This window comes from Streptomyces sp. NPDC005962 (assembly GCF_040629205.1).
In the GTDB taxonomy this organism is placed as follows: Bacteria; Actinomycetota; Actinomycetes; order Streptomycetales; family Streptomycetaceae; genus Streptomyces.
The window spans coordinates 1-57671 of record NZ_JBEXVE010000021.1; the positions used below are offsets into that span (position 1 = coordinate 1).

The 57671-nt window shown below is 73.0% G+C and carries 46 protein-coding genes and 1 pseudogene (1 of these 47 running past the window's edge); 25 read left to right on the forward strand and 22 right to left on the reverse strand.

The window, feature by feature from the left end; genetic code table 11:
- Positions 1-152 precede the first annotated feature (152 nt).
- From ABZ370_RS29125 to ABZ370_RS29135, 3 genes are all read right to left on the reverse strand, one after another.
- A complete protein-coding gene (locus tag ABZ370_RS29125; RefSeq protein WP_358626453.1) occupies positions 153-341 on the reverse strand; it encodes an FxLD family lanthipeptide in 189 nt (62 codons plus the stop codon).
- 207 nt (positions 342-548) lie between these two features.
- On the reverse strand, positions 549-1868 hold the full coding sequence (locus ABZ370_RS29130) for a tetratricopeptide repeat protein (RefSeq protein ID WP_358626455.1): 1320 nt from the start codon (positions 1866-1868) through the stop codon (positions 549-551).
- Between the two features lie 78 nt (positions 1869-1946).
- A complete protein-coding gene (locus ABZ370_RS29135; RefSeq protein ID WP_358626457.1) occupies positions 1947-2732 on the reverse strand; it encodes an ATP-binding protein in 786 nt (261 codons plus the stop codon).
- A gap of 475 nt (positions 2733-3207) precedes the next feature.
- Here ABZ370_RS29135 and ABZ370_RS29140 point away from each other — a divergent pair, with 475 nt between their 5' ends.
- On the forward strand, positions 3208-4368 hold the full coding sequence (locus ABZ370_RS29140) for a Tat pathway signal protein (RefSeq protein ID WP_358626459.1): 1161 nt from the start codon (positions 3208-3210) through the stop codon (positions 4366-4368).
- Between the two features lie 73 nt (positions 4369-4441).
- A complete protein-coding gene (locus tag ABZ370_RS29145) occupies positions 4442-4906 on the forward strand; it encodes an SAM-dependent methyltransferase (RefSeq protein WP_358626694.1) in 465 nt (154 codons plus the stop codon).
- A 1-nt stretch (position 4907) separates the two neighbouring features.
- On the opposite strand, the gene treY is transcribed toward ABZ370_RS29145, so the two are convergent.
- The 3 genes from treY to glgX form a co-directional block, all read right to left on the reverse strand.
- Positions 4908-7352, reverse strand: a complete 2445-nt coding sequence (treY, locus tag ABZ370_RS29150; RefSeq protein WP_358626461.1) for a malto-oligosyltrehalose synthase — start codon at positions 7350-7352, stop codon at positions 4908-4910.
- Positions 7353-7454: 102 nt separating this feature from the next.
- Entirely contained in the window at positions 7455-8216 is a 762-nt protein-coding gene (locus ABZ370_RS29155; RefSeq protein ID WP_358626463.1) for a methyltransferase domain-containing protein, read from the reverse strand.
- A 62-nt stretch (positions 8217-8278) separates the two neighbouring features.
- Positions 8279-10417 carry a glycogen debranching protein GlgX gene (gene glgX, locus ABZ370_RS29160; protein WP_358626465.1) on the reverse strand — a complete coding sequence of 713 codons (2139 nt, stop codon included), beginning with the start codon at positions 10415-10417 and terminating at the stop codon, positions 8279-8281.
- A 278-nt stretch (positions 10418-10695) separates the two neighbouring features.
- On the opposite strand from glgX, the gene ABZ370_RS29165 reads away from it, so the two are divergent.
- From ABZ370_RS29165 to ABZ370_RS29190, 6 genes are all read left to right on the forward strand, one after another.
- The gene (locus ABZ370_RS29165; protein ID WP_358626467.1) at positions 10696-11466 is read left to right on the forward strand and encodes a Tat pathway signal sequence domain protein; all 771 of its coding nucleotides are present in this window, start codon (positions 10696-10698) and stop codon (positions 11464-11466) included.
- A 113-nt stretch (positions 11467-11579) separates the two neighbouring features.
- The gene (locus ABZ370_RS29170; protein ID WP_358626469.1) at positions 11580-12890 is read left to right on the forward strand and encodes a copper amine oxidase; all 1311 of its coding nucleotides are present in this window, start codon (positions 11580-11582) and stop codon (positions 12888-12890) included.
- A 94-nt stretch (positions 12891-12984) separates the two neighbouring features.
- Positions 12985-14241 (forward strand): SAV2148 family HEPN domain-containing protein, encoded by a 1257-nt coding sequence (locus tag ABZ370_RS29175; protein ID WP_358626471.1) that lies wholly within the window; start codon positions 12985-12987, stop codon positions 14239-14241.
- Positions 14242-14472: 231 nt separating this feature from the next.
- On the forward strand, positions 14473-15657 hold the full coding sequence (locus ABZ370_RS29180; RefSeq protein ID WP_358626696.1) for a 4-hydroxybenzoate 3-monooxygenase: 1185 nt from the start codon (positions 14473-14475) through the stop codon (positions 15655-15657).
- Positions 15658-15668: 11 nt separating this feature from the next.
- Positions 15669-16106, forward strand: a complete 438-nt coding sequence (locus ABZ370_RS29185; protein WP_358626473.1) for a glutaredoxin domain-containing protein — start codon at positions 15669-15671, stop codon at positions 16104-16106.
- Between the two features lie 88 nt (positions 16107-16194).
- Positions 16195-17190, forward strand: coding sequence for an aldo/keto reductase (locus ABZ370_RS29190; RefSeq protein ID WP_358626475.1), 996 nt, complete (start codon positions 16195-16197; stop codon positions 17188-17190).
- Here the strand turns inward: ABZ370_RS29190 and ABZ370_RS29195 are convergent.
- The gene (locus tag ABZ370_RS29195; protein WP_358626477.1) at positions 17144-18016 is read right to left on the reverse strand and encodes an ATP-binding cassette domain-containing protein; all 873 of its coding nucleotides are present in this window, start codon (positions 18014-18016) and stop codon (positions 17144-17146) included. The two genes, ABZ370_RS29190 and ABZ370_RS29195, sit on opposite strands and share 47 nt — an antisense overlap.
- On the reverse strand, positions 18013-18711 hold the full coding sequence (locus ABZ370_RS29200; RefSeq protein ID WP_358626479.1) for an FCD domain-containing protein: 699 nt from the start codon (positions 18709-18711) through the stop codon (positions 18013-18015). The genes ABZ370_RS29195 and ABZ370_RS29200 overlap by 4 nt, the downstream gene beginning before the upstream one ends.
- 197 nt (positions 18712-18908) lie before the next feature.
- On the opposite strand from ABZ370_RS29200, the gene ABZ370_RS29205 reads away from it, so the two are divergent.
- The 6 genes from ABZ370_RS29205 to ABZ370_RS29230 are packed head-to-tail and all read left to right on the forward strand — an operon-like array spanning position 18909 to position 27544.
- Positions 18909-19997 carry a radical SAM protein gene (locus ABZ370_RS29205; protein WP_358626481.1) on the forward strand — a complete coding sequence of 363 codons (1089 nt, stop codon included), beginning with the start codon at positions 18909-18911 and terminating at the stop codon, positions 19995-19997.
- A complete protein-coding gene (locus ABZ370_RS29210; protein WP_358626483.1) occupies positions 19994-20716 on the forward strand; it encodes an iron-containing redox enzyme family protein in 723 nt (240 codons plus the stop codon). The genes ABZ370_RS29205 and ABZ370_RS29210 overlap by 4 nt, the downstream gene beginning before the upstream one ends.
- On the forward strand, positions 20716-22212 hold the full coding sequence (locus ABZ370_RS29215; protein ID WP_358626485.1) for an MFS transporter: 1497 nt from the start codon (positions 20716-20718) through the stop codon (positions 22210-22212). Before ABZ370_RS29210 ends, ABZ370_RS29215 begins: the two co-directional genes overlap by 1 nt.
- Before the next feature lie 50 nt (positions 22213-22262).
- Positions 22263-26084: an adenylate/guanylate cyclase domain-containing protein gene (locus tag ABZ370_RS29220; RefSeq protein WP_358626698.1), complete on the forward strand. Its 3822-nt coding sequence runs from the start codon at positions 22263-22265 to the stop codon at positions 26082-26084.
- Positions 26081-26902 carry a S8 family serine peptidase gene (locus tag ABZ370_RS29225; protein ID WP_358626487.1) on the forward strand — a complete coding sequence of 274 codons (822 nt, stop codon included), beginning with the start codon at positions 26081-26083 and terminating at the stop codon, positions 26900-26902. Before ABZ370_RS29220 ends, ABZ370_RS29225 begins: the two co-directional genes overlap by 4 nt.
- Positions 26903-27544 (forward strand): GAF domain-containing protein, encoded by a 642-nt coding sequence (locus ABZ370_RS29230; protein WP_358626489.1) that lies wholly within the window; start codon positions 26903-26905, stop codon positions 27542-27544.
- 21 nt (positions 27545-27565) lie between these two features.
- Here the strand turns inward: ABZ370_RS29230 and ABZ370_RS29235 are convergent, their stop codons facing one another.
- From ABZ370_RS29235 to ABZ370_RS29270, 8 genes are all read right to left on the reverse strand, one after another.
- Positions 27566-29401, reverse strand: a complete 1836-nt coding sequence (locus tag ABZ370_RS29235) for a BTAD domain-containing putative transcriptional regulator (RefSeq protein ID WP_358626491.1) — start codon at positions 29399-29401, stop codon at positions 27566-27568.
- 132 nt (positions 29402-29533) lie between these two features.
- On the reverse strand, positions 29534-29734 hold the full coding sequence (locus ABZ370_RS29240) for an aroma-sacti cluster domain-containing protein (protein WP_358626493.1): 201 nt from the start codon (positions 29732-29734) through the stop codon (positions 29534-29536).
- A 110-nt stretch (positions 29735-29844) separates the two neighbouring features.
- A complete protein-coding gene (locus ABZ370_RS29245; RefSeq protein WP_358626495.1) occupies positions 29845-30480 on the reverse strand; it encodes an iron-containing redox enzyme family protein in 636 nt (211 codons plus the stop codon).
- A 137-nt stretch (positions 30481-30617) separates the two neighbouring features.
- On the reverse strand, positions 30618-31598 hold the full coding sequence (locus ABZ370_RS29250; protein WP_358626497.1) for a radical SAM protein: 981 nt from the start codon (positions 31596-31598) through the stop codon (positions 30618-30620).
- Positions 31595-32773 carry a radical SAM protein gene (locus tag ABZ370_RS29255; RefSeq protein WP_358626499.1) on the reverse strand — a complete coding sequence of 393 codons (1179 nt, stop codon included), beginning with the start codon at positions 32771-32773 and terminating at the stop codon, positions 31595-31597. Before ABZ370_RS29255 ends, ABZ370_RS29250 begins: the two co-directional genes overlap by 4 nt.
- 131 nt (positions 32774-32904) lie before the next feature.
- Complete coding sequence (locus ABZ370_RS29260; RefSeq protein ID WP_358626501.1) at positions 32905-35472, reverse strand: FtsX-like permease family protein; 2568 nt, start codon at positions 35470-35472, stop codon at positions 32905-32907.
- A 2-nt stretch (positions 35473-35474) separates the two neighbouring features.
- Positions 35475-36242, reverse strand: a complete 768-nt coding sequence (locus tag ABZ370_RS29265; protein ID WP_358626503.1) for an ABC transporter ATP-binding protein — start codon at positions 36240-36242, stop codon at positions 35475-35477.
- Positions 36243-36302: 60 nt separating this feature from the next.
- On the reverse strand, positions 36303-38879 hold the full coding sequence (locus ABZ370_RS29270; protein ID WP_358626505.1) for an FtsX-like permease family protein: 2577 nt from the start codon (positions 38877-38879) through the stop codon (positions 36303-36305).
- Between the two features lie 143 nt (positions 38880-39022).
- On the opposite strand from ABZ370_RS29270, the gene ABZ370_RS29275 reads away from it, so the two are divergent.
- The 4 genes and pseudogenes from ABZ370_RS29275 to ABZ370_RS29290 all read left to right on the forward strand — a co-directional run.
- Positions 39023-42226 carry a BTAD domain-containing putative transcriptional regulator gene (locus ABZ370_RS29275; RefSeq protein WP_358626507.1) on the forward strand — a complete coding sequence of 1068 codons (3204 nt, stop codon included), beginning with the start codon at positions 39023-39025 and terminating at the stop codon, positions 42224-42226.
- A 116-nt stretch (positions 42227-42342) separates the two neighbouring features.
- Positions 42343-43062, forward strand: coding sequence for a 3'-5' exonuclease (locus ABZ370_RS29280; protein WP_358626509.1), 720 nt, complete (start codon positions 42343-42345; stop codon positions 43060-43062).
- 81 nt (positions 43063-43143) lie between these two features.
- Complete coding sequence (locus tag ABZ370_RS29285) at positions 43144-43734, forward strand: TIGR03086 family metal-binding protein (protein WP_358626511.1); 591 nt, start codon at positions 43144-43146, stop codon at positions 43732-43734.
- A 70-nt stretch (positions 43735-43804) separates the two neighbouring features.
- Positions 43805-43885, forward strand: a pseudogene (locus ABZ370_RS29290) (TIGR03086 family protein); the annotation flags it as partial.
- Between the two features lie 560 nt (positions 43886-44445).
- Here the strand turns inward: ABZ370_RS29290 and ABZ370_RS29295 are convergent.
- The 6 genes from ABZ370_RS29295 to ABZ370_RS29320 all read right to left on the reverse strand — a co-directional run bounded on the left by ABZ370_RS29295 (position 44446) and on the right by ABZ370_RS29320 (position 51713).
- Positions 44446-45396 carry an aminoglycoside phosphotransferase family protein gene (locus tag ABZ370_RS29295; RefSeq protein WP_358626513.1) on the reverse strand — a complete coding sequence of 317 codons (951 nt, stop codon included), beginning with the start codon at positions 45394-45396 and terminating at the stop codon, positions 44446-44448.
- Between the two features lie 42 nt (positions 45397-45438).
- A complete protein-coding gene (locus tag ABZ370_RS29300) occupies positions 45439-46668 on the reverse strand; it encodes an FAD-dependent oxidoreductase (protein ID WP_358626515.1) in 1230 nt (409 codons plus the stop codon).
- Positions 46665-48104, reverse strand: coding sequence for an FAD-dependent oxidoreductase (locus ABZ370_RS29305; protein WP_358626517.1), 1440 nt, complete (start codon positions 48102-48104; stop codon positions 46665-46667). The genes ABZ370_RS29300 and ABZ370_RS29305 overlap by 4 nt, the downstream gene beginning before the upstream one ends.
- Positions 48101-50194 (reverse strand): molybdopterin oxidoreductase family protein, encoded by a 2094-nt coding sequence (locus tag ABZ370_RS29310; RefSeq protein ID WP_358626519.1) that lies wholly within the window; start codon positions 50192-50194, stop codon positions 48101-48103. The genes ABZ370_RS29305 and ABZ370_RS29310 overlap by 4 nt, the downstream gene beginning before the upstream one ends.
- A 99-nt stretch (positions 50195-50293) precedes the next feature.
- On the reverse strand, positions 50294-50596 hold the full coding sequence (locus tag ABZ370_RS29315) for a LuxR C-terminal-related transcriptional regulator (RefSeq protein WP_358626521.1): 303 nt from the start codon (positions 50594-50596) through the stop codon (positions 50294-50296).
- 136 nt (positions 50597-50732) lie between these two features.
- Positions 50733-51713, reverse strand: a complete 981-nt coding sequence (locus tag ABZ370_RS29320) for a DMT family transporter (RefSeq protein WP_358626523.1) — start codon at positions 51711-51713, stop codon at positions 50733-50735.
- Between the two features lie 210 nt (positions 51714-51923).
- Here ABZ370_RS29320 and ABZ370_RS29325 point away from each other — a divergent pair, with 210 nt between their 5' ends.
- The 7 genes from ABZ370_RS29325 to ABZ370_RS29355 form a co-directional block, all read left to right on the forward strand.
- A complete protein-coding gene (locus ABZ370_RS29325) occupies positions 51924-53468 on the forward strand; it encodes an amino acid adenylation domain-containing protein (RefSeq protein ID WP_358626525.1) in 1545 nt (514 codons plus the stop codon).
- Positions 53465-53728 carry a phosphopantetheine-binding protein gene (locus tag ABZ370_RS29330; RefSeq protein ID WP_358626527.1) on the forward strand — a complete coding sequence of 88 codons (264 nt, stop codon included), beginning with the start codon at positions 53465-53467 and terminating at the stop codon, positions 53726-53728. The genes ABZ370_RS29325 and ABZ370_RS29330 overlap by 4 nt, the downstream gene beginning before the upstream one ends.
- A gap of 30 nt (positions 53729-53758) precedes the next feature.
- Positions 53759-54718: a chlorinating enzyme gene (locus ABZ370_RS29335; protein WP_358626529.1), complete on the forward strand. Its 960-nt coding sequence runs from the start codon at positions 53759-53761 to the stop codon at positions 54716-54718.
- An 87-nt stretch (positions 54719-54805) separates the two neighbouring features.
- Positions 54806-55537: an alpha/beta fold hydrolase gene (locus ABZ370_RS29340; RefSeq protein WP_358626531.1), complete on the forward strand. Its 732-nt coding sequence runs from the start codon at positions 54806-54808 to the stop codon at positions 55535-55537.
- Positions 55538-55561: 24 nt separating this feature from the next.
- Positions 55562-56458, forward strand: a complete 897-nt coding sequence (locus tag ABZ370_RS29345; RefSeq protein WP_358626533.1) for a sugar ABC transporter permease — start codon at positions 55562-55564, stop codon at positions 56456-56458.
- Positions 56455-57309 (forward strand): carbohydrate ABC transporter permease, encoded by an 855-nt coding sequence (locus ABZ370_RS29350; RefSeq protein ID WP_358626535.1) that lies wholly within the window; start codon positions 56455-56457, stop codon positions 57307-57309. Before ABZ370_RS29345 ends, ABZ370_RS29350 begins: the two co-directional genes overlap by 4 nt.
- Positions 57309-57671 carry the beginning of an extracellular solute-binding protein gene (locus ABZ370_RS29355; RefSeq protein WP_358626537.1) on the forward strand. It continues 927 nt past the right edge of the window, so only the first 363 of its 1290 coding nucleotides appear in the window; it begins with the start codon at positions 57309-57311; its stop codon lies off the right edge, out of view. Before ABZ370_RS29350 ends, ABZ370_RS29355 begins: the two co-directional genes overlap by 1 nt.

The window sequence follows — 57671 nt, forward strand, 5'->3', positions numbered from 1 at the left end:
CGCTACCGCAGGTGCCTGGATCGGTGGCGCGCGGGGCGCGCGGGTAACCGCGTGAAATGGGGCCGGGCTAACCGGGGCGGGAAGGGGGGGGCCCGGGGGGGCGGGGGGAGTCCCCCCGGCCCGCCAGGGCGCGGCTGCTGCTGTGCGTCAGATCAGTCGCTGGTGCAGGATGAATCGCACGTCGACTCGCAACCGTCGCTGGTGTCGCAGTCGTCCGACGCCACCGGACGCGGGGCGTCCGTGATCGACACGTCGAGCTGCCACTCCTCGTCCGAGAACGGGAAAGTGGCGGTGGTCGGCCCGGTGGCCGGGGCGGTCTTCTTGGCAATCTGAACGGTCATCTCAGTGCCTCCGAGATGCTGGGCGGTACTGCTTGCGCGACGCGCGAGCAGGGGAGCGCGGGGCTCCCGTATCCGGCTGCCGTCGTGCAGCGTGCAGCCGGATGCGCGAACACCGCAGTCACCGTCGTTCGGGGGCGCACCCCGTCTTATAACGCTGGCCAGGACCTACGGCCCGGATAGGGTCACCGGTCGGCCAGGCGCAGTGACTCATGTCAGCTCTCGGAGGCGCTGGCGCAGTCTCTCCGCATCCTGCGGATTGATCTGGTCGTACCGCTCCAGGGATGCCGTGTAGTACTGGGTGGCATGGGCGGTGTGTGCCTGGTCCTGGGCAGTCTGGCCCAGCATTTCCAGTGTCCGGGCAATCCAGCGTGGTGAGTTGGCTTCCTCGAACTCCTTCCGCGCCTGGTGCAGCAGGCGCACTGCCTCGGGGAAGACGCCGAGGAGGGCGTGCGCTCGGCCCAGCCATGCCAGGGCGCGGGCGGCGTCGAAAGAGTCGCAGTCAGCCAGCACCGAGCGCGCGGTCATGAAGTGGTCCATCGCCTCTGGGACGTTCCGGGCCTCCAGACGGATGCGGCCGAGGATGATCTCGGTGAGTGCCGCGCCGCGCCGGTCGCCTTGGGCCAGCCGCATTTGCCGGGCTCGGATGAGGAGCAGTTCGGCCTCATCGGCGCTGCCCATCGCGTGACGAGTGACGCCAAGCTCGTACAGGGCCTGCGCCTGCATGCGCCGATCGTCCGCTCCGTCGGCCAGGGCCAGGGCTTGGCCGAAGCAGTCGATGGCATCGCGGTGCCGACCGCTGGAGCGCAAGCCGACGCCCCAGGTGTTGAGCAGGACGCGCTCAGCCTCCTGGGCACCGCATCGAGCGGCGGCCCGGATGGCCATCGGGTGTGCCTCATCCCACAGCGCGTAGTGGTGATGGCAGCGCCACCAGGGCCACATTGCGTGCACCAGCTGCCAGACCATCGTGTCGATCCCTGATGCCTCGGCTTGGCGCGCGCCCTGCATGACGTTGTGGTGCTGGGAGTCGAGCCAGGCCCTGGCCCCGATGTCGTCGTTGAACGGGATCTGCTCGGTGAGGTAGACGTAGTCGCGGTCCAGGCGGCAATGGCTGGGGGTCAGCCTTCTCTCTGCTTCGGTGGCGCAGATGAGGTACCAGTCCAGCAGACGCCGGACCGCTCCCTGCCGACCCTCGTCTTCCTGGGCCCGGGCGTGGTCGCGTACGGCGTCGTGAAGTCGGTACACAGGTCCGGACCGGCCCGGAAGGTGGCCGAATTCTTCGAGCAGGTGGGCCGCTGACAGGGCTTCGAGCAGCGTGGCGGCCTTCTCGCGCGGGAGCACGCAGGCCGCCGCAACCATGTCGGGGTCGATGTCGAAGGCGGGCAGCGAGGCGAACAGCCGGTATACGCGGGCGGCGTCCGGCTGCAGTGCCTTGTAGGCGCTGTCCGATGCTGTCGCCGCGGCTTGGTGATGGTGGTGACCGGCTGAGTGTCCGGGGACGGTCGGGTCACCTGGTCGGCTCTGGTTCATCTTTTGCCTCTGGGCGGTGTGAATGGTGGTCAGTTGTGCCGTTGAGAGGACGGACGATGGCTGTTTTCATGGAGAGGTTCATGCTCGGGATGGGGCTGCGAAGGTGCACCAAGTGGTCGTGCCGTCTGGAGACGTTCCCCAGTCACCGTCGTGCTCGGCGACGATGCATGTGACGAGATGAATTCCCCGCCCGCTCTCGGAAAGCGGTTCGGTGTCTCGCCTCTGCGGACGTTCAGAAGACTCGTCCCTCACTCGGATCACGACTGCGCCGTCCTGATAGCCCATTGAGAAACCGACGCTCTCGCCGCGGCCGTGTTCGAGGGCGTTGGTGATGAGTTCGCTGACTGCGAGTGTGACGGGTTCAAAGAGTTCGGGAAGGTGGTGATCCCGCAACCAAGCTGAGGCAAGTCCACGCATCTCCCTGACACGAAGCGCATCCTCGGGACGCAGGCCCTCGCCGAAGTCTCGCGCCTTGCAAGTGAACACCACTTCCATCCAGCGGAATTGTCGGACCCGCCAATCTCCAGGAATCGCATCGCACGCCGACGTTGCATTTTCGTCGAGCAGATGAACAAGATCACGAGCTGCCCGTGCGAGATACTGCCAACTGTCTGACTGTCGAGGGGTCTGAAGCCACACCCGGGCATTGCTGATGGCCGCGCCTTCGATGGGGAGGAGGCCGCTGTCGCGACGGTTCGCCATTTCTTCCACTGCCGGGATCAATACCGTGATGTAGTGGCGGATCTGATCACTCTCAGCTGTCCCCAAGGACAAGTTGAGCGAGGCTGATTTAAGGGCCCGATTCACCGCCTCGCGGATCGTACACACCTCCAGAACGCGGTGCGGGGAAGGCTTCTCACTCACCAGGAACCTCCCTCGCTGCCGGTCTGTCATCGGGTCACCAAGCAAACCCTGTTTCCAGCCCCGCGGGGAGGTCTCCACGGTCGGGAAGGTGGTCAAACTGGTAAAAGATCATTTTGCGCGTCTTGGTGCACAGCGGCATGATTGATGGCTACCTTCAGCTCACTTCCCACAACATCCTGCTGTCGCTTGAGGTTCCATGGTGGTAAGTGTGGTGAAGAATCACTTGAACGCGAGGAGGGCCCGAATGGCGCGCACACGGAACGAACGCCTGGCCGGTCTCCTGGGCGAAGCTGGCTGGTCTCGCGCGCAGGCCGCTGCCGCGTTCGTACGGGTGGCCCAGCAGAATGGCACCGAGGACCTCACTCACATTGGTCGTGGCCACATCACTATGTGGGTGGGTGGGTCCATCCCGTCGGGACAGGCCCCCGTAATCTTGTGCGAGGCGCTGTCCCGCCGTCTTGGTCGAGCTATCACCATGGATGAACTCGGGTTTGCAGCTCCCACCTCGTCGGTGCGCAGCGCGATGGATTGGCGCGTCGATCCGTTGATCGCGCTGACCGACTTAGGGAGGCTCGACTTGGATGTGATCCGTCGGCACGTGCTGTCGAACACCGTGTACTCGGTTGCGGGACTCACTTTGCCCCAGGAGGCATGGTGGTCGGATATGGCTGCTCACCGGCCCGATCGTGAACTTTCGCGCGCTCGCAAGGTAGGGCGCAGCGACGTCGATAGCGTTCAAGAGATAGTGGCAACCTTCTCCCGAATCGATCAGCGGCGAGGCGGAGGCCACGGTCGCCGAGCCCTCGTCGAGTATCTACGAACGGACGTTGCAGGCTTCCTCAGCGGCCACTTCTCCAACGCCCAGGTACGCCGCGACATGTTCTCGGCAGCGGCGGAACTGGCTTACCTCTCCGGCTGGATGGCCTTCGATAACCAGCAGCACGCCATCGCACAGCACTATTTCACCCTCTCGGTGAAGCTCGCAGCAACTGCCGACAACCCACCGCTCGTTGGGCACATCCTCCGTGCCATGGCCCACCAAGCCGTGGACCTCGGACATCATCAGCAAGCCCTGCACCTGGCAACAGCATCTATGAACGACAAGCGGTACAACTTGGCTACTCCGCGCGAGCGGGCACTCCTTGGAGTCATCTACGCCCGCAGTCTTGCGGCGACTGGTCAGAAGCATGCCGCTGCCCAGGCGCTGCTGAAGGCGGAAGATGATCTGACGGCGGCCACCCCCGACATCAAGGAACCGAGCCGGACCTTCTTCTTCGCGGAGGCAAGCCTTGCGCACGAGACGGCGTGCACACTTCGCGACAGCGGCGACCCCAAAGGGGCGGTGAGGGAGTTCCGTCGTAGCGTAAAGACACGGAAGGCATCCAGCTTCCGCCGCACCCATGCAGTCACCCTTGGTTACCTTGCCTCGGTTCAGGCATCTCAGGGCAGCCTCGAGGAGGCCTGTTCGACTTGGTCGCGGGCACTGGACGCCATGGAGGACGGCGTCTACTCCGGTAGGGCCAGGGACACCGTGGTGAATATGCGCAGGTTGTTGTCCCCGTACCGGCCTCGTGGAGTCCCGTTCATCAGCGAGCTCGATGCCCGAGCCGCCGCGTACCTGTCCCGAGTAGATTGATCGCACAAGGGGTGCGGGGCGCGGGCAGTCCTCCGTACACCTGGACCGGAGACGGATTGAGGGGAAGAGCATGATCGGTGCGCTCGAAATCAAGCCCATCGGGACTGTCGTCGGCGGGCGCGCTGAGCCGACGGACGACCACTGGAGCGGCACGGCTGTTATCCGGCTCGATCCGAGCTTCCCGGCGGAGGTGGTCCGAGGTCTCGACGAGTTCTCGCACCTGCTGGTCGTGTGGCACTTCCACAAGGCTTCGCCTGATGATGTCGCCCTGCATGCTCGCAGCCCGCGGAACAACCCCAGGTGGCCCGCCACGGGAACGTTCGTGCATCGCAATCACCGTCGACCGAATCAACTTGCCCAATCCTTCCCCCGTCTTCTGAAGGTCGACGGCCTGGATCTTCACGTGACGGACCTGGACGCCATCGACGGCAGCCCTGTTCTCGACCTCGCGCCCTATTTCAAGGAGATGGGCCCACGAGGCGAGGTGTCCGGGCCCAGCTGGCCGGGCGAGATGCTTGCGGACTACTGGGGCGGCTGAGTTAACGAACCAGGAGGGCCACCGGGAGTTGGTCCAGGAGGTCGGCCAGCGGGGTGGGGGTCTCGGCTGTTCGGTTGGTCAGCAGGTTTCGCCAGGGGCCGGGAGGGAGGGGGAGGTGGGTGCGGGGGTCCCAGCCGCCTGACTCCGTGAGGCGGTGGGAGAGGCGGGTGATGATGGTGATGGCGCCGGTGTTGGTGGCGTCGGTGGCGTCGGTGGCGGCTGTGCGGAGGAACGCTACGCAGTGGGCGGATGCCGGGCCCGCGGCGATCAGGGGGGTGTAGTGGCTGCCGGGGCCGAACCAGTGTGGGTGGTCGTGGCGCAGCCGCAGCGCCGCGCGGGTGAGCAGCAGCTTCTCGGCGGACAACGGGTCGTCGGCCGGTGGGGTGGCGTCCAGGGTGGGCGGGCGGCGGTTGTCCGGGTCGACCAGGGCGCGGTAGGCGCGTTCGGTGTCCAGGTACAGGTCGGGCACGCCCGGCATGGTCAGGTGCAGCAGGGCCGCGCCGAGCGTGTTGGCCCGGGCGGGGGCGGCGATTTCGGCCTCGAACGCCGCCCATGCCGGGGAGCGGGGGTCGCTTGGTCCGGCTTCCAGGTACGCGGTCACGGCGTCCTCGTAGGCGGCGTTCTGCTCGGTCCAGGTGGTGTGCAGACCCGCTTCGCGGACCGCCTTGTGCACCGCCGGGACGAGGCGTTCCGGGTCCGGGGTGCCGAGGCCGAGCGCGGTCTGCCAGGCCGTCCAGGCGAGGTGCGGATCGGGGGCCTCCGGCTGGGGCGCCAGGTCCGCGAGCAGCCGTCCCCACCAGGCCGGGGACTCGGTGAGGGCCGCGATCCGGGCCCGTACGTCCGCGCTGCGCTTGGTGTCGTGGGTGGTCAGCACCGTGCCGGTCGTCGGCCAGTCGCGCAGCGTCCGGGCGGCGAAGGCGTGGAAGTCCTCGGGGGAGACGGCCGGGTGTCCCGGGTTGCCGCCCACCTCCGCCGCCGAGAGCAGCGGGGTGTAGCGGTAGAAGGCGGTGTCCTCGACGGACTTGGCGCGCAGCGCGGCGGCGGTCTGGGCGAAGCGGGCGCAGAAGTCGTGGTGGTCCGGGCCGTCGCCGAGCCTGCCGAGCGCCGCGTCCCGCACGGTGTCCACTGCCCGGGCCTCGTCCATGACGGTGAAGGCGGTATGGGCGTCCCGCGCGGCCCGGTGCAGCAGCTCGGCGTCCGTCCCTGTCGCCGGGGCGTCGACCGTGGCGTACGGGCGGTACACCGGCAGCCGTACCAGCAGTGCGCGGATCGCCGTGCGCAGGGCCCAGGGCGCGTGGTCGCGCAGGGGCATCGAGGCCGCGCAGATCCGGGCGGCGGTGCGGGTCAGGCGTTCCACCTCGGTGGCCAGTTCATGCGTCACGACGTGCTCGGCGGCGCGGCGGACCGTGGCCGACCAGTCGCCGCCACGGTCCGGCGGGGCGGCGGTGAAGCTCAGGTAGGCGGCGGTCAGCTTCTCCAGGCCGTCCGGGTCGACGAAGAGGCCGTCGATGTGGTGCAGCGCGTCGTAGCCGGTGGTCCCGGCGACCGGCCAGGAGGCGGGCAGTGGTTCGTCGCGGGCGAGGATCTTCTCGACGACGGTCCAGCGGCCCTCGCCGCCCGTGGCCGCCCGTACCGCCTCGTCCAGCGCCCGCAGGTAGCCCTCGGGGTCGGCGAGGCCGTCCGGGTGGTCCACCCGCAGCCCGTCGATCACCCCGTCGCGCAGCAGCTCCAGCAGCTTGGCGTGGGTCGCGTCGAAGACCTCCGGGTCCTCGACGCGTACCGCGATCAGCTCGGAGATGGTGAAGAAGCGGCGGTAGTTCAGCTCGGTGCGGGCCAGCCGCCACCAGCCGAGCCGGTACCACTGGGCGTCCAGCAGCTCGGCGAGCGGCAGCCGCTCGGTGCCGGGCCGCAGCGGGAACTCGTGGTCGTAGTAGCGCAGCACCCCGTCGTCCCCGGGCCGCAGCCGCTCCCGCTCGTCGCCGAGCGGCCCGCCGAGCACGGGCAGCAACACCTTGCGGCTGTGCTCGGCCCAGTCGATGTCGAACCACCGGGCGTAACGCGACTCGGGGCCGTCCCGCAGCACCCCCCACAGCGGCCCGTTGAGCCGTTCCGGAACGGGCACCGCCATATGGTTCGGCACGATGTCGGCGATCAGCCCGAGGCCGTGCGCGCGGGCCGTGCGGGCGAGGGCGCGCAGCCCCTCCTCGCCGCCCAGCTCCGCCCGTACGGCGGTGGGGTCCACGACGTCGTAGCCGTGCGTCGACCCGGGGCAGGCCTCCAGGACGGGGGAGAGGTGCAGATGCGACACGCCGAGGGAGGCCAGATAGGGGACCGCGCGCTCGGCGGCCGCGAAGGGGAAACCGGGCTGGAGCTGAAGCCGGTAGGTGGCGGTGGGCGCGGTGGGGTAAGCCGGGGCGGGATGAGCCGGGGTTCGGTCAGCCATCATATGAACGTACGTACCCGCGCGGGGCGCCTCATGAGATGCCGCACCCCCATCCGGGTGCGCCCGGCTTCCCTCCGGGGCCTCTGCCCGGCCCGCGCTGCGGCTTCAGGAAGAGGTGGCCACCAGCAGGTCGACCAGGTAGGTCTCCTCCACCGTCCCGTCCGGGAAGATCTCGCGCAGGCGACCGCGCTCGTCAGCGAGGAACGCTTGGGCATCGGCCTCGCCGAGAACGAGAAACGCCGAATAACTGGCGATGTTGGCGAGGTGTGTGTCGAGGGGAACGGCTCGGCTCCAGCGCATTTGGCGGCGCGTGGAGTGGAGACCGGAGAGGCCCGCGAGCCGGACGGCACTGCTGTCGTCGGGACGCGCTTGGGGGACCGAACTCGCTCCGCAACGGGTGGTGATGCGCTCGGCCTGGGCGGCGATCCACGGCACGTCGAAGGCGGTGGTGTTCCACCAGAGCGCCAGCGCGCCGCCCGGACGCAGGACGCGCAGCGCCTCGGGGACGGACCGGTCGGTATCGGTCCAGTGCCAGGACTGCGCGTACGTGATCAGGTCGCAGGAGGCGCCGGCGAGTGGCAGGGCATTGCCGTCGCCCCGGACGATCGGCAGGTCCGGAAGCATGCGGCGGAACTGGGCAGCCATGCCGTCACCCGGCTCGACGGCGATCACATCGGCGCCGCGCTCGTGCAGTAAGGCGGTGGCGATTCCGGTGCCCGCGCCGATGTCGGCGACCCGGGCGCCGGGGAGGGGGCGTCCCATGAGCTCCTCGACGGTATCCAGGAGGGCAGGCGGGTAAGAAGGGCGGTTCGCGGCGTACTGCGCGGCGGCAGCGTTGAACGAATGGGCACGCGACTTGTCAGGCATCCGCCCATCCTCGTCGCGCCGGGGCGATACCCCAAGAGGAACGGGTCGATACCCAAGGCCCCTCAGGCCGGGCGCTGGAGGACCGTCAGGCTGCGGTCCAGCAGGGTCAGCCGGTCGCCCGCGGCGACCTTCTGGCCGCTGCCCGGCTCCACGCCCTCCGGGATCGCCGTGTCCACGATGACCTGCCACTGCTTGCCGTGGTCGACGGGGACGACGAAGTCCAGGGGCTCGTGGTGGGCGTTGAAGAGCAGCAGGAAGGAGTCGTCGGTGATGCGCTCGCCCCGCACCCCCGGCTCGGAGATCGCGCTGCCGTTGAGGAAGACCGCGAGGGACTTGGCGTGGGCGGCCTGCCAGTCGCGCGGGCGCATCTCCTCGCCCTCGTGGGTGAACCACGCGATGTCGGACAGCTCGTCGTGGGTGCCCTCCACCGGGCGGCCGTGGAAGAAGCGGCGGCGGCGGAAGACCGGGTGGTCGCGGCGGAGCCAGATCAGGGAGCGGGTGAAGCGGAGCAGCTCCAGGGCCTCCCGGTCGCCCTCGGCGGCGTCCTTGCCGGCGAGCGGCCACCGGACCCAGGAGACCTCGTTGTCCTGGCAGTACGCGTTGTTGTTGCCGTCCTGCGTGCGGGCGAACTCGTCGCCGTGGCTGAGCATGGGCACGCCCTGGGAGAGCATCAGGGTGGCGATGAAGTTGCGCATCTGGCGGCGGCGCAGCGCCCGGACCCCGGGGTCGTCGGTCTCGCCCTCGGTGCCGCAGTTCCATGAGCGGTTGTAGCTCTCGCCGTCCTGGTTGGACTCCCCGTTGGCCTCGTTGTGCTTCTCGTCGTAGCTCACCAGGTCGCGGAGGGTGAAGCCGTCGTGGCAGGTGACGAAGTTGACGGAGGCGAGCGGGCGGCGGCCGTCGTTCTGGTAGAGGTCGGAGGAGCCGGTGAGCCGGGAGGCGAATTCGGCCAGCGTGCGCGGCTCACCGCGCCACAGATCGCGCACCGTGTCCCGGAACTTTCCGTTCCACTCGGTCCACAGCGGCGGGAAGTTCCCCACCTGGTAGCCGCCCTCGCCGACGTCCCACGGCTCGGCGATCAGCTTCACCTGGCTGACCACCGGGTCCTGCTGCACCAGGTCGAAGAACGACGACAGCCGGTCCACCTCGTGGAACTGACGGGCCAGCGTCGCCGCCAGATCGAAGCGGAAGCCGTCCACCCGCATCTCGGTCACCCAGTACCGCAGCGAGTCCATGATCAGCTGGAGTACCTGCGGACTGCGCATCAGCAGGGAGTTCCCGGTGCCGGTGGTGTCCATGTAGTACCGCCGGTCCTCGGTCAGCCGGTAGTACGAGGCGTTGTCCAGCCCCCGGAACGAGAGCGTCGGGCCCAGGTGGCTGCCCTCGGCGGTGTGGTTGTAGACGACGTCGAGGATGACCTCGATGCCCGCCTGGTGCAGCGCCCGCACCGCCGATTTGAACTCCAGCACCTGCTGCCCCCGGTCGCCCCAGGACGCGTAGGCGTTGTGGGGGGCGAAGAAACCGATGGTGTTGTAGCCCCAGTAGTTGGCGAGCTCCGCGTCGACCAGCCGGTGGTCGTGGACGAACTGGTGTACGGGCATCAGCTCCAGCGTGGTGACGCCCAGTTCCGTCAGATGTTCGATGATCGCCGGATGGGCCAGCGCCGCGTAGGTCCCGCGCAGCTCGTCCGGAAGCCGTGGATGGCGCATGGTCAGGCCCTTCACATGGGCCTCGTAGATGACCGTGCGGTGGTAGTCGGTGCGCGGCGGCCGGTCGTCGCCCCAGTCGAAGTACGGATTGACCACGACCGAGGCCATCGCGTGGGGGGCCGAGTCCAGGTCATTGCGCTTGTCGGGGCGGTAGAAGTGGTAGCCGTAGACCTCCTCGCCCCAGTCGATCTTTCCGCTGATGGCCTTGGCGTACGGGTCCAGCAGCAGCTTGGCTGAATTGCAGCGGTCTCCGTGCTCCGGCTCGTACGGGCCGTGGACCCGGAAGCCGTAGCGCTGACCGGGCATGATGCCCGGCAGATAGGCATGGCGGACGAACCCGTCGGTCTCGCGCAGCTCGACCGCCGTCTCCGAGCCGTCGTCGTGCAGTAGACACAGTTCGATCCGCGTGGCGGCCTCGGAGAACACCGCGAAGTTGGTTCCGGCGCCGTCGTACGTGGCGCCCAGGGGATAAGCGTGTCCCGGCCAGACCTGCATACGGCGACTCTTCCACTTCTTCTCCCGGGGCCGCGCGCACCGCCGACCCCGGACCGGACCGACCGACGACGCATCCTTTCCCAACTTCCGCGCGAGAACGGCGGTTTCCGCGGAACTTCCGCGTAACGGAGGCAACCTACGGCCATATCGGTTCGTCCTACCGAGTGACCTTGAGGTATGCGATATCCGGCTATCCCGGGGCATACAGATAGATGGGATCACTGGGGGGATTGGGGAAGAACGTGCGCAAGTTGAACCATCGCCATCTGGGGAGACTGATGGCGGGCGCGGCCGTGGCCGCCACGGCGTCGGCGGTCATGATCGGGGTGACGCTGCCGGACAGCGCGTCCGGCGACGAGGGGAAGGGCGGCGGACCGCAGAGTTCCGCGGCGGAGCAGGGGCAGGCGGCCCGGCAGTTCCCCGGCGTGGTCGAGTCCGCGCCCGTCCAGGTGAAGTCCGGCACCGGCCGGGACCCGCTCACCGACACCGAGCTGAAGCGCGCCCGGTCGCTCGCGCTCGGCCATGCCTTCCAGAGCAGCGGCAAGGACGTCACGGGCGGCCGGGGCCCGGAGCAGCTCTCCACCGACCTCGCCGAACTGACTCCGGACGAGGCCGGCGCGGCCGATCCGCCCCGCCGCGCCGACGTCACGTTCTACGACTACAGCGACGACACCTATGTGACGAAGACCGTCGACCTGGGCTCGGGCAAGGTCGAGCACACCGACACCCAGCGCGGCGTCCAGCCGCCGCCCGACCGGGACGAGGCGCGCGAGGCGGCCCGGCTGCTGATCGCCGACAAGCTCGGTCAGGGGCTCAAGAACGACTTCAAGGACGCCACCGGCAAGGCGCTGACCAGCCCCGATCAGCTGCTCGTCACCGGCTTCGTCTACCGCACGGGCGTGGACGGCCCGGGCCCCGCCGCCACCCGGGACTGCGGCAAGCACCGCTGCGTACGGCTGTTCACCAGGATCGCGGGCGGCCCCTGGATCGACACCCGGCAGCTGGTGATCGACCTCAGCGCCCGCTCCGTCGCCCGGCTGGGCTCGTAGGACATCTCCGTACGCCCCGCGCCCTCACAGCCGGGCTCGTAGGACCCCTCCGTACGCCCCGCGCCCTCACCCCCTCTGTGACAGGAGCCAACCCCATGCGTGCCATGCGTGCCATGCGTGAAAGAAGGCTGAGCAGGACCCGCACCCGGTTCGCGGCGGCCCTCGGCGCCTCGGCGCTGATCGGCTCGGTGGCCGTCGCCGCCGGACCGGCGCAGGCCGCGCCGCGGACACCGGCCAAGGCCCCGGCGGCCGCCGCGGACTGCAGCGCCGCCTACCAGATCCAGGAGACCCTGGACGGCGGCACCGTCTGGCGGATGTGCTGGCACTACGAGAGCAAGGCCGGGCTGGTGCTCGACGACGTCTCGTATCAGCCCAAGGGCGAAGCCCGCCCGATCAAGGTGCTGACGTCGGCGAAGCTCGGCCAGATCCACGTCCCGTACGACGACGGCAAGGCCGAGTACGACGACCTCACCGGGCAGGGCTTCGCCCAGGGGCTGCAGCAGCTGGCCCCGGCCGAATGCCCCGGCGGCACCATCAAGACCGTACGGGTGCCGGACGCCTGGGACCCCGCCCACCCGAACATCAAGGGCCTGTGCGCCACCACCCGGGCCCGCGGCCACGCCTACCGCATGAACGACGGCCAGAAGCTCTACCAGGCCCAGGGCAAGGACCTGCTGGTCTACACCGTCAACCAGGTCGGCTGGTACGAGTACATCACCGAGTGGCGGTTCGCCGGTGACGGCACCATGTCGATGCAGGTCGGCGCCACCGGCACGCTCTCCCCGGTGGACTACGACGCGGGCGACGGCCGGGGCTGGCCGATCGGCAAGGGCGCCAAGGACTACGCCACCAGCCATGCCCACAACGTCTTCTGGCGGCTGAATTTCGGCCTCGACGGCTCGCCGAAGAGCAAAGTCGAGCAGTACGACTCCAAGACCACGGTCACCGCCGGCCGGACCCCCACGACCAAGACCACCCGAACCCCGGTCGGCAAGGAGCTGGCGGGCGACGCGGCCGGGTCGCGCTGGTGGCGTGTGGTGAGCACGGCGGGCAAGAACAAGGACGGCCATCCGCGCAGCTACGAGATCGTTCCCGGCCACACCAGCAAGTACCAGGGACGCAGCTATACCAAGCACGACGTCTACTTCACGCAGTACAACAAATGTGAACAGTTTGCGAGCAACAATCTGGCGAACTGCGGTGCCGGGGCCGGTAAGAGCGTCGACAAATGGGTCAATGGCCAGACCCTGACCCACCCGGTGGTGTGGGTCAACATCGGGTTCCACCACATCGCCCGTGATGAGGACCAGGAACCGATGCCGCTGCACTGGCAGGGCTTCCAGCTCGCGCCCCGCGATGTGACCGCGATGAACCCGCTGACGCCGCCTGCACTCTCCGGTCACAACGGCCATACACAAGAATAAGGTTGACCTTCAGCCCGACCGGAGTGTCGCACCGCCCCCTGCCGAGCAGTAGTCTGCGGTGATCGTTGGAGCGGGGGCGGAAGGCGGTGCACAGGTGAGCTCGGGCGGGCTGGAGCTGCCCCCTGGTGACGGAGGTCCCGGGGGCGACGGCTCCACCGAGGCACCCCCCGGCGCGGTGTCCCTGGTGCGGCCGATGGAGATCGGAGCGGAACTGGACTGGGGCGCCGACGCCTGGGCCGAGGTGCGGACGCGGGCACGGCGGGCCGGGCGGGCCTACATCTGGCTGAATCTGGTCGAACAGCGGCTGCGTGCGGTGGTCGGCGCGGTGCTTCGGCCGATCTACGAACCCGTCCACGGCGCCGACTGGGTCATCGCCGCCGCCGGACCGGCCGGCCAGGAGTGGGTGCAGCGGGCCGTGGCGGTACGGGAGGTGAGCCGCCGCAAGGGCTATCTGCTCGACCCGGCCGACGACAACGTGCTCAGCTTTCTCACCCTGCCCCAGCTGCGCGAGCTCCTCGTCCAGCACTGGCCGTGCTTCGAGCCCTACCTGGACGACCGGCGCGAGGTGGAGCTGGCTCTCGACGAGCTGGAGGTCGCCCGCAACGTCGTCTCCCGCAACCGCGCCCTGTCCGGGACCGTGCTCGCCCAGGCCGAGCGCGCCTCCGCCCGGCTGCTGGAGATCCTCGGCAGCGGCACCGGGAACCCCGCCACCGACCGGCTGCCCATCGACGCCGTCGAGGACCTGGTCGGCGACCGGTACGCGGACGTGGTGGGCGTCCACTCCGACCGGGTGCGGCTCCAGCGGCAGCTGCCCGTCGAGGACCTGTTCGCGGGCGCCCGGCGGCTGGACGCGGTCGGCATCGGGCTTAACCTCCTGGTCCAGAACTACTCCGGCCGCCGCCTGGTCCGGCTGGCCGAGGCCGGGTGCCGGGCCCGGCTGCTCTTCCTCAACCCCGCGAGCAGCGCGGTGCGCAGGCGCGAGCGCGAACTGGGGCTCAAGAAGGGCGAGCTGAGCCGCTCGGTGGAGATGAACATCCTCCATATGCGCCGGGTGCGTGCCGCCCTGCGCGACCCGGGCGCCTTCGAGATCCACGTCTTCGACGAGACCCCCCGCTTCACCGCCTACCTGGTCAACGGCGACGGCTCCGACGGTCTCGCGGTCGTCCAGTCCTATCTGCGCAAGGCCCGTGGCATGGAGGCCCCGGTCTTGGTGCTGCGCGGCGGCGGCCGTGGCCGTGGCCACGAGGTGGTGCGCGAGGGGCGCGACCCGAACGAGGGCGACGGCGGGCTCTTCGGCACCTACCGCGAGGAGTTCGAGAGCGTCTGGTCGGACTCCCGGCCGGTCTCCTGAACTCTGGAGGGCGGGTCGCGGTGGTCTTGTCCGTACCGGCCGGACTGGAGACGATCAGAGCGCGGATGCCCGGCCTGGGCCGACACGGGAGGTGGCCAAGTGGCGGAAGAGCGCACGGAGCCGGGGGAAGCGCGGGAGCCGGAGGAATCGGGGGAGTCGGGGGAGCCGGGGGAATCGCGGGAGTCGCCCGAATCCACGAACGAGCGGGAGTCGCCCGAATCCACCACCGTTGTGGTGATCGGCGCGGGCCCGGCCGGGCTGACCGTCGCCAACCTGCTGCGGCGCAGCGGCATCGACTGCGTGGTCCTGGAACGCCGGTCCGGTGAGCGCGTGGCGCAGCGCCAGCGGGCGGGCATCGTCGAAACCCGCGCCGTGCGGATGTTCACCTCGTGGGGGCTGGCCGATCAAGTCCTCGGCGGCCCCCCGTCCGACGGCTTCATGGAGTTCCGCGTGGACGGCGAGAGCCACCTCGTGTCCGACGACGACGGCTCCGAAGGCCCCCGGGCCCGCCTCTGCACCCAGCAGATGCTGGTCCAGAAGCTCACCGCCGCCTACCTCGCCGACGGCGGCGACCTGCGCTTCGAGGCCGCCGACATCTCCCTGCACGATGTGGCCGGTGACCGCCCGACCGTCCGCTACCGCGCCGCCGACGGCACGCGCCGCGCCCTCACGTGTGCCTTCGTCGCCGGTTGCGACGGTGACCGTGGCGTCAGCCGGACCGCCGTACCCGACGGCGTTCTCACCACCCATACCTTCGATCACGGCATCGGCTGGCTCACCGTCCTGGCCGACGCCCCGCCCCCGGCCCGCCCGCTCCTCGCCGTCAGTTCCCACGGCTTCGCCGCCCACTTCGCCCGTGGCCCGCACGCCAGCCGCTACTACCTCCAGTGCCCGCCCGACGACCACCCCGAGGCGTGGCCCGACAGCCGCGTCTGGGACGCCCTGCGCACCCGGTTCGCCGACCCCGCCCTCGTCGCCGGGCCGATCACCGACCGCGAGATCTTCCGGCTGCGCGGCCACGTCCACGACCCCATGCGGTACGGCCGCCTCTTCCTCGTCGGCGACGCCGCCCACATCGTCTCCCCGCTGGGAGGCAAGGGCATGAACCTCGCCCTCTACGACGCGGACCTCTTCGTCCGCGCCGTCCGGGACTCCGTCCACGACCACGACGACACCGGCCTGGACGCCTACTCGCGGCGCTGCCTCCGCCGGGTCTGGAACGACCAGGAGTTCTCCCACTGGCTGACCCGGACCCTCCACGACGCCGGTGACGACGCCGGTGACGACGCCGAGTCCGGCTCCTTCCGGCGAGGACTGGCCCGCGCCAGGCTCGACCGCCTCTTCACCTCCCGCAGCGCCGCCCGCACCTTCGCGGAACTCCTCGCCGGGGTGAACCCCGCCCCGACGGATCGATAGCCTGCGTCTCCATGAGGCGTCCGTGGATTCTGCCGGTGTTGATCGTGCTCTGCGGCTCGGCCGTCGCGGCTGTGCTGCTCTTCAAGGGGGACACCGTCGCGGCCGTGGCGCTCTGGCTGGTGTTCGCGGTGCTCGCGGGCGTGAACTCGCCGCTGATCTTCCCGAGGTCGGTGAGCGAGCCGGAGGCGCGGCGCCGCAGCGCGGCCGACGGCCGTCCGGTGGTCTACTGGCGGCCGGGCTGCGCGTACTGCGTGCGGCTGCGTACCCGGTTGGGCCGTCGCGCCCGGAAGGCGCACTGGGTCAACATCTGGCGCGACCCGGCCGGAGCGGCGGCGGTGAGGGCGGTCAACGACGGCGATGAGACCGTGCCGACCGTCGTCGTGGGAGGCCAGGCGCACGTCAACCCCGATCCCGTCTGGGTGCGCGAACAGCTCTCCCAGCTCGCGTGACGACCGGTTTCCCCGTACCGGTTTCCCCGTACCGGTTTCCCCGTACCGCTTGCCTTCGAGCGCGCTTCAACTCCTACCGTTCACCCCCATGGAGACCATGGCGCACAACAGGACGCTGGGCCGTAGTGGCATCGAGGTGAGCGCCCTCGGCTTCGGCTGCTGGGCCATCGGCGGCGAGTGGTGGTCCGTCGACGGGCAGCCGCTGGGCTGGGGCAGGGTCGACGACGACGAGTCCGTACGGGCGGTCCGGCGCGCACTCGACCTCGGTGTCACGTTCTTCGACACCGCCGACGCGTACGGCACCGGCCACAGCGAACGCGTGCTCGGCCGCGCGCTCGGGAAGCGCCGCGGCGATGTCGTCGTCGCGACGAAGTGGGGCAACGTCTTCGACGAGCGCACCCGGACCCGCGAGGGCCAGGACGACTCCCCGGAGCATGTACGCCGCGCCCTGACCGCCTCCCTGCGGCGGCTGGACACGGACTACATCGACCTGTACCAGCTCCATATCTCCGACGCCGACCCCGAACGCGCCGCCCAGTTGCGCGAGGTCTGCGAGGAGCTGGTGCGCGAGGGGAGCGTCCGCGCGTACGCGTGGAGCACCGACGACCCCGCCCGGGCCGCCGTCTTCGCCGAGGGCCCGGGGTGCGCGGCCGTCCAGCACCGGCTGAACATCCTCCAGGACGCGCCCGAACTCCTCGCCCTGTGCGCGGAGTCGGACCTCGCGAGCATCGACCGCAGCCCTCTCGCCATGGGACTGCTCACCGGCAAGCACGCCCCCGGGCGCGCCCTGGAGAGCGGGGACATCCGCAACGCGCCCCCCGCCTGGCTGCCGGGGTTCACCGCGAACGAGGGCGCCGACCCGGTCTGGCTCCAGCGGGTCGACGCCCTGCGGTCCGTCCTCACCAGCGACGCCCGCACCCTCGCGCAGGGCGCCCTCGCCTGGATCTGGGCCCGGAGCACGCGGACGATCCCCATCCCCGGCTTCCGTACGGTCGCCCAGGCCGAGGAGAACGCGGGCGCGATCGCCAAGGGGCCGCTCAGCCCCCAGCAGATGGCCGAAGTCGACCGGACTCTGGGGCGGTGAGCGTGGTGGCGGCCGGCTGAGGGGACCGTACGGTACGGGCCGTCCAGCGGCCGTCGGTGCGGGTGATGTGGACCGGGTGGTCGAAGCACTTGGTGAGGTGGTCGGTGGTCACGACCTCGTCCACACCGCCCGACGCCAGGCACTGCCCGTCGCGCAGCAGCATCGCGTGGGTGGTGGACGCGGGCAGCTCCTCCAGATGGTGGGTCACCAGGACCGTGGCCAGCTCCGGGTGGGCGAGGCGCAGCGCGTCCAGGCTGTCCAGCAGCTGTTCGCGGGCGGCCAGGTCGAGGCCGGTGGCCGGTTCGTCGAGCAGCAGCAGCCGGGGCTCGGGCATCAGCGCCCGGGCGATCAGCACCCGGCCGCGCTGCCCCTGGGAGAGCGTCGGCCAGCGCGCGTCGAGCTTGTCGCCGATGCCCAGGGTGGTGAGCAGCCGCTCGGCCCGCTCGCGCTGGGCGGGGTCGGGGCGGCGGCGGGGGACCGGCTCGACGGTGTTGGTCAGCCCGGTCAGGACGACGTCCCGCGCCCGCAGCGGGGAGCGCAGTGGATGCCGGGGGTCGACGTGGCCCACGTACGCGCGCAGCTCCCGCAGGTCGACCCGGCCCAGGGTGCGCCCGAGCACCTCCACCGCGCCCCGGGTGGGGTGGGCGTGCGCGCCCAGCAGGCTGAGGAGAGTTGACTTGCCCGCGCCGTTGGGGCCGAGCAGGGCCCAGTGCTCGCCCTGGCGGACGGTCAGCGAGATGGAACGCAGCAGCTGGGCGCCGTCGCGGACCACATCGACGTCGTCGGCCTTCAGGACGGGGGCGTTCTGGGCGGGGGCGTGCGTCACTGTTCCTCCTCGGCGATGTGCGTCATCACGGATTCCAGGTTCTTCACGGTGGCGGCGACCGCGGCGTCGGGGTCGCCGTCCGCCAGGGCGTCCAGCAGCGCCGTATGGGCGCAGGTCAGATCGGGCAGCCCGGTCTCGTGGACGACCATCTCGACCAGCTCCTCGCGCAGCACCGGCAGGACGGCGGCGAACAGGCCGAGCAGCACGGCGTTGCCGGACAGCTCCACGACCGTGCGGTGGAAGGCCAGATCGGCGTCGACGAAGGCGGCGGGCCCGGCTCCGGCCGCCTTCTGGCGGCGCTTCAGATCGCCGGTGAGCCGGGTGAGGTCCTCGGGGCGCACCCGTCGCGCGGCCAGCCGGGCGGCCTCCACTTCGAGCGCCCGGCGGACCTGGTAGACCTCCAGCAGCCGGGCGCGGCGGAGCAGTTGCCGTACGTCGCGAGCCTCCCGCGCGTCCCGTGGCTCCTGGGCGGCGTAGGTGCCGGAGCCGTGGCGTACGTCCAGCAGGCCGTCGTGGGCCAGCAGTAGGACGGCCTCGCGCACCGAGGAGCGGCCGACGCCCAGTTCGGCGGCGAGGGCCACCTCGCTGGGGAGGCGCTCGCCGGGGCGCCAGCGGCCCTCGCCGAACATCGCGCGAAGAGCGTCCTCGACCTGCGGCACCACGCGCCCGCGGCGCGGCTGTGAGGCTTCCGCCATCTCGTCTCTCCCGACGGGCTGTTGATCATGTCCGATGGCCTCGCGGACTCTAACAGAAGTCCTCAGACGTCTGAGGACTTGGCCCGTACCGGTGGGCACAAGTGGTGCGCAACCGCCCGCAAACCGGCGCCCAAGCGGGCGGGCTCAAGCTGCCCTCGGGGGAAACACCACAGGCCGGAACCGGGGGGAGTGGTCCCGTGCACCTGCTCGATCTGCTCGCGGCCCGTGCCGAACCGGCGGCCGCGGTCCTCATGACCGTCACCCGGCGCTGCCCGCTCGCCTGCGCGCACTGCTCGACCGCCTCCTCGATGGCGAGCGAGCAGATCGACGCCGCCGTGCTGAAGCGTTTCGTCGGCACCTTCACCCCGGCCGACCGCCCCGAGTACGTCCTGCTGACGGGCGGTGAACCCCTGCTGCGGCCCCGGCTGGTCCGGGAGCTGGCGGAGCGCGTACGGGAGGTGGGCGGCCGGACCCAGTTGCTGTCCGGGATGTACTTCGCGGCCGGGGGCCGGATACCCGTACCGGTGCGGCGTGCCATCGACGCGGTGGACCACTTCGCGGCCAGCGTCGACGCCTTCCACGAACGCGAGGTGCCGCGCGCGGCGGTGCTGCGCGTCCTGCGGCAGCTCCTGGACGAGGGCAAGGACCTCAGCGTCCAGCTCACCGGCCGCACACCTGACGACCCGTACCTGCGCGAGGCCACCGAGGACATCCGCCGCGAACTGGACGACCGCGTCCCGGTCCTGGTGACCGTCGTACGGCGAGCGGGCCGCGCCCGAACCTGGCTCCCGGAGCCGGGGCCCGCCGCCGGGCACCGGAGCACCGTGCCTGTGCCGTGTTCGCTGGCCGCCTGGCCGGTGGTGTGCTTCGACGGCACCGTCGTGGGCTGTTGCAACCAGGACGTCGTCGACGCTGCCGCGCTCGGGCGCCTGCCCGATCATCTGCGGCTCGGGCACATCGCCCACGACGGCTGGGCGGCCATCCGCGAACGGCTGCTGGAACGCGCCCTGCTGCGCGGCATCCGGGCCTTCGGCCCTCGGCATCTGGCCTCGCTCGCGGGCGCCGGGTGCGACGGCTACTGCGCGGCGTGCGTGAACGCCCTCGGCGAGCCGGGGGCCGCCGCGCGGGCCGAGGCGGTGCTGGAGCGGCCGGGCGTGCGCGCGGTGGAGCGGCAGATCGCCCGGCTCACCCGCGAGGGCGGGGCGGAGACGTTTCTGCGGCGCTATGGGACCGAGGGATATCGCGAACTCGCCGCCCTCGGGCACGTAACGGGCGGTGCCCAATGACCGCCACGATCACCACGAGCGCCGCGCTCGACGCCAGGATCGGGCTGCTGCGGCCGGGGCTGCGGGCGACCCTGGCCCGGGTGTGGGCGGTGCCGGACCCGGCCGCCGTCTATCCCGAATACCTGCATCTGACACACCAGATCATCCGCGCGACCGTCCCCGTGATGGAGGCCGCCGCCGCCCGCAGCCGGGAGCTGGCGGACCGGGCGGGCGACCCGGTGGCGGCCGCGCTCGTCCCGTACTGGGCGAGCCACATCCCCGAGGAGCGGGGCCATGACACCTGGGTGTGCGAGGACCTGGCCGCCCTCGGCCATGACCCCGGCGAGCCCTGGCGGCGGATTCCGCCCGCCCCGGTGGCGGCGCTGGCGGGCGCGCAGTACTTCTGGATTCGGCAGCTCCACCCCGTCTGTCTGCTCGGCTATATCGCCGTACTGGAGGGCGACCCTCCGCACCCTCGCGCGGCCGAGCGGCTGAGCGCGCGCACCGGCCATCCGCGTGCCGCGTTCCGCACCCTCGCCCGCCACGCCGAGGAGGACCCCGGCCACCGGGACGCGCTGCGCCGTCTGCTCGACACGCTGCCGCTCGACACCCGGCTGCGGCGCGGGTTAAGCGTGTCCGCCCTGAACACCGTCCAGCTGCTGGTGGCCGCCTTCGGCGCCCTCGCCGACCAGTTCACCCCGCCGGGCGAGTTCACCCCGCCGGGCGACAGGAGCGTGTGATGGACCGGCTCTCGCTCACCGCGGCCCTGCGCCACCCCCGTTTCCGCCTGCTCTACGGCGGCCAGGCCATCTCCAGCGTCGGGGACTGGCTGGACTATCTCGCCCTCGTCGTCCTCCTCACCTACACCTGGGGCCACGGCGCGGGCGCGCTCGCCGCGCTCAGCGTGGCGGTGGCCGTCCCGATGGTGGCGCTCGCCCCGGTGGCCGGGGCGCTCGCCGACCGGATGAGCGACCGGATACGGGTGCTGGTCGGCTGCGATCTGCTCCGCGCGGCGCTGGCGCTCGGTTATCTCGCCGCGCCCAACCTGCCGGTGCTGCTGGGGCTCGTGGTGTGCAAGGTGTCCTTCGGGGCGCTGTTCAACCCCGTCCACCAGTCCACGCTGCGCTCGGTGGTGCCGGAGCAGGACCTGCTCTCCGCGATGTCGCTCACCGTCTTCACCAACCAGGCCGCCAAGGTGGCAGGACCGGCGATGAGCGGGCTGCTCATCGCGGGGTGGGGAGTGCGGGCGGCCTTCATCGTGGACGCCGTGACCTTCGTCGTCTCGGCCGCGCTGCTGTCCGCCGTACGGCTGCCACGCCGCCCGGACCCGAAGACCACGGCACCGGCCGGGGACGGGGAGCCCACGGGGCTGCGGGCGGACATCGCCGAGGGGATACGGTTCATCGCCCGCACCCCCGCGCTGATCGCGCTGATCGGCAGCGTCGCGGCGACCCTCTTCCTCGTCCTCACCTTCGACACCCTCTCCCCGCTGGCCATGCGCGAACTGGGCGTCGGCGAAACGTCCCTGGGCTACGTGGTGGCCGCGGTGGGACTCGGCGCGGCGCTCGGCACCCTGGCGATCAGCGGACGCGTCATGGAGGCGGGGCCGTTCGTGGTGCTGGGCGTGGCCCAGATCGTGGTCGGCGCGGCGGTCAGCGGCATCGGCACCGGACTGGGCCTCGGCGCCCACGGCATGGTCTGGCTGTGGATGCCCATCGCCGGGCTGCTCGGCTTCGCCGCCGCCGGGATCATGGTCGTCTTCCCGTACGTACTGCACCGCGAGACGCCCCCGGAGCTGACCGGCCGGGTCACCGCGATCGCCAACGCGTTCCCAGTGCTGCTCCAACTGGCCGCCCCACCGCTGGGCGCGGCGCTCGCCGGCTGGTCGGGCGTCGGCTTCGTGTTCCTGACCGCCGGACCCGCCCTCGCGGCGCTGGGAGCGGTGGTCTGGCTCTACGGGACGCGCGTCCGCCGCCACAGCCCGCGCAGCGACGATGAACAACCCCCACCACCCACCGGGAGGGCCGACACCATGCCGGACACACAGCGCCTGGACGCCCTGCGGGCCGCCGGGTTCCCCGTCGACGGACTCACCCCGGGGCAGCTGGACGCGCTCCACGGGCTCAGCGACGAGGAGGCCGACCTGCTGATCACCGTACAGCTGCGGCTCCACGCCACCGCCGACGAGGTGGAGGCGCACAGCGGGGAGCCCATCATCGGCGGCGTCCTGTTCTGAGCATTGACCTTCTGAGCTTCGACCTGGCCGAAGGGGGCGCCGTGCACGACATGAGCCGCAAGACCATCACCGTCGTCTTCTGCGACATGGTCGGCTCCACGGCGCTCAGCGAGCGGCTCGACGCGGAGGCGCTGCGCCATGTGATGCTGCGCTACTACGACCTGCTGCGCTCCTGCCTGGAACGGCACGGCGGCACCGTCGAGAAGTTCATCGGGGACGCGGTCATGGCCGTCTTCGGCATCCCCGTCGTACACGAGGACGACGCGCTGCGCGCCGCCCGCGCCGCCCTGGACATGCTGGCCGCCGTCGAGGCGTCGGGGGAGGAGCTGGAGCGCGAGACCGGCGCGCGGATCGCGGTGCGCATCGGCATCCACACCGGCGAGGTGGTCACCTCCGGCGCCGCCGACGCGGGCCACGCCCTGGTCTCCGGGGAAGCGGTCAACGTCGCCGCCCGGCTCGAACAGCACGCCCCCGCCGGGCAGATCCTCATCGGCGCCGACACCCACGGGCTCATCGCCCCCGCCGCCGAGACCGTCCCCGTCGAGCCGCTGACCGTACGGGGCAAGTCCGAGCCGGTGCCCGCCTGGCGGCTGACCGGCCTGCGGGACGAGGCCCGGGCGCTCGCCGGGCCGCCGCCCGCCCCCATGGTCGACCGGGGCGACGAACTGGCCCAGCTGCGCATGGCGTTCGCCCGGGTGGTGCGCGACCGCTCGTGCCATCTGGTGACCCTGTTCGGCGACCCGGGCGTGGGCAAGAGCAGGCTGGCCCGCGCGTTCGCGGCCGAGGCGGAACGTGACGGCGCGCTGGTCGCGGGCGCCCACTGCCCGCCGTACGGCAGCGCCGGACCGCTGGCCCCGCTCGCACCGCTGCTGACGCAGGCCCTGGGCCCGGACCCGCGGGCGCGGCTGGCCGAGGTGCTCGGCGGCGGCGAGGCCGAACGCGACGCCGCCACCGCGCTGGCCCGGCTCGCCCGCACCGGCGTCTCCGGCACCTCCTTCGACGAGACCCGCTGGGCGCTGCAACTGCTGTGCACCGCGCTGGCGGGGACCCGCCCGCTGGTCGCCGTCGTGGACGACCTGCACTGGGCGCACGCCGACCTGCTGGGCGCCCTCGACCACCTCGCCGACTGGGTTCAGGGCGCCCCCGTGCTGCTGCTGTGCGTCGCCCGGCCCGATCTGCTGGAGCGGCACCCCCAGTGGGGCAGCGGCAAGCTCAACGCCACCGCGCTGGTCGTACCGCCGCTCGCCGCCGACGACTGCCGCGAGCTGGTGCTGCGGCTGTACGAGCCCGCCGCCGACGCCGCTGCTGTCGCCGACCCTGAGGTGGTGCCGCATGCGGCGGCCGTCGCCCATGAGGAGACCGTGTCGCGGCTGGTGCACCGGTCCGAGGGCAACCCGCTGTTCGTCGAGCAGATCGTGGGGATGGTCAGCGAGAGCGACGACCCCCGGTTCGTCCCCCCGTCGGTGCGGGCCGTCGTCGCCGCCCGGCTGGACCGGCTGGAGCCCGCCGAACGGGCGGTGCTGGAGTGCGCGGCCGTCACCGGCGCCGAGTTCACGGCCGCGGACCTCACGGCGCTGCTGCCCGCCGGGGCCGCTCCGGTCGAGCACGCGGTGCGCACCCTGGTACGCCGCCGCCTCCTGGAGGCCGCCGGGGCGCCCGCCCCGGCGGAGCCCGGCGCGGCCCGCTGGCGCTTCGTCAGCCAGCTGATCCGCGACGAGGTCTACAGCGGCATGTCCAAGCTGGTGCGCGCGCGGCAGCACGAGCGGTTCGCGGAAGTCCGGGCCGAACGCGCCCCCGGCGGCCCGTCCGAGGACCACCACACCATCGGCACCCACCTGGAGGAGGCGTTCCGGCTCCGGCTGGACCTCGGCCCCGCCGATGCCGCCGCCCGCAGCACCGGCGCCCGCGCCGCCGACCACCTCGCGGCGGCGGGCACCGCGGCGCTCGGCCGCGGCGACGTCCGCTGGGCCGTCGACCTGCTGCACCGCGCACTCGCCCTGACCGACGCCCTGGCCGAGCCCCGGACCGAGGCCGCCGACGAAGCCCGCTCCGATGCCTACTCCGACACCCGGCCTGATGCCCGGCCCGACGGCCAGCCCGGCACCCGGCCCGACGCACAGCCCGACACTCCGCCCGGCACTCGCGCCGGTCTCGCCGTACGGACCGCCCTGGCCGAGGCGCGGCTGGCCGCCGGGGACGCGGCCGAGGCGGTCGGCGCGCTGCGGCAGCTGCTCACCGACGCACGCGCCGCGGGCGATCGCGGCGTCGAGGCCCGGGTCCGGCTCCAGCTCGCCTACCTCGAACCGGGCGCCGAGGGCTTCGGCGCCGTCCTCGACGCGGCCCGCGACGCGGTCGCCGTCTTCACCGAAGCCGACGACGCGCTCGGCCTGGCCCGCTCCTGGCTGGCCATCGGCCAGGAGCGGCAGAGCCGCAGCCGACACGGCGAGGCCGCCCGCCAGCTGACCCGCGCGCTGCACGAATCGGTTCGCGCCGGGGCCGGTCTGGAACGCGCCGGAATCCTGGGCGCGCTCGCCGTCTCCCTGTGGCTCGGCCCGGAACCGGCGGGCGTGGCGCTGCGCCGCTGCGGGGAGTTCCTGGACGATCTGCTCGCCGGGCGCCGGATGGCGCGGGCCACGGTGTCCTGCCCCATGGCGGCGCTGCTGGCGATGCGCGGTGACCACGCCGAGGCGCGGCGGCTGCTCACCGACGCCGTACGCACCCTCAGCGACCTCGGCCACCTCTTCGCCGTACCGGCCGTCCACCTCTTCCAGGCCACCGTCGAGGAGTCGGCGGGGTGCTGGGACGACGCGATACGGCTGCTGCGCGCCGCCCGCGCGGAGCTGGAGCGGCTGGGCGACGGGCAGCTGCACGCCACCGCGACCCGCGATCTGGCCCGGGTGCTGCTTTCCCGGGGCGGCGCCGAGGACGAGGTGGCGCGGCTGGTCGACGGGCTGCTCGGCACCGACCTGGCCGCCCTGCCCGCGGCCGCCGCCGACGTCCACGGCATCCGCGCCCGGCTGGCCGCGGCGGACGGCGACGCGGCCACCGCGGCCCGGCACCTCGGCGAGGCCCTCGATGCGGCCCGCAGGACCGATTCGCCGGTGTGCCTGGCCGGTGCGGAGTTCGACCGGGCGCACGCCGCCGCCGCGCTCGGCCGCGAGCGCGAGGCGCTGGCGGCAGCTGGTGAGGCGCGCCGCCACTTCGCCGCCAAGGGCCACCTGGTCGGCACGGAACGGGCCGAGGCGTTCGCCACCACGCTCGGCGGCCCGGACACCCGCGGCGGCCCGGGCACATCCGGCGGCTCGGACCCCCACGGCGGCACCGGCGCATCCGGGGGCGCGGGCACCCGTGGTGGCGTGGGCGCATCCGGGGGCTCGGACACCCGTGACGGCGCGGACACATCCGGGGGCGCGGACACCTGCGGTGGCTCGGGCGCATCCGGCGGGTCGGACACCCGTGGTGGCGCGGGTGCATCCGGGGGCACGGGCGCCTCCGGCGGCGCGGACTTCCACGGCGGCACCTGTACGCCCGGGGGCTCGGGTACCCGTGGCGGCACGGGCGCATCTGGGGGTGCGGGTGCATCCGGCGGCGCGGGCGCATCCGGGGACTCGGGCATCTGTGGCGGCTCGGACAGCCACGGAGGCACCGGTACATCCGGCGGCGCGGGCACATCCGGGGGCGCAGACCCCCATGGCGGCGCGGACTTCCACGGCGGCGCGGGCGCATCCGGGGGCGCAGACCCCCACGGCGGCGCGGGCGCCTCCGGTGGCTCGGGCGCCTCCGGCGGCTCCGACAGCCACGGAGGCTCGGACACCCACGGTGGCACCGATGCATCCGGCGGCATCGGCGCATCCGGGGGCGTGGGCGCATGACGGCCACCGGGGCACGGCTCACCTGGAGTCTTCTCGGGCGCGACCGCGCCGAGATCGAGGTCCGTACCGACTGGGCGGGTGCGGACGGGGACGAGTGGGCCTGGGGTGATGCCGACGGGCGGGGTGTGCGGGTGTGCGTGCTGGACAGCGGGGTGGACGTCGACCACCCGGCCGTCGGCCCCGTCACGTCCTCGCACACGGTCCGCGACGCGGTCGGCGGCGGGGTGGAGGTCGTCGTGGACACCGGGGGCGACTCCTGCGGACACGGCACCGCCTGCGCGTCGATCATCCGCATGATGGCCCCGGAGTGCGAGATCCACAGCGTGCAGGTGCTGCGCTCGGGCTACCGGGGCACCGGGGACGCGCTGATCGAGGGCGTGCGCTGGGCCGTCGACCAGGGCTACGACGTCATCAACATGAGCCTGTCCACGACCCGCAAGGAGTTCGCCCAGGCCCTGCACGAGATCGCCGACCGCGCCTACTTCGGCCGCAGCCTGCTCGTCGCGTCCGCGCACAACATGCCCGTGGAGAGCTTCCCGTGGCGGTTCTCGTCGGTGATCTCGGTGGGCAGCCATGAGGAGGACCGCTCCGATCTGCTGCTCTACAACCCGGCCCCACCGGTGGAGTTCTTCGCCCGGGGCGTCCGCGTCCCCGCCGCCTGGCCCGGCGGCACCACCCGCCGCTGCACCGGCAACAGCTTCGCGACCCCGCACGTGGCCGGAATGTGCGCCCGCATCCTCGGCAAGCACCCGGACATGACGCCGTTCCAGGTCAAGCAGGCGCTCTTCCTCGCCTCGGCCAACGTCAGGAGGGCCTAGATGACCGCGTACGAGCCGGAGCCCGGGGCCGGGGCCGAACACCGGCTGCTGCTGCAGTCCGTGGTGGAGACCGCGCGGGCGATCTTCGACGCCCAGGCCAGTTCCATCTTCCTGCTGGACGAGGCGGACGGCGCCCTGGTCTTCGAGGCCGTCTCCGGCAAGGGGGAGGGCGATCTCGTCGGCCGTCGCTTCCCGGCGGGGCGCGGCGTGGCGGGTTGGGTCCTCCAGTCCCGTCAGCCCATCGAGGTCGACGACGTGGACGAGGACGAGCGCTTCGCCCGCGACCTCGCCGAGTCCACCGACTACGTCCCCCGCGCGCTGATGGCGGCGCCGCTGCTGCACGGGGACGAGGTGCTGGGCGTCCTCGAAGTCCTCGACCGCAGCCGGGAGGTACGGACCACCCTGGCGGCGATGGACCTGCTGGCGCTCTTCAGCGCCCAGGCGGCGGTGGCGCTGCGGCTGGTACGCCACGGCCGCCGGACCCGCCCCGAGGAGGACGGGCCCGGCGCGGACGGCCCCGGCGCGGACGGGCTGGCCGTGGACGGGCTGGTACGGGCCCTGGCCGCGCTGCGCGGCGAACGGCGCGAGGCCGGACGGCGGCTGGTCGGCGCGCTGGAGGAGCTGCTGAGCGGGGAGCGGTGACCAGCCGCCGGGGCCGAGGCGCTACAACCCGAGCAGCTCCACATCGGCGCGCATCTGGTCGCGGGCCAGGTCGAGTACCAGGCGGGGCAGCCGGAACCGGCAGTGGCCGTCGGGGCCGGGGTCGGGGGCGAAGCCGATCAGCTGGGCGTCCAGGAGTCTGCCCAGGACCCGCCGGGCCTCGGCGGGGCCCGCGCCGAGCCGGTGCAGCGCCTCCCGGAAAGAGAACTCCCCCTCGTGGGCGAGCAGCCGCACCGCCGACCAGTCCGCCTCCCCGGCGGCCGCGTAGCCGCGCATCAGGCGCTTGCGCAGATCGACGTCCCCGACCGCGAACTCGTCCAGCCGGTCCGGCGATTCCAGCGCGTCCGCCAGCCCCTCCATGGGCCAGCGGCGGTGCGCGGCGAGCCGCCCGCCCGCGATGCGCAGCGCGAGGGGGAGCCCCTCGCACGCGTCCACGATGCGCCGGGCGGCCGCGGGTTCGGCCGCGACCCGCTGGGCGCCGACGATGCGCCGCAGCAGGGTCAGGGAGTCGTCCGGGGGCAGTGGGTCCAGCTCCACGACCCGGGCGCCGTCGAGCCCGGCGAGCGGGGTGCAGCTGGTGACGACGGTGGTGAAGACGGGCGAGTTGGGCAGCAGCGGCCGGACCTGGGAGGCGCTGGTGGCGTTGTCGAGCACGACCAGGGCCGGTTCGGCGTCGTCGGCGTGGGCGCGGTACCGCCACACGAGTTCGCTCAGTTCGCACAGGGGAGGGGCGGCGTGGTCGAGTTCCTGGAGGAGTTCGGCCAGGGCCTGGGAGGCGTCCTTGGGGCGGCCCTGCGGGTCCATCAGGTCCACGTGGTACCGCCCGCCGGGAAACGCGCCTTCGGCGGCGTGCGCGGCGGCCACCGCGAGCGAGGACTTGCCCACCCCCGGACGGCCGGTGATCACGGTGATCTGCCAGGGGGCGGGCGCCTGAGCCGTATGGGCGGCGACGTCCGGGAAGAGGTCGGCCAGTTCGCGCCGCCGTCCGGTGAAGTCCGCGAGACCGGGCGGCAGCTGGACGGCGGCGGTGTCCCGGCCGCCGGGGGCGGTCGCTTGCGGGGGCGTCGCGTACAGCGTGTCGCGCGGCGCGGGGGTGGGGGAGGTGCCCGTGAGGATGTCCTGCTGGAGACGGCGCAGGACGGTGCCCGGCTCCAGCCCGAGTTCGAGGGAGAAGAGCCGGCGCGCGTCGTCGAAGGCGATGAGCGCGTCGCTCTGCCGTCCGACCCCGTGCAGGGCCTGCATGTACTGGGCGCGCAGCTGCTCCCGGTACGGATGGGCCAGGATCAGCGGCTCGACCTCTTCCAGGACCTCGTGGTAGAGCCCGAGGCCGAGCCGCGCCGTGAACAGCACCTCCAGCGCGGACAGCCGCCGCTCCTCCAGCCGGGCGGCCTCGTCCTCCAGCAGGGCGGGGCCTTCGAGACCGGTGAAGGGACGGCCCCGCCACAGCGTCATGGCGTCGCCCGTGAGCCGGTCGACGCGGGCCGGATCGCCCGCGGTGGCCGCGCGGCGCGCGAGGTCGACGGTGTGCTCGAACCGGACCGTGTCGATCTTCTCGGGGTCGATGGCCAGCCGGTAGCCCGGGCGCTGGTGGACGACCCGGGCGGTCTCGTCGGCCGCCGCGAGCGTACGGCGCAGATGGTGGACGTACACCTGGATGTTCTTCGCCGCGCTCTTCGGCGGGTCTTCGTTCCACAGGGCCTCGACCAGGTGGTCCACGGAGACGACCTGGTCGGGCCGGCACAGGAGTGCGGCGAGCAGGAGCTGCTGTTTGTACGGACCCAGTGGTACGTATCCCGTCGCTGTCGTGGCGTTGAGCGGGCCTAGCACACTGAACTGCATATCCCCGCGTTTCCTTCCCCGTCTTTTTTGGTGCCCGTTGGCGTTTTGGTGCTCAATGAACAATGAAACGCAATGGCCGCAGGGCCCAGGCGGTACACCGCCTGGGCCCTTATCCTCACGGTGTCCGGTCGACTACCAGACGAAGGCGCCGCTCAGCGGGGCGTCCACGCCGTGCGGGACGACGTCCTCGGCGGAGTCCAGACGCTGCTTGATGGAGTTGAGCAGGGTCACTTCCTCCTGGCTGAGGGAGGCGACGGCCTCCAGCTGCTGCGGGTTGGCGCCCTTGAAGTTGTGCCCCGCGGCGGCCAGTTCCTTGAGCGCGTCGAACGACATGGTGAATCTCCTTCGTAGGGTGTGTGGTGCGGGAAACTCTTGGTCTGCGCCGTTGCCTCTTCGTGCGGGCGGCGATCTGCCGCGCCTGTCCCCCATGTCCCTCCTCGGACCTAGGCGTTGGCGGTGGTCATCGATAACGGCTTGGCATCGAGCACCGTCGTGAGCGCGTTATTGGCGGCGTCGATGGAATGGAGTGCGCTGAGCCCGATCGCCGTGACCAGTTCCGGCGTGAGCGGCGCCTCGTCGAGGGTGCGCATCAGCTCGTCACGGTGCTTGATGTCGAGCGCGGCATGGCGCTCCAGCGTGCGGAAACCGGTCCGCGGGAACCCGGTGCGGCGCATCAGCTCGGGCACCAGCTCCGTGGACGGAGGATTTCCCTCCAGGACCGCGATATGGCCGAGCAGACAGGCCGGGTGGTAATGGTGTATCCAGTAGTACTGGGCGCCGACGAGATTGGCGACGGAAGCGGTCGGAAGGCGGCGCAGCGGCTCATCGGCGTCGTATCCGATCGCCGCGAGATCCTGCCGGAGCCATTCGTCGTGGCCCTGCTCCTCGCGGATATGCCGGGTGAAGTACGGTATGAGTTCGGCCGCGACCGGATCGTCGCCGGCCAGCTCCTCGCAGCGGGCCAGCGCGTTTTCCATCAAGGGCACCGTCGAGCGGATGGAACTGTGCAGCATGCAGAGGTATTCGGGATACAGCTCGTTCAGCCGCGGGGAATTCCACAGCCTGCGGGTCGTCGCCATGAGCTGAGGGAGCAGAAGGCCGGTTTTGGCGCGCAGGGCCTGGCTGTGCCGTGTCATATCAGAACGCCTTTTCCGTGATGTTCCCGTGGAAGAACCGTGAACCGTGGACCCGGGGACCCGTTGGACGAACCCGTGGATCAGGAATTCAGGGTGGCGATCGCCGCCAGCATCCGGTCGCTTTCTCCGGCGGACCTGCGCTTCGTCATCGTCCAGCACAGTCCGCAGATCGACGAGAACTGCCGGTCGGCCAGGTCGCCGAAGCCCGGGAGGGCGGTGAGCGGGCCCGGTCCGACGGAGCCCAGCGCGGTGAAGAAGGGGTCGTCGGTGAAGCCGGTCACCGCGTCCGCCACTTCGGCGCCGTCCGCGCAGTCCCGGCGGAGCGCCGCCGGGCCCGCGCCCATGATCACGGACTCGTTGCAGCAGGCCGTGACCCGGCCGTCGTAGCGCACCACCGCGGCGTCCACGACGTCACAGGGCCCGAAGGAGCGCCCGGCGTGCCGCACCGGCTGGGCGTAGAGCCCGGCGCCCCTGCCGTGCGGAAGCCCATGGGTGGGGACCAGTTCGGCGTGGTCGGCCCAGTCCGGGCCGAGCGCCGCGGCCAGCGATTCCCGGGTGCGGTCCAGGGTGTCGCCCTCGTCGATGGCCTGGACCACGATGGGCAGACCGTGCCGGGCGATGACCCGCGCCGCGTTCCGGAACCGCTCGGGCCCCTGGCTCGCGACATGGTGGGCGTCGGTGCTGAGGTAGACGGCCGCCGACTGCTCCAGGACCCGGTGAACCCACTGCGGCGCGTGGTCGCTGCGGGCCCAGAAGCCGCTGGTGTAGAGCACCACATGCTTGCCCGCGGCGGCCAGCCGGGTGACCGCGAGGGTCAGGGCGCGCCGCTCGACGAACGGTTCGCCGCCGGAGACGCCCACCATCCGTAACTCCGGCAGCGCGGCGAGCCGGTCGACGATGGAGGCGAAGAGCGCGTGGTCGGTGATGCGCGGGCTGTCCGGGCGGGAGTCGACCGAGCAGTGGGCGCAGCCCACCGGGCAGCGGTCGGTGATGAACAGCAGCACCGAGGCGCCCCGGGTGCGCCGGATGCTCAGCACGTCCCGGTGACCGAGCCGGTTCATGCCAGGCTCCCCGCGGGTGTTCTGCGCGACGGGTCGTGGCCGAGGGAGACCAGGTCGGCGTATTTGGCGATGCCGTACTGCCGGGCGAAGGCCAGCGGTCCGGCCTCCACCAGCAGCGATTCGGTCTGCTGCTCGATCAGCCGGGTGGCCGGCCGGTCGGCCAGCTCCCGGACGGCCCGGGGTACGGCGGTGTTCTTGGACAGCACCCAGCAGGTCTCGCAGTACCCGGCGCTGCCGCAGCCGTCGCCGACGCTGCCGCCATTGCCGCCGCTGCTGTTGTCGGCACTGCTGTTGTCGGCGCCGCTGTTGCCGGGGTTGCCGCCGGTACGGCCGTGGCGGTCCATCAGATATTCGGGTCCGGCGGCGCGGATCGCCCGCACCATCGGGTTCTCCAGCGCGCGTTCCTTGATGGTGGGCCAGTCGTCGCGGGCGATGTGGCCCAGGTAGAGGTGGGGCGGCAGCGGCACCTTGCCGTCCATCACGTCCTGGTTGCCGCACGCCGTCACCTGCCCGTTGAAGCCGATCACCGGCCAGGCGGAGACCGCGCAGGGCGAGGGGTCGACGGTGGACTTGGGCAGGGGCATCCGCTTCAGCAGCCAGGAGTCCGCGCGCCCGTGCGGGCTGATCGGCGCCACCAGCATCGGCACCCGGTCGTCGAACTCCCGCCGCACCTCGGCGGTGATGTCTGCGAGATACGGATCGTCCGGGCCGAGGCCGGTCAGCTGGAGGCTGACGTCCTTGCCCTCGTCCAGCAGCTCCCGCAGGATGCGGAAGACCGAGGCCCGGGGCACCTCCTCCTCGTGGAAGCGGTCGAGGCTGGCCGAGAAGTGGTCGACCGCGTCGATGGCCCGCTTGAGCGGCCGTGGAATGCGGCCGCGGTCCGCGAAGTAGAGGCCGGACAGGACGTGGGAGCGGGACCCGGCGGCACGTGCCAGTTCGGCGATCTCCCGTACCAGGCGCGGCCGCAGCAGGGCCTCGCCGCCGGACATGAGCACGAACTCCGGCCGGTTTTCCGGTGTGAAGGATTCCGCGAATTTCCGGAACATCTGCTCCGGATATTCCTCACTGTCCAGCATGGAGCTGGTGGAGCAGTGCTTGCAGTGCAGCGGACACCTTCGGGTGATACCGAAAAATACGGCAGAGGCCGGCACCGGCCGGTAACGCAAGATCTCCATGAGGTGCACCAGGAATCCCCCTCCTGTGACGGCTCATTGGTGTGTTGCGCTTTCTATGGTGCGGCCCCGGCCTTGAATCGAACTTTGGGGCCGGTTGCGAACTGGTTTTCTAGTCCGTTCGGAAAAAGGCGTCAGGCCGCCGGAAGCGCGCCGTCCGCCCGATTGCGCAGGGCGAGCGCCGCCGGAAGTGCCGTGGACACCAGGGCCAGTGCGGCGACTCCCACGAGCACCAGGGCGTAGCCCCCGGGAGGAATGCTGAATTCCATCGACCCGGTGAGCGCCCCGTTGGCCCCCGCGAGGCCCGCGCAGGCGATGGCCGTGCCGACCGCGGCGCCGATCAGGACCGCGATGAAGGTCTCCAGATAGAGCATGCGGCTGATTTGTCCCCGGCTCGCGCCCAGCAGCCGCAGCAGCGCGAACTCCCGCGCCCGCTCGGCCGTGCCCATGAGAAGTCCGTTGACGACCGATACGGCCGTGAACATCACCAGTACGGACAGTACGAGATAGGTGCCGGTGGTGTTCTGTGCGAGGGCGGTGCGGGTGGCGGAGGCGTATTCCCCGACATCCGTCACTTTTGCCGTCGGATGGTCGCGTACCAGTGCGTCGGCCGCTTCCCGCAGCCGCTTCTCCTCACCCGATTTCGCCCGCACCAGCACCGAGTCGTCCAGTTTCTGGTGCATATGGGAGGCGAGATAGTGCTCGGAGAGCAGAATGTCCCCCAGTCCCAGCGGCCGGTCGAATACCGCGCCGACGGTCAGCGACACCTTCGTACCGTCACCGAGCCAGCCGCGCAGCCGGTCGCCCACCTTCAGCGAACGCTCCTTGGCGTGGGTGCGGCTGACCGCCACCGTGCCGTCCTTCTCCAGGCTGCTCAGCGACCCCTCCCGCAGCCCCAGGTCGAGCACCTTGGCCGCGGCGGCAGGGTCCAGCGCCTGCGCCCCCAGCACGTCCGGGGTGCCCAGGACGTAGGAGACGAACGTGGTCGAACGGGTCGCGGCCACCGCCTCCGCGCCCGGCAGTCGGCGCGCGTCGGCCACCACATCGGGCGGCAGCCCCGGCGCGTCCCGGGGGAGCAGCACCACATCGGCGCGGGTGCGGCGGTCGGTCTGCTCAGCGGTGATCCGGTTGAGCGAGCCGGTGACCAGCAGCACGGTGCACGCCATCGTCGTGGTGAGCATCAGCGCCGACGCCACCGAGGCCACCCGGCGCACCGAGGTACGGGAGTTGGCGTGCGCCAGCCGTCCGGTGGCGCCGATCCAGGACACCAGGGCGCCCAGCGGCGGCTCCAGCACCCGGGTGAGCAGCGGCCCCAGCAGCACCGCGGCGCCCATCAGCAGCAGCACGACCAGGTACTGGAAGGCCACCCCGACCTCGCCGCCGATGTGCTGGGTGGCGAGGAACAGCGCGATCCCGCCGCCGAGCGCCACCAGGGCCAGCAGCAGCCGGGTGACCGGCATGATCCGGCGCGGCGCGGCCGCCTCCTGGAGCGCGTCGGCGGCCCGGATGCGGGCGACCCGCCCGGCCGCGAACACCCCGGCGAGCAGAGCGAGCAGCAGCGTCGCGGCCGCCGCGATCAGGAACGGCAGCGGGCCCACCACCAGCTCGTACGCGGACGGCACCGAGCCGCGGTCCCGCAGGGTGCCCAGGACCACCTTGGCCAGCGGCACCGCGAGCGCGAACCCGGGCACCAGCCCGATGATCGCGGCCAGCACCGTCTCCCAGGTGACGATGCGCCGGACCTGCCAGGGCGTCGCCCCGACCGCCCGCAGCAGCGCGATCTCATGGGTGCGCTGGAGGACGCCGAGGGCGATGGTGCCGCCGAGCACGAAGACGGCGAGGAAGCCGCCGAATCCGGCCATCGGCCCGAACAGCAGCGTCGCGTCGGCCAGTTGCCGGGTGGTGTCCGGAGCCCCGGCCTCCGCGCGTGCGTCCCCGGTGAGTACGTCGGTGCCCGGTTCGTTCAGCGCCTTCTTCAGCTTCCCGGCCAGCTCGTCCGCGTCCACACCCCGTGCGGGGAAGACGCCGACGGCCGCGGCCTCGCCGCCGGACCGGGACAGCCGTTCGGCGGTGGCCGTGGAGAAGAACAGCGCCGACTGGTCGGGCAGTCCGTCCCGGCCGCTCGGCGCGGCGATCCCGGAGACCCGGAACCGCTGGGTGCCGGAGTCCGTGACCACCGTGACGGTGCCGCCCGCCTTCAGCCGGGCGCGGGCCGCGACCGAGGCGTCCACCGCGACCTCGTCGTCCGCACCCGGCGCCTGCCCCGAGCGCAAGCCGAACGGGGTCAGCGCGGCGGCCTCCCAGGCGTGGCCCTGGGCGGGCCCGTCCTCCGGTCCGGCCAGCGGCGCTCCGTCCGGGCCGACGGCCTGGGCGTAGAAGGGGGTGTCGGCGACCACCCGGCCCACGCCGCCGACCGCCCGCACCGCCTCGACGGCCCGCTCGCTCATCCGCGGCGGCTGGTCCAGGGGGTAGTGCTCATGGTCGACGTTCTGCCCGGACCCGGTCCGTACGACCAGGTCGGGGTCCATGCGGACGACGGCCGCCGTGGCGCCGTAGCGGTCCGTCTCCGGGACGGCCCGCAGCCCCGACTCGATCAGCACCCCGCACGCGGCGAGCAGCATCGCGGCCAGGGCCGAGGCGCACAGCGCGCCGATGAATCCGTACCGGTGGTGCCGGATTCCGCCGAGAGCGAGGCGCAGCACCGTCAGGCCCCCATCCGGGCCATGCGGTCGGCGACCCGCTGCGGCGTCGGGTTCTCCATCGCGTCGACCAGGGTGCCGTCGGCGAGGAACAGCACCCGGTCCGCGTACGCGGCGGCGCCCGGATCGTGGGTGACCATGATCAGGGTCTGGCCGGTGCCGTCCACCACGTCGCGCAGCAGCCGCAGCACGTCCTGGCCGGACGACAGGTCCAGGGCCCCGGTCGGCTCGTCGGCGAAGACCACCTCGGGCCGGGTGACCAGGGCGCGGGCGACGGCCACCCGCTGCTGCTGGCCGCCGGACAGCTCGGCGGGCCGGTGGCCGAGGCGCTCGGTGAGCCCGGTGCGGTGCACCACGTCCCGCATCCAGTCGCGGTCCGGCCGCTTCCCGGCGAGCCGGAACGGCAGCAGGATGTTGTCCTTCGCGGTCAGCGACGGCACCAGGTTGAACGACTGGAAGACAAAACCGATCCGCTCCCGCCGCAGCAGCGTCAGCTTGTGCTCGCGCAGCCTGCTGATCTCGGTGTCGCCCAGGAACACCCCGCCGGAGGTGGGGCGGTCGAGACCGGCGGCGCACCGCAGGAAGGTGGACTTGCCCGACCCGGACGGCCCCATGATGGAGGTGAACGACCCGGGCGGCAGTGTTACGGTGACGCCGCGCAGCGCGTGGACCGTGCCGTCCCCCCGGCCGTAGCGCCTGGTCACGTCCTCCAGCCGCATGGCGGGGACCGTGCCCCGCGGGGTCATGCGCGCCGTCTGATCCGGCAGCGTCATCAGATGCCTTCCTCTCCATGATGGTTCATCGCGTCCTCCGTTGGCTCAGCGCGTGGTGGCTCAGCGCATGGCCCGCTCGCGCAGCATCCGCCAGGCCGGGACCAGGGCCGAGAAGAGCGCGAGGGCCACCGCGCCCGCGGCCGCGGCGAGGAGGAATCCGGGCGGGCCGTCGATGTGGACGCCGCCGGTCAGTGCCAGGCTGGTGGCGGACAGCACGATCGCGGCGACCGCCGCGCCGAGCACCACTCCGCAGCCCGCGACGACCAGGCTCTCCCAGGCCACCAGCGCCAGGACGTTGCGCCGGGTCGCCCCGATCAGCCGGAGCATCGCGAACTCCCCGGTCCGCACGAGCGTCGCCATGATGACCGTGTTGGCCAGCGCGAGCGCCGTGAAGGCGGCGATGAGCGCGCTGAAGAGATAGACCGGCCAGGTCTCCTCCACCGCGCCCGCCGCCCCGGCCTCCTTGACCTGGGCGCGGTCGGCGGCCCGGGCCGAGGGCCAGGCTTTCGTCAGCCGCGCCAGGTCCCGGTCCAGGGAGGGCCGGTGGTCCGGACGGGTGATCAGGTAGACGGCGTCCAGCAGCGGATCGGGGGTGTGCGGGCGCAGCACGGCGGCGGGCACGACGAGGTCGGCGAAGCCGAGGGAGCGGTCGAAGCGGGCGCCGATCGTCAGCTCCCGCCGGGTGCCGTCGGGCAGCCGCAGCCGGATGCGCTCGCCGGTCTTCCAGCCGAACTCCTTGGCCTGCTCCTCGCTGACCGCGACCGCCCGCCCGGCGGTCAGCCCGCGCAGATCCCCGTCCTTGAGGTGGATGTCCAGGGCGCGGGTCACGTCGGCGTCGGCGCCCAGCGCCCGCGCGGTGACGCTCTCCGCCTCGTCGGTGTGCACGGACGTACGCACCCACGCGGTGCTGGTCGAGGAGACCGCGGTGACGCCCGGCAGCCGCGCCGCCTCCTCGGCGACCTCCGGCGGCAGCCCCTCCGCGTCGTGCGGCAGCAGCACATGGCTCGCCGTCAGCCGCTGCCCCGCCCAGTCGGCCGCCACGCTCTGCTGGGTGGTCTGCATGAACAGGGCCGATACGGCGAAGCCGACCATCAGCACGATCGGCACCGCGGCGGCGGCGACCTGGCGCGGCGCGGCCGTGCTGTTGGCCAGCGCCAGCTGCCCGGTGCGCCGCGAGAAGGTCCGTAGGAGCGCTCCCACGAGCGGCGTGAGGGGGCGGACCAGCGCGGGGCCGAGCGCGGCCGCCGCGATCAGCAGCGTCAGCACGCCGCCGAACGCCAGCCCCGCCCCCGACACCCCGCCCATGGAGATGCCGACCGCCAGGAACAGCCCGGTGAAGATAAGGAAGGCCAGCCCGGTCAGCAGCCGCGACCGGGGCATCCGCCGCTCCGGCGCCGCCGCCTCGCGCAGCGCCTCGGCCGGGCGCACCCGGGAGGCGCGGCGGGCGGCCGACCAGACGGCGAGCCGGGTGATGACGAGCCCGGCGACGGCGGCCCCGGCCAGCGGCCAGGGCCCGACCTCGACCGTCAGCTCCTCCGGCGCGATCCCGAGCGAGACGAGCGCGTCGGCCAGCGGACCGGCCAGCGCGGCGCCCGCCGGAATGGCGATCACCCCGCCGAGGATCGCGACCAGCAGCGTCTCCCAGCCCAGCATGCGCTTGATCTGACGGGGCGTGGCGCCGATCACCCGCAGCAGCGCGATCTCCTGGTAGCGCTGGAGGATCGCGAAGGCGAAGCCACCGGCCATCACGAACAGGGCGACGAACACGGCCAGCGAACCCATGGACACCACGAAGACCAGGGTGTCGATGAAGAGCACATCACTGGAGGAGACCTCGGTCTCGCCGGTGTCGGTCAGCACCGTCACCGACGGGCCCGCCCCCAGCGCCGCGCGCACCCGGTCCGCCACCGCCCCCGGGTCGGCGCCCGCGGCGGTGGTCACCGCGATCGCGTGCACCCGGTCACCGGCCGGGGCGAGCCGGGCGGCGGTGTCCGGCGCGAAGAACAGCGCCGACTGGTCCTTCGTCAGCCCGTCGCGCGGTCCGGCGACGACACCGCTCAGCCGGTACGTATCGCGGCCCTGGGCCCCGGTCAGCACGGTGACCGGGCCGCCGACTCTCAAGCCCCCGCGGCGCGCCGTGGCCGCGTCCACCACCACCTCGTCGTCCGCGCCCGGGGCCCGGCCCGCGCGCAGGGTGTACGGGGTGACGCGCGCGCTCGCCCAGGAGTGGCCGTAGGACCGGGTGCCCAGCTCCGGGGTGACGGGGCTGCCGCCCGAGCCCACCGCCTGCGCGTAGAAGGCCAGGTCGGGGACGGCCGAACGCACGCCCTCGACCCCGCGCACCCGCTCCACCAGCCGGGCCGGCACCTGCGGGCGCGGCACCAGCGGCGCCTCCACATCGCCGAACCCGGGTCGGTGCTCCTTCCCGTCCAGGCCCACGTCGGAGTTGCCCGCGACCACCAGGGACGCCCCGTGGAAGCGGTTCGGCTCGCCGTGGCCGCGCAGCGCGGACTCCAGCAGGACACCGGCGGAAGTGAGCAGCATCAGGGCCAGCGTCACCGCCGCGAGTGATCCCGCGAACAGGGAGCGCCGGGCGCGAAGCGTACTGAAGGCGAGCCGCAGCACGGCGCTCCTCATGTCGTGGTTCGTGTGACCTTGGCAGGATGCGCCGGTGGTCTGTCCGAATTCTGTCCGCCGTCTGTCCGGCTGCGCCGTTCGTGTCGGCTGGTCCGGGCCGGTTCACGGGACAGCCGTACCCGTCCCATGGTCCGATATCACCCATGGAGTTCGAATTACTCGGCGACCCGATGGTTCGTAACGGCTCCGGCATGGCCCTCGCCATCGCCGGGGCCCGGCCGCGCGCCCTGCTTGCCCTGTTGCTGCTGCACGCCCCCTCGGCGGTCAGCACCGGCCGGATCTTGGACGAGCTGTGGACGGGGGCACGGGCCAAGGACCCGATGGCGGCCCTCCACACGGCGGTGGCCAAGCTCCGCCGCGCCCTCCAGCCGCACGCTCCCGGGCTGGTGGTCACGGGCCCCGCGGGCTACCGGCTGGACCTGACCGGCCATACGGTCGACGTGCGGCTGCTGGACGGGGAGCTGTCCCGGGCCCGCGCCACCGAGGACCCCGGCCGCCGGGCGGCCCTGCTGCGCGCCGCGCTCGACCGGTGGTCCGGGACACCGCTCGCCGGACTGCCCGCGCTGCCGTTCGTCCAGGCCGAGCGGGCTCGGCTGGAGGCGCTGCGGCTGACCGTCCTCGAAGAGCGCGCCGATGCCGAACTGACCGCGTACGCCGCGATGGGCGGACCCGGCGGGGGAGCGGCCGGTGGTGCGGTCGGGGGTGCCGTCGGTGGTGTGGTCGGAGGTGCCGCCGGGGGAGCAGATCCGGCCGATCTGGTCGAGGCGCTGCGGGCCGCGTCCCGGGCCGACCCGGACCGGGAGCGGCTGCACGCCCTGCTGATCCGGACCCTCCAGGCGTGCGGTCGGCAGGCCGAGGCGCTCGGGGTGTACCGGGCGGCGCGCGCCGATCTGCGCGAGCGGCTGGGCATCGAGCCCGGCCCCGAGATGCGCGCCGCGCAGCAGGCCGTCCTGCGCGGCTTCTCCACGACCGGACCCGGGCCCGGTACCGCGACTGGCCCCGGGACGGTACGGCCGCGCCGCGGCGCCGCGGCCGATCCCGCCGCCCACCCCAGCCTCCCGCCCGGCTCCGGCTTCGTCGGGCGCGGCCCCGAACTCGCCGCGATCGCCGCCCGGCTGGCCGACGCCCGGCTGGTCACCGTGACCGGCACCGCGGGCATCGGCAAGACCCGGCTGTCCCTGGCCGCCGCCGCCCGCGAACAGGACGCCGGTGCCACCGTCTGGCGGGTGGACCTGGTGCCCTGCTCACCCGACGACGTACCCGGCGCGGTGGCCGCCGCCCTGGGCATCGCGCCCGGCCCCGCCGAAACGCTCGCCGACCGGACGCGGCTCGCCGTCGACCGCGCGTCCAGATGTCTGCTGCTCCTCGACAACTGCGAGCACCTCACCGAGGCCGTCGCGGACCTCACGGCCCGGCTGCTGGACGACTGCCCCCGGCTGCGGGTGCTGGCCACCAGCCGGGAAGGGCTCGGCGTGGCCGGGGAATCCCGCCTCGCCCTGCGGCCGCTGACCGGCCAGGACGCCATCCGGCTCTTCCTCGACCGGCTCGCCAGGGTCTCCCCGCCCGCCGCCCGCGCCGCCTCCTGGGACGAGGTCCGCGACCTGTGCGAGGCCGTCGACCGGCTTCCGCTCGGCATCGAACTCGTCGCCCCCAAGGCCGCGTCCACCCCGCTGCCCGTCATCGTCCGCCAGCTCGGCACCCGCCGCGGGCTGCTGGAGGTGCCGCTGCGCTCGGCCGACGCCCGCCACGGCACCCTGCGCGCCGCCCTCGACTGGAGCTACCGCCTCATCACCGACGAGGAGCGGGAGGTGTGGCGGGCGGTGTCGGTGTTCGCCGCGCCCTTCACCGTCGACGCCGCCGAGGCCGTCGCCGGACCCGGCGCGGGCGACACGCTCGCCCTGCTCGCCGAGAAGTCGCTGCTGGTCTACGACCCCGGCCCCGGCAGCCCCCGCTACCGCGTCCTGGTCTCCCTGCGCCAGTACGCCCGGCAGGCGCTCGCCGAATGCGGCGAGGAGACCGGGACGCTGCGCCGCCACGCCGACTGGGTCGCCGCCCTCGCGCGGCGCACCGACGCCGCGCTGCGCACCGGCAGCGGCCCGGCCGCCTTCGCCGAGATGACCACCGCGACCCCCGAGGTGGCCGGTTGCCTGGACTGGCTGCAGGACAGCGCCGACCCCGCCGACCGGCTGCTCGGCTCCCGCATCGCCACCCACCTCTCCCTCTACTGGATGGCCGCGGGCCGGCGCCACGAAGGCCACCGGCGGCTGCTGCGGGCCCTGGAATCCACTCCACCCACCGCCGACTGGTACGCCGAGACCCTGGCCTGGTGCGGCTGGCTGGGCGTCAACATCCGCCGCGCCGGGGACGACGACGAACTGCTGCGCCAGGCCCTCCCCGCCGCCGAGAAGCGCGGCGACCCCGCCGTGGTGACCCTGGTCGGAGCGCTCGCCCTCACCGCCCACGTCCGCCAGGAGCGGCTCGCCGAGGCGCGCGAGGCCGCCCGGCGCACCGCCGCCGCCCTCGACGAGCACGGCCACCGCTGGGAGACCGGGGTGTGGCAGCTGTTCCACAGCGAACTCCTGGTCGCCGAGGACGAACGGCGCGCCGCCCTCACCTCCGCCATGACCGCCCGGGAGCTGCTCGCCACCCTCGACCCGCACTCCGCCGCCACCGCGCAGATCATGACCGGCATGGCGTACGAGCGGCTGGGCGAGCGCGCCCTGTCGGTACGCGCCTTCCGCGCCGCCCACGACGAACTGCGGCTCATCGGCGCCGTGCACGAGGCCGCCTACGTCAAGGCGGTGCTCGCCTGCGCGGCCGCCGGTGACGGCGACTGGGACGACGCCACCTCCTTCGCCGACGCCCTGGAGACCTACGCCCGCGAGAGCGCCGAGGGCTATCTGCTGGCCAAGGTGGAGACCGTACGGGCGCTGGCCGCCCGCGCCCGCGGCGACCTCGACCAGGCCGAGCGGCTGCATCTGCGCGCCTCCGAGCGCTACCGGCACGGCAACCGCCCCGAATGCGCGGCCCACGACCTCACCATGCTCGGTGTCGTCGCGGCCGAGCGCGGCGAATCGGTGCTCGCCCAGGTCCGCTGGGAGCACGCGCTGCGCACCGCGCGGCTCTCCGGCCGCCGCTACGCCGAGGCCCTGCCGCTGCGCGGCCTGATCGGCCTGCGCGAGGCCCAGGGCGACGAGACGGCCGCCGCCGAGCTGCGCGACCGGCTGGAGCGCACGGTCCGCGAGGCCTCGCCGTCGCGCACCACCGAGTGCCCGTTCCATCTCGCGATCTCCTCCCTCGCGCCGATTCCCTGGGACGCGACCGCCCGCGCCCTGCCCGGCGGTTGAGAGTCCCCGCGCCGCCTCGCCGCCCGGCCGCGGGGCCCGCCCCGGCGTCCGTTGTCAGTGGCGCGTGCGAAGGTGGCGACACCTGGGGGAAGCACAACAAAGGGAGGGCAACCGCCATGGGCTGGCACAGGGAGCTGCTGATCGGGTTCGATCTGGAGACCACGGGCACGGACCCGCACACGGCACGGATCGTGACGGCCGCGGTGGTCGAGGTGCGCGGCGGGGAACCGATCGGGCGGCACGAATGGCTGGCCGCGCCGGAAATTCCCATTCCGGACGACGCGGTGGCCGTGCACGGGATCACCAACGAGCGGGCGGCGGCGGGCCGGCCCATACGCGAGGTGGCGGACGAGATCGCGGACGTGCTGGTGGCGCACTGGCGCACGGGCGCGCCGGTGGTGGCGTACAACGCGGCGTTCGATCTGAGCCTGCTCGCTGCCGAGTTGGACCGCCACGGGCTGCGTTCGCTGAGCGAGCGGCTGGGCGGCACGCAGACCGGCCCGGTCGTCGATCCGTACACGATAGACCGCGCCGTCGACCGCTACCGCAAGGGCAAGCGCACGCTGGAGGCGGTCTGCGGGGAGTACGGCGTGGCGCACGAGCGCGCCCACGAGGCCGGGGCGGACGCCCTCGCCGCGGTGCGCGTCGCCTGCGCGCTCGCCGAGCGCCACGGGCAGGTCGCCGGGCTCGACCTGTGGGAGCTGCACCACAAGCAGGTCGGGTGGTACGCCCACTGGGCCGCCGACTTCCAGTCCTGGCTGCGCCGCAAGGGCACCCCGGACGCGGTCGTGGACGGCAGCTGGCCGCTGCACGAGGCGCGGGCGGCGGTGGGGTAGCCCCGGGGGCACCGATGAGTTTTCGGCGCCCGGCCGGTCCGTACAGCTGAGAGGGAGCGAACCGAAGAAGGAGAGTAAGCGATGACCGACCAGACGGATCAGACCGGCCGGATCGACCTCGGCCCCGCGGTCGACCGGGTGACGGCGCTGCTCGGCGGCGTCTCGGACGAGCAGCTCGGGGCGCCCACGCCCTGCCCGGCCTACTCCGTGGGCGATCTGCTCGACCACTTCATGGGGCTGGCCATCGGCATGCGCTGGGCCGCCGAGAAGCACTCCGGCACGAATCCCGGACCGGGGCAGGCCGAGCGGCTGGCCCCCGGCTGGCGCGATGAGCTGCCCCGCCGCCTGGAGGCGCTGGCCGCCGCATGGCGGGACCCGGCCGCCTGGCAGGGCAGCACCGAGGCCGGTGGCGTCACCCTGCCCGCCGAGGTGATGGGCGTCGTCGCGCTGGACGAGCTGGTGATCCACGGCTGGGACCTGGCCCGCGCCACGGGGCAGCCCTACGACTGCGCTCCGGGCTGCGCCGAGGCGATCGCCGGGTGGCTGTCGTCGTTCCCGGACGAGCAGCGGCAGGGTGGGATCTTCGGAGCCGCCGTCGCCGTGCCGGAGGGCGCGTCCGCGTTGGACCGTGCCGTGGGGCTGAGCGGTCGTGACCCCGGGTGGTCGCCGTGACGGGGGTGTGTCTGGCGGGACCTCGCCGCGCTTCCGGGGGTCTGGCGGCAGGGGGGATCTTCGACCGCGCGTGGTGGCTGTGCCGGAGGGTGCGTCCGTGCTGGACCGTGCCGTGGGGCTGAGCGGCCGGGACCCGGGGTGGTCGCCGTGACGGGGGTGTGTCTCGCGGGACCACGGCGCGCTTCCGGGGTCTGGCGGCAGGGGGGATCTTCGACCGCGCGTGGTGGCTGTGCCGGAGGGCGCGTCCGCGTTGGACCGTGCCGTGGGGCTGAGCGGTCGCGATCCCGTGTGGGCGCGGTGACGAGGGCGTGTCTGGCGGGCCACGGCGCGCTCGCGGTCTGCACGGCGCGCTCCTGGCGTCTGTACGGTGCGCTTCCGGGGTCCGCACGGCGCCGCCCGGCGTCCGCATGTGGCGCGGTTCGCGGGGCGTGGTCCCTCCCATCGCTCGGCACGGCGTCTCGCGGCGTCGCGCTCCGCGCCTCCCTCCGGCTGCACCGGCGCCGAGGACGGGCTCGTGCGCCGTTGCGACGCGCTTCGTCGCGGCCGGTTCGTTGACGGTGGCGGGCAGTTGGTAGCGCGGGGTGATCTCCGGTTCCTGGGGCGCGTCGGCCGCCGCGCGGCCCGTGGCGGCTGGTGCGACGGCGATGGCGGGCTTCCGGTTTGGCGCCGTGCGGTGCTCCGCGAGTGGTGCCACGGGGCAGCCCTGGCCGCTCAGAAGGCGTACCAGCGCACCGCCGCGTCGCCCTCCCGCAGGGAGCCGACGCGGCGGCGGAACTCGGTCAGTGCCGCCGGGTTGCCCGGTGCGTGCTGGGCCACCCACGCACAGCTGGCCGTCTCCCGCGCGCCCCGCAGCACCGCGCACCCCGGCCACTCCCGCACATCCCACCCGTACGCCGCGCCGAACTCGTCGTATGCCGCCGCGCCGAGCCCGTAGCGGTCCCGGGACAGGGCCATCACGACGAGATCGTGCTCGCGCAGATCGGTGGCGAACGTCTCCAGGTCGACCAGGACCGGACCGTCCGGCCCGATGTGCACATTGCGCGGCAGCGCGTCGCCGTGGATCGGGCCGGGCGCCAGGTGCGGGGTCAGCGCGGCCACGGCCGCAGCGAAGTCGTCCCGGCGGGCGCGCAGATACGCGGCGTCCGCCGGATCGATCGCGTCGCCGGCCAGCCGCAGCCAGCGTTCGACGCCGCCCAGCAGGTCGCGGCGCGGCAGTACGAGGTCCGGCGGCGCCTCCGGCAGCGCGTGCACCCGCCGCAGCAGCGCGGCGAGGTCGCGCGGCCCGGCGGGGCGCTCGGGTGGCGGGAGCTGCTGCCAGTAGGTGACCAGGTGGCCGTCGTACGCGAGCGGCTGCTCCGGGCCGAAACGGCGGTCCGGACGCACCGCGGGCACCCCCTCCCGGGCCAGCCAGTCGGCGACCCGCAACTCCCGCGCGGCCCGCTCCCGTACGCCGAGGTCGCGGCTGACGCGGACCACCAGGGAGAGACGGTCGACGGCGAAGACCGCGTTCTCGCCGAGCGCCAGCAGCCGGGCCCCGGCGGCGTCGCCCGTGCCGCCCGTCCCGCCGGGGCCGCCCGTGCCGCCCGTCCCGCCCGTCCCGTGCGGCAGCGCGGCGGCGAGCACCGCCCGCGCCCGCTCCTCCGTGAACCCCGCGTCCGCCACGCCGTACCTCTCCCATCCCGCTGCCGTCCCGGACGGCCCAGTCTAGAAAGCGGCCGCCGTGCCGAGCAGCAGCTGTTCGGGTCCGGCGGGCAGTTCGCGGCCCAGCAGGGAGTGCAGGAGCGGATAGGCGGTGGTGTCGCCCGCCAGGACGCCGCCGAGCAGGGTGCGGGCGTCGTCGGTGAGGACGAGCTTGGCGTAGCTGCCCGCCCGGTGGCGGTGGCGGATGAATTCGAGCGCGCCGGGCGTCTCGGCGTGGCAGTCGCCGAAGCTGGCGACGTCGACGCCGAGCAGTTTGAGCCGGGTGGAGGTGTCGGCCCCGGCGAAGGGCCGCGCCGCGAGGCCGAGAAGCTGCGCGGCGACGCATTCGGCCATGCGGTAGCCGGGGGCGACGAGCCCGTAGCAGCGGCCGTCGACGGCGGCGCATTCGCCGACCGCCCAGATCCGGGGGTCGGCCGTGCGGCAGTGGTCGTCGACGAGGATGCCGCCGCGCGGTCCGCGGGCGAGACCGGACGGTTCGGCCAGGTCGTCGCGGGGGCGTACGCCGGTCGCGAAGACGACGAGGACCGCGTCCAGGCGGGTGCGGTCGTCGAGGGTCACCGAGCGGACCCGCCCGTCGGGGCCGGGGTCGACGGACCGGGTGATGGTTCCGCAGTGGGGGCGCACCCCGAGCTTGCCGACGAGGTGGGCGAGGACCTGCCCGGCTCCGGCGTCGATCTGGAGCGGCAGCAGATGCGCGGCGGTCTCCACCACGTGCGACCGCATGCCCAGCAGCCGCAGCGCGTTGGCCGCTTCGAGGCCGAGGAGCCCGCCGCCGATGACGACGCCCGCCCGGCCGGGGACCGCCGCCGCCCGGATCGCCTCGACGTCCTCGATGGTCCGGTACCGGAAGCAGCCTCGCAGGTCGCGGCCCGCGATCGGCGGGACGAAGGGCCGGGAGCCGGTGGCCAGGACCAGCGCGTCGTAGCCCGTCGCGGTGCCGTCGGCGCTGGTGACGGTGCGCGCGCGGCGGTCGACGGCGACGGCGGTGGTGTTCAGCCGTATGTCGGCCAGAGGGTCGGCGAGGAGCTCCGGGCCGGTCAGGTCGAGCGCCCCGGCGTCCCCGCCCTCCCCGGCCTCCAGATGGGAGGAGAGCGAGATCCGGTCGTAGGCGGGCCGCGGTTCCTCGGCGAGGACGACGATGCGCCACCGGCCGTCCGGGTCCCGGTCCCGGACGCGCTCCACCAGCCAGTGGCCGACCATGCCATGGCCGACGACGACGAGGGTGCGGCTCACCGGACCGTCTTCGCTACGACCGTCTCCGCCACGGACGCCTCCGCCATAGACGTCCCGGGGCGCCGCGCGGCGGTGTGCAGGGCGGCGCACAGATCGCGGACGGCGCCCGTGCAGCCGCCGCACCCGGTGGTCGCGCGGGTGGCCGCGGCGAGCGCGGCCGCGTCCCGGGCGCCGCCGCGCCAGCTGTCGGCGAGGGTGCGCCGGGTGACGTTGTTGCAGTGGCAGACGACCGCGTCGTCCGGCAGCTCCACCGGTCCGCGCCGCCCGGCCGTGGTGCCGAGCAGGAACGCCAGCCGGTCCGAGGGCACCGGCCGCCCCTGGTCGCACAGGGCGCCCAGGGCGGCGATGGCCTGCGGATATCCCACCAGGACGGCGCCGACGAGCCGTTGGCCGCGCAGCGCCAGCCGGGCGTAGCCACCGCGTGCGGGGTCTTGGAGGGACACCGTCTCCTCGGCGTCGTCGGCCGCTCCGGGCGGGCCGTACGCCGCGACGTCCAGCCCGGGCGCCTTCAGCCGGATCACGGGCGCGCACGCGCGGGGGCGGGTCCGGACGCCGCAGAGCAGCGCCGCGAGGCGTTCCGCCTGGTGCCAGGCGGTGGCGGCGAGCCCGGGGACCGTGCCGTCCTCCTCGGCGCAGTCCCCGATGGCGTGGATGTGCGGATCGTCGGTGGTCAGGGCATCGTCGACCACCACGCCGGTACGGACGGCGAGCCCGGCGGCGCGGGCCGTCCGGGTGTCGGGGCGGACACCGGCGCACACCACCACGGTGTCGGCGCCGATGGCCTGGCCGCGGTCGAGGGTGAGGGTGCCGGGGGCGTACGCGACCGCCTGCCGGGACAGTTCCAGCCGTATGCCGTGGTCGCGCAGCCCGCGGGCGAGGACCGCCCCGGCCGCGGCGTCGAGCTGACGGTTCATCGGGTACGGGCGAGGGTGCGTCAGCGTGACGCGGGCGCCGCCGCGCCGCAGCGCGAGCGCCGTCTCGACCCCGAGCACCCCGGCGCCGACCACCGCCACCCGGCCGCCGGTGACGCGTCGGCAGTCGGCGAGGGTACGCAGCGGGGTGACGCCGTCGGCGAGACGGCCGCGCGCGGTCAGCAGGCCGGGGACGGCGGGTATCCGGGGCCGGGCGCCGGTCGCGAGCACCAGGTGGTCGTAGCGGTGGCTGCTGCCGTCGGAGGTGTGCACCAGGCGGTGTCGCCGGTCGATGCCCACCGCCCGGGTGCCGAGCCGCACCACGGTGCCGTCCGGCGGACCTGGCAGGGTCAGGGCGTGGGCCGGGAGCGTGCCGTCGAGCACCGAGGGGAGCAGCACCCGGTGGTATGCGGCCACCGGCTCCGCCCCCAGGACGGTGACGGTGCCCCGGTGGCCGTGGTGGTGCAGCCGGTCCACGAGGCGGTGGGCGGCGATGCCGTTGCCCACGACGACGACGGCGCTCACGCGGTGGCCGTCCAGGGCTCGATGCGGACCGCGCAGACCTTGAACTCGGGCATGAGGCTCTCCGGGTCGAGGGCGGTACTGGTGATGAGGTTGGCCCGGCCGTCCGCGCCGAAGTGGAACGGCAGGAAGACGGTGTCGGCGCGCAGGGTCTCCACCAGCCGGACCCGGGCGACGGCCGCGCCTCGGGCCGAGCAGATCCGCGCCAGATCGCCGTCCGCGAGCCCGGCCCGCCCGGCGGTGTCCGGATGCACTTCGAGATACGACTCCGGCTCGGCCGCCAGCAGTTCGGGCACCCGCCGGGTCTGGGCGCCGGACTGGTAGTGCGCCGGTGCCCGGCCGGTCGTGGCGTACAGGGGGAAGCGGTCGTCGGGGAGTTCGGCGGCGTCCCGGTGGTCGACCGGGCGGAACCGGGCCCGGCCGTCGGGGTGGGCGAAGCGGTCGAGGAAGAGCCGGGGCGTGCCCGGGTGCGGCGGGTGCCCGGGCGGGGTGGCGGGGCAGGGCCAGTGCAGGGCCTCACCGGCGTCCAGCCGCTCGTAGCTGATGCCGGAGTAGTCGGCCCGGCCGCCCCGGGTGGCGCGGCGCAGCTCCTCGAACACCTCGCGCGGTACGGCGGGGAACCGTTCCGGCGGCTGGCCGAGCCGGATCGCGAGCCCGCGCAGCACGTCCAGATCGCCGCGCACCCCCGGCGGGGGCCCGGAGAGCGGGCGGCGGCGCAGCACCCGGCCCTCCAGACTGGTCATGGTGCCCTCCTCCTCGGCCCACTGCGTCACCGGCAGCACCACATCGGCCAGGAGCGCCGTCTCGGAGGGCATGAAGTCGGCCACCACCAGCAGGTCCAGCGCGGCCAGCCGCTCGGTGATGTGCGCGGCGTGCGGCGCGGACACGGCCGGGTTGGAGCCGAACACCAGCAGCGCGCGCGGTCCGCCGGGACGGCCGAGGGAGTCCAGCAGCTCATACGCGCCCGGCCCGGGGCCGGGCAGCTCCCCCGGCGGTACGCCCCAGACGGCGGCCACGGCGGCGCGCGCCCCGGGGTCGGCGATCGACCGGTAGCCGGGCAGCTGGTCGGCCTTCTGGCCCATCTCCCGGCCGCCCTGCCCGTTGCCCTGCCCGGTGAGGCAGCCGTAGCCGCTGCCCACCCGGCCGGGCAGGCCGAGCGCGAGCGCCAGGTTGATGAAGGCCGCCACCGTGTCGGTGCCCTTGCTGTGCTGTTCGGCGCCGCGCCCGGTGAGGACGTACGCCCGCCGGGCGCCGCCGAGCATCCGTACCGCCTCGCGCTGGGCGGCCACCGGCACCCCGGTGACCCGTTCGACGCGCTCCGGCCACCACGCCACCGCCCGCTGCCACGCGGCGTCGAACCCGGCGGTGCGCCGGTGCAGATAGCCCTCGTCCACCCGGCCCTCGGTGACGACGAGATGGAGCAGGCCGAGGGCGAGCGCCAGATCGGTCCCGGGCTGCGGCTGGAGGTGGAGGGCGGCCGCCCCGGCGGTCCTCGTCCGGCGCGGATCGATGACGATCAGCCGGGCGCGGGACAGGTGGCGCATCAGCGGCGGCATCGTCTCGGCCGGGTTCGCCCCGGCCAGCAGGACCACCTCGGCATCGTCGAGGTCGGCCACTGGGAACGGCAGCCCTCGGTCGAGGCCGAAGGCGGCGTTCCCGGCGGCCGCCGCGGAGGACATGCAGAACCGGCCGTTGTAGTCGATGCGGCTGGTGCCCAGCGCCACCCGGGCGAACTTGCCCAGCAGATACGCCTTCTCGTTCGTCAGCCCGCCGCCGCCGAACACCGCCACCGCGTCCGGGCCGTGCGCGTCCCGAATCCGGCGCAGCCGGTCCGCGACGGTGTCCAGCGCCCGGCGCCAGCCCGCCGGTTCCGGCGCCCCGGTGGCGCCGCGGACCAGCGGGGAGCGGAGCCGCACCGGGGAGTCGAGGAGGGCGGGGGCGGTCCACCCCTTCTGGCACAGCCCGCCCCGGTTGACGGGGAAGTCGGAGGGCCGTACGGCCACCGTGGCGCCCTCGTGGTCCAGCCAGGTGCCGCACTGGAGGGCGCAGTACGGGCAGTGGGTCGCCACGGCCGACGACGAGGACGCCACCATGAGTCTCCCCGGCCTCCCCTCGCAGCTGAACACGGTTCACCGTCATCAGTGGTGCTGATGGTGCTGAAGGTCGTGCCGTGGTGCGGTGGTGCGGACCGGTCACATGGTGGTGCGCAGCGATTCGATCCAGGCGTACGAGACCAGGCCCGCCTGCAGCCTGGACTCCACATGCAGCTTGGTCAGGATCTGCGCCACATGCGCTTTGACCGTACGTTCGGTGACGGCGAGCCGGGAGGCGATGGACCGGTTGGACTCCCCGTCACCGAGCAGGCGGAACACGTCGAATTCGCGATTCGAAAGCGCGGGCACCCGGTCCAGCTCTTCCTGCCAGGTCCGGCGGGCGCTGGGTGCCAGGGGTGCTTTCCTGTGGACCAGACCGATCAGGCTTCCCTCTGTAGCCATGTATCTCCCTCTCCCGAGAACGCGGATCGCGGGGTCCGGGTAATAGGTGAATTCACGTCAGACATAGGGGCCTCGGCAGTATACGGAGGCACTGATGGCACAGGTGTGCGGACGGGCCGCAATGGCGCATTCTCGCTCAGCGGAGCCGTTCGCGGTCCGCCGCGTCCGCGCCCGACACCGCCCCGGCCGGTTCCCCCGGCTTCGCCCGCACCCGGCCCTGGGTGACCGCCAGCACCGCGCCCGCCAGCAGTACCACCGCGCCGATGGCCTGGACCGTGCCGAAGGACTCGCCCAGGAAGACGGAGGAGCACAGGGTGCCGACCATGGGCACCATGAACATCATGATCGAGGCGGAGGCCGGGCCCACCGCCCCGACGCCCCGGTAGTAGAAGAGGTTCGCCACGGCCGTCGGGCCGATTGCCACGAACACCGCGTTGAGCCAGGTGGTCGCGGACACCGCGCCCCAGTCCGCGTCCATCGCGGAGGGCACGCTGTAGAGCCCCAGCAGGATGGCGCCGCAGCTCATCGCGTACGCCGTGGCCCGCAGCGGTTCGATCCCGGCGAGCACCCGGGGGCCGAGCAGGGTGAACGCCGCCCAGCAGCCCGCGCTCAGCAGGAACAGCACATCGCCGAGGAACCGGTCACCGCCCGCGCCCGCGTCGGTCCGCGCGCCGATCAGGAAGATCACGGCACCGGTGAGCCCCAGCGCCAGCCCCGCCACCCGCCCGCCCGACGCCCGCTCCTTGCGGGTGACCAGCAGGAATCCGGTGGTCAGCACGGGGCTCATGACCGGGATGATGACGGTGCTGTCCATCGCCGGGGCCAGCGAAAGCCCCCAGAAGAACAGCAGGTTGTACAGGAACACGCCGAGCACCCCCGCCCCGGCCGCCCGCCCCACGTCCCGCCGGGAGGTGGGGCGCCGGGAGGGGACGAAGCGCAGCGCGACGAGCAGGACCAGCGCCCCGCCGCCGAAGCGCAGCAGGGCGGCCACGGCGTGCGGCAGATGGTCGACGACCACCTTCGAACTGCTGAAGCCGCTGCCCCACAAGACCATCGTGGTCGTCAGTAAGAGATAGGGGCTGGTGCCCCCTCCGGTCCACTGCTGCTTCCGCCGCATGTGCTTCCCCCTTGCGGATGGTGCTGTGCTGGTGTGGCCGGGCCACAGAGTCCGGTGTGGCCGGGCCACAGAGTAATGGGCCGGTGTCGGGCCCATGCCCCAGCCTCGCCGACGGCACTTGAGTCCGCCTGTACCAAGGTTCAATTGAGGCGCCCGGCCGCCCGCGGTGACAGTGATGTGCACCGACGGCCGCGAGAAGGGTTCCCCGAAATGCTGCCGCATTCCGATCTCGTGAGCCTCTTCCGGGAGGTCGCCACGGCGGCACCCGAGCGGACGGCGCTGTCCGCCGAGGACGACCGTCTCTCCTACCGGCGGCTCGACGCCTGGTCGGACGCGGTGGCCCGGGCCCTGTGCGCCCAGGGGGTCCGGCCCGGGGACCGGGTGGCCTTGCGCATGCCGCCGGGGGCCGAGGCGATCGCCGCGATCCTGGCCGTCCTCAAGTGCGGTGCCGCGTATGTCCCGGTGGACCTGCGCAACCCGGCCTCCCGGAGCGGCTTCATCCTCGCCGACAGCGGGGCGAGCGCGCTGATCGGCGAGCCCTTCGAGGGATGCGCGGTCACCGGCGTGGTCGGCACCGCGGCCGTGGCGGAGTGCCGGGACGCGCGGCCGGAGCCCATGACCGGGAGCGGGCGCCCGCGCGCCGAGGACCTGGCGTACGTCATCTACACCTCCGGGACCACCGGCGATCCGAAGGGCGTGCCGATACGCCACGCCCAGGTGTCGGCCCTGCTCTCCGGCGCCCGGTCGGTGTTCGACTTCTCGGAGGACGACCGCTGGCTGCTGTTCCACTCGCTGTCGTTCGACTTCTCGGTGTGGGAGATCTGGGGGGCGTTCTCCACCGGCGCGGAACTGGTCGTGCTGCCGCACTGGTCGGCCCGTACGCCCGAGCGGTATCTGACGGTCGTCCTCGACCGGGGCGTCACCGTCATCAACCAGACCCCCACCGCGTTCTGCGCGCTCACCGAGGCGGCCGTGCGCGGCGGACGGGACCTCACCGGGCTGCGCTACGTCATCTTTGGCGGCGAGAAGCTCACCGCGCCCATGCTGCGGCCCTGGGCCACGGCGTTCGGGCTGGACCGGCCGCGGCTGGTCAACGGCTACGGGATCACCGAGACCACGGTGTTCACCACCTTCGAGGAGATCGGCGAGGCCTACCTGACGCAGGACGCCTCGGTCATCGGGCGCGCGCTGCCGTCGTTCCGTACCCGGGTCGTCGGCGACGACGGACGGGACGTGGTGCCGGGGGAGACCGGCGAACTGTGGCTCGCCGGTGCCCAGCTGGCCGACGGCTACCTCGGCCGCCCGGAGCTGACGGCGGAGAAGTTCCCGGTGGTGACGGACGAGGAGACCGGCGAGCCCGTCCGCTACTACCGCTCCGGGGACCTGGTCAGCGAGCTGCCGGACGGCCGGTTCGCCTACGAGGGCCGCGCCGACCTCCAGGTGAAGCTGCGCGGCTACCGCATCGAGCCGACCGACATCGAGACCGCCGTGCGCCGCCACGACGATGTCGTCGACGCGGTCGTCACCGTGCGCGAGTTCAAGCCCGGCGACCTGCGGCTGGTCTGCGCCTACGTGGCCCGCGAGGGGAGCACGGCCACCGCGCGGGAGCTGCGGGACCACCTCAAGACCCGGCTACCGGCCTATATGCACCCGGCGCGCTATCTGCGCCTGCCGGTGCTGCCCCGCACCGTCAACGGAAAAGTCGACCGGGCGGCCGTCGCCCGGTCCTGGGAGGAAGAGGTGGCACGTTCATGACGGGACAACAGAACGCTGCGGCACAGGACGGGCACCCCGACGCCCTGGCCGTCACCTGGGTGGGTGAGGTGCTGGAGGAGTCCGACCTGTCGGCCCAGGACAACTTCCTCGACCTCGGCGGCCACTCCGTCCTGGCCCTGGAGCTGAACGAGCGGGTCAGGGAGGAGCTCGGCGTCGAGCTGGACATGCAGATCCTCTTCGAGCGCAGCATCGGCGAGGCCGTCGCCGACGCCGTCACCCGCGCCCGGAGCGCCCAGTAGAGACCCTCAAGCAGAGGAAGGAGCGTTGCCATGACCTCCGCGAGCGAGCAAGCCGACTTCACCTTCAGCGCCGAAGAGGTGGCCCGGTTCGAACGGGACGGCTACATCGGCCCGGTCAAGGTCTTCGAGCCCGAGGAGATGACCCGCCGCTGGAACACCGTCCGGCGCCAGCTCCTGGACCGCTCCCTGGCCATCTACCCGGACAGCACGGGCAAGGCCAACATCTCCAACTACGACCGCCACCTCGACATCGACCTGCTGTCCGAGCACGTCACGCGGCCCGAGATCGTCGACCGCGTCGCCTCCCTCATCGGCCCCGACCTGCTCTGCTGGCGCAGCGAGTTCTTCCCCAAGTACCACGGCGACGAGGGCACCGACTGGCACCAGGCCGCCACCTTCGCCCACGCGACCGGCAAGCCGCAGATCATCTGGCCGTCCGACGAGGGCCGCCCCGCCTTCATCGGCACCATCACGGTGTGGACCGCGTTCACCCACTCCACCGAGCAGAACGGCTGCCTCCAGCTGATGCCGGGCACCCACACGTCGATGAACTACGACGAGTCCAAGGGCATGGACTACGACGCGGACGCCATCAACCGGCGCGAGAAGGACGGCATCAAGCGCGGCTTCTTCGGCTACGACTACCGGTCCCTCCAGAAGGACCCCCACTGGAAGCCGGACGAGTCGCAGGCGTACCCGATGGTCCTCAAGCCGGGCGAGGCAGTCATCTTCTGGTCGAACACCATGCACGCCTCGCTCCCCCACACCGGCGGCAAGACCGACTACCGCATGGGCTTCGCCGCCCGCTACGTGCCCACTCAGGTGCGGGTCTACCCCGGCACCGAGAACCTGAGGGAGTACGGCGACGGCATCAACCTCGAACACTACGGCGCGGTCCTCGCCTCCGGTGTGGACACGTACGGGCACAACCGGTTGGCCCGCACGAGCCGGCGCGGCTACGCGTTCGTACCGCGCGAGGTCCCCAGCTGACCGGCCGCGGACCCCATCTGGCACCACTCCGCGCGCCCGGCGGCGGGGCGGCCGCGTGCCGCCCCGCCGTGCCCCGAGGAGGCACATATGACGCCCCGTCCCCTCATCATGCTGCACCACGCGGGCGGCTCGGCCGCCGTCTTCGAGCGGCTCGCCGAGGCCCTGCCGGACGGCATCCTGCCCCTGCCGCTGGAGCTGCCCGGGCGGGGCAGGCGGTGGCGCGAGGCGCCCGTCACCACCATCGAGGACGCCGTCGGCGACCTGGAGCGGGCGGTCGCCGGACTGCGGGGCGAGATCGCCGTCTTCGGCCACAGCGTGGGTGCCTACCTTGGGCTGTGCCTGGCGGCCCGGCTGGCGGAGTCCGGCGGGGCGCGCTGCTCGACCCTGTTCGTCTCCGCCAACGCGGGTCCGGTGAGCGCCGAACTTCCCTGTGCGGGCTCGCTGTCGCTCACCACCGACGAGGAGATCCTCGCCATCGCCGAGCGGTCCGGGGGCACGATCTCCCCGCAGATCCGCGCGCACCCCGTGCTGCGGGAGCGCACCGCGGCGCTGCTGCGCGCCGACTTCTCGCTCGGCGACTCGTTTCTGCGCGAGCGCCGGGCCACCACCGTGGGCGCCGGTCTCGTGGTGTGCTGCGGCACCGAGGACGTCTTCACCGACGCCCAGCTGGACAGCTGGCGGCACAGCACGACCGGGGCCACGGAGGTCACGCCCCGCCTCCCCGGCGGCCACTTCTACCTCGAACAGCCCGCCCAGGCGGCGGCGTTGGCCGGGGTGGTGACCCGTACGCTGCTGGGTTCGGCCGACCGGACTCCTTGACGGGGCCCGCACCCCGTCCGCACGATGACCTGCGTGACAGCCACGACCGCGACGGCGCGGTCCGACAAGCCTCCGGCCCGCGGCGCGTGGTTCCTGGTCCTGCCCGCGCTGCTGCCGATCCTGCTGCTCAGCGTCGGTCCGCTGCTGTACGGGATCGCGCTGGCCTTCACCGACGCCCAGTCCGGCCGCACCGAGCCGACGCAGTGGACCGGGCTGCTCAACTTCCAGGACCTGGCCCGGGACACGCTCTTCTGGGACTCGTTCCGGATCGGCCTGGTGTGGGCGGTCGCGGTGACCGTTCCGCAGTTCGTGCTGGCGCTCGGGCTGGCGCTGCTGCTGGTGCAGAACCTCCGCTTCCGCTGGCTGGCGCGGTCCCTGGCGATCGTGCCGTGGGCGATGCCCGAGGTCGTCGTCGGCATCATGTGGCGGCTCGTCTACCACCCCGACGCGGGCCTGCTGAACGACATGCTCGGCACCGACCGGGATTGGCTCGGCAGCCTCTCCACCGCGCTGCCCGCCGTGATCGTCGTCGGCATCTGGGCCCGGCTGCCGCAGGTGACGGTCACGCTGCTGGCCGCGCTCGCCAACGTACCGCGAGAGCTGCACGAGGCCGCGGCGATGGACGGCGCGGGCGCCTGGCGGCGCTTTCGCACCGTCACCTGGCCCGCCATCAGACCGGTGGCGCTCGCCATCAGCGCGCTGAGCCTCATCTGGAACATCAACTCCTTCGCGCTGGTCTACGTCCTGACCGGCGGCGGGCCCGGCGGCCGCACCCGGCTGCCGATGCTCTTCGCCTACGAGGAGGCCTTCCGCTACGGGCAGTTCGGGTACGCGGCCGCCATGGGATGCGTGCTGGTCGCGGTCGTCTCCGTGCTGCTCGCCGTCTTCCTCGTCGGACGGCTGAGAGGGGACGACGCGTGAACCGGGCCGCCGTGACGCGCAGACGCCGGGCCGCCCGCGCCGGGCAGTACCTCGCCCTGCTGGGCTATCTCGTCTTCCTCGCGTTCCCGCTGCTGTGGCTGCTGTCCACCGCGTTCAAACCGCCGCGCGAGCTGGCGAGCCCGGACCCCGGCTGGATTCCCGCCCACCCGACCCTCGACAACTTCCGCCAGGCGTTCGACGAGCAGCCGCTGCTGCGCGCGGCCGCCAACAGCCTGACCGCCTCGGTGGCCGCCGCGGCCATCACCGTCGTCATCGCGACCCCGATGGCGTACGTCATGGCCCGGCACCACCGCTCCCCGCTGTCCCGGGCGGCCACCGGCTGGGTCGTGGTCAGCCAGGCGTTCCCGTTCGTCCTGGTGATCATCCCGCTGTTCCTCGTGCTCAAGAACCTGCACCTGATCAACTCCCTGTCCGGGCTGATCATGGTGTACGTGGTGTGGTCGCTGCCGTTCGCCCTGTGGATGCTCGCGGGGTACGTCCGGGCCGTGCCGGGGGAGTTGGAGGAGGCCGCGGCGGTGGACGGGGCGGGGCGGCTGCGCGTCCTGGTCTCCGTCACCATGCCGCTGCTGGCGCCCGGCCTCGTGGCCACCGCCCTGTTCGCCTTCATCACCGCCTGGAACGAGTTCTTCTTCGCGCTGGTGCTGCTCAAGACGCCGGAGAGGCAGACCGTGCCGGTCATCCTCACCCACTTCATCGGCGCGGAGGGCGTCGCCGACCTCGGGCCGCTGGCCGCCGCCTCACTGCTGGCCACCCTTCCCTCGCTCGTCCTGTTCGCCGTCATCCAGCGGCGCATCACCAGCGGCACCCTGGCCGGGGCGGTGAAGTCCTGATGCGCCGCCGTACGCTGCTCACCGGCACGCTGACCGGCGCCGCCGCGGCTCTGGGCGCCGGATGCGCGCCCGCGCGGCGCCGGGCCAGCGGGGGAGCGGCGGTCCTCCGCTTCCAGTCGCTGGCCTGGCAGAAGGAGTCCGTCGAGGCCAACAAGCGGCTGGTGGCGGAGTGGAACGCGGCCCACCCCGGGATCAGGGTGGACTACGTCCAGGGCAGCTGGGACAGCGTCCACGATCAGCTCCTCACCTCCTTCGAGGGCGGCGAGGCGCCCGACATCATCCACGACGCCGCCGACGACCTCGCCGACTTCGCGTACGGCGGTTATCTCGCCGATCTGCGCGGCCTACTGCCGGACCGGCTG

Excerpts from the sequence above, each read along its gene's own strand:
- glgX (WP_358626465.1), bottom strand. The coding sequence starts at position 10,417 with ATGCAGGTCTGGCCGGGACACGCTTATCCCCTGGGCGCCACGTACGAC.
- ABZ370_RS29165 (WP_358626467.1), top strand. The coding sequence starts at position 10,696 with ATGGCGGGCGCGGCCGTGGCCGCCACGGCGTCGGCGGTCATGATCGGG.
- ABZ370_RS29345 (WP_358626533.1), top strand. The coding sequence starts at position 55,562 with ATGACCTGCGTGACAGCCACGACCGCGACGGCGCGGTCCGACAAGCCT.
- ABZ370_RS29265 (WP_358626503.1), bottom strand. The coding sequence starts at position 36,242 with ATGACGCTGCCGGATCAGACGGCGCGCATGACCCCGCGGGGCACGGTC.
- ABZ370_RS29235 (WP_358626491.1), bottom strand. The coding sequence starts at position 29,401 with ATGCAGTTCAGTGTGCTAGGCCCGCTCAACGCCACGACAGCGACGGGA.
- ABZ370_RS29315 (WP_358626521.1), bottom strand. The coding sequence starts at position 50,596 with ATGGCTACAGAGGGAAGCCTGATCGGTCTGGTCCACAGGAAAGCACCC.
- ABZ370_RS29130 (WP_358626455.1), bottom strand. The coding sequence starts at position 1,868 with ATGAACCAGAGCCGACCAGGTGACCCGACCGTCCCCGGACACTCAGCC.
- ABZ370_RS29220 (WP_358626698.1), top strand. The coding sequence starts at position 22,263 with ATGAGCCGCAAGACCATCACCGTCGTCTTCTGCGACATGGTCGGCTCC.
- ABZ370_RS29230 (WP_358626489.1), top strand. The coding sequence starts at position 26,903 with ATGACCGCGTACGAGCCGGAGCCCGGGGCCGGGGCCGAACACCGGCTG.
- ABZ370_RS29340 (WP_358626531.1), top strand. The coding sequence starts at position 54,806 with ATGACGCCCCGTCCCCTCATCATGCTGCACCACGCGGGCGGCTCGGCC.
- ABZ370_RS29270 (WP_358626505.1), bottom strand. The coding sequence starts at position 38,879 with ATGAGGAGCGCCGTGCTGCGGCTCGCCTTCAGTACGCTTCGCGCCCGG.
- ABZ370_RS29185 (WP_358626473.1), top strand. The coding sequence starts at position 15,669 with ATGAGGCGTCCGTGGATTCTGCCGGTGTTGATCGTGCTCTGCGGCTCG.
- treY (WP_358626461.1), bottom strand. The coding sequence starts at position 7,352 with ATGATGGCTGACCGAACCCCGGCTCATCCCGCCCCGGCTTACCCCACC.
- ABZ370_RS29255 (WP_358626499.1), bottom strand. The coding sequence starts at position 32,773 with ATGGAGATCTTGCGTTACCGGCCGGTGCCGGCCTCTGCCGTATTTTTC.
- ABZ370_RS29280 (WP_358626509.1), top strand. The coding sequence starts at position 42,343 with ATGGGCTGGCACAGGGAGCTGCTGATCGGGTTCGATCTGGAGACCACG.
- ABZ370_RS29155 (WP_358626463.1), bottom strand. The coding sequence starts at position 8,216 with ATGCCTGACAAGTCGCGTGCCCATTCGTTCAACGCTGCCGCCGCGCAG.
- ABZ370_RS29215 (WP_358626485.1), top strand. The coding sequence starts at position 20,716 with ATGGACCGGCTCTCGCTCACCGCGGCCCTGCGCCACCCCCGTTTCCGC.
- ABZ370_RS29325 (WP_358626525.1), top strand. The coding sequence starts at position 51,924 with ATGCTGCCGCATTCCGATCTCGTGAGCCTCTTCCGGGAGGTCGCCACG.
- ABZ370_RS29170 (WP_358626469.1), top strand. The coding sequence starts at position 11,580 with ATGCGTGAAAGAAGGCTGAGCAGGACCCGCACCCGGTTCGCGGCGGCC.
- ABZ370_RS29285 (WP_358626511.1), top strand. The coding sequence starts at position 43,144 with ATGACCGACCAGACGGATCAGACCGGCCGGATCGACCTCGGCCCCGCG.
- ABZ370_RS29310 (WP_358626519.1), bottom strand. The coding sequence starts at position 50,194 with ATGGTGGCGTCCTCGTCGTCGGCCGTGGCGACCCACTGCCCGTACTGC.
- ABZ370_RS29225 (WP_358626487.1), top strand. The coding sequence starts at position 26,081 with ATGACGGCCACCGGGGCACGGCTCACCTGGAGTCTTCTCGGGCGCGAC.
- ABZ370_RS29190 (WP_358626475.1), top strand. The coding sequence starts at position 16,195 with ATGGAGACCATGGCGCACAACAGGACGCTGGGCCGTAGTGGCATCGAG.
- ABZ370_RS29245 (WP_358626495.1), bottom strand. The coding sequence starts at position 30,480 with ATGGCGACGACCCGCAGGCTGTGGAATTCCCCGCGGCTGAACGAGCTG.
- ABZ370_RS29210 (WP_358626483.1), top strand. The coding sequence starts at position 19,994 with ATGACCGCCACGATCACCACGAGCGCCGCGCTCGACGCCAGGATCGGG.
- ABZ370_RS29320 (WP_358626523.1), bottom strand. The coding sequence starts at position 51,713 with ATGCGGCGGAAGCAGCAGTGGACCGGAGGGGGCACCAGCCCCTATCTC.
- ABZ370_RS29330 (WP_358626527.1), top strand. The coding sequence starts at position 53,465 with ATGACGGGACAACAGAACGCTGCGGCACAGGACGGGCACCCCGACGCC.
- ABZ370_RS29240 (WP_358626493.1), bottom strand. The coding sequence starts at position 29,734 with ATGTCGTTCGACGCGCTCAAGGAACTGGCCGCCGCGGGGCACAACTTC.
- ABZ370_RS29335 (WP_358626529.1), top strand. The coding sequence starts at position 53,759 with ATGACCTCCGCGAGCGAGCAAGCCGACTTCACCTTCAGCGCCGAAGAG.
- ABZ370_RS29275 (WP_358626507.1), top strand. The coding sequence starts at position 39,023 with ATGGAGTTCGAATTACTCGGCGACCCGATGGTTCGTAACGGCTCCGGC.
- ABZ370_RS29125 (WP_358626453.1), bottom strand. The coding sequence starts at position 341 with ATGACCGTTCAGATTGCCAAGAAGACCGCCCCGGCCACCGGGCCGACC.
- ABZ370_RS29200 (WP_358626479.1), bottom strand. The coding sequence starts at position 18,711 with ATGGCGGAAGCCTCACAGCCGCGCCGCGGGCGCGTGGTGCCGCAGGTC.
- ABZ370_RS29250 (WP_358626497.1), bottom strand. The coding sequence starts at position 31,598 with ATGAACCGGCTCGGTCACCGGGACGTGCTGAGCATCCGGCGCACCCGG.
- ABZ370_RS29140 (WP_358626459.1), top strand. The coding sequence starts at position 3,208 with ATGGATGAACTCGGGTTTGCAGCTCCCACCTCGTCGGTGCGCAGCGCG.